Source organism: Leptospira bouyouniensis (assembly GCF_004769525.1).
GTDB lineage: Bacteria > Spirochaetota > Leptospiria > Leptospirales > Leptospiraceae > Leptospira_A > Leptospira_A bouyouniensis.
Window position 1 is genome coordinate 1 of the sequence record NZ_RQFT01000018.1, and the last position, 57,671, is coordinate 57,671.

The 57,671-nt window shown below is 37.1% G+C and carries 49 protein-coding genes and 1 pseudogene (1 of these 50 running past the window's edge); 22 read left to right on the plus strand and 28 right to left on the minus strand.

Annotation, left to right across the window (positions count from 1 at the left end):
- Positions 1 to 189: pseudogene (locus tag EHQ43_RS19265) on the minus strand (hypothetical protein); the annotation flags it as partial.
- Positions 190 to 424: 235 nt separating this feature from the next.
- Here EHQ43_RS19265 and EHQ43_RS19270 point away from each other — a divergent pair.
- Genes EHQ43_RS19270 through EHQ43_RS19280 form a run of 3 tightly spaced genes read left to right on the plus strand, consistent with a single transcriptional unit; the run spans position 425 to position 1,888 of the window.
- Complete coding sequence (locus EHQ43_RS19270; protein ID WP_135772070.1) at positions 425 to 649, plus strand: helix-turn-helix transcriptional regulator; 225 nt, start codon at positions 425 to 427, stop codon at positions 647 to 649.
- Positions 639 to 962, plus strand: coding sequence for a HipA N-terminal domain-containing protein (locus EHQ43_RS19275; RefSeq protein ID WP_135772071.1), 324 nt, complete (start codon positions 639 to 641; stop codon positions 960 to 962). Before EHQ43_RS19270 ends, EHQ43_RS19275 begins: the two co-directional genes overlap by 11 nt.
- Positions 959 to 1,888 (plus strand): HipA domain-containing protein, encoded by a 930-nt coding sequence (locus EHQ43_RS19280; protein ID WP_135772072.1) that lies wholly within the window; start codon positions 959 to 961, stop codon positions 1,886 to 1,888. The genes EHQ43_RS19275 and EHQ43_RS19280 overlap by 4 nt, the downstream gene beginning before the upstream one ends.
- 396 nt (positions 1,889 to 2,284) lie before the next feature.
- Here EHQ43_RS19280 and EHQ43_RS19285 read toward each other — a convergent pair whose 3' ends face one another.
- The 4 genes from EHQ43_RS19285 to EHQ43_RS19300 all read right to left on the minus strand — a co-directional run bounded on the left by EHQ43_RS19285 (position 2,285) and on the right by EHQ43_RS19300 (position 9,065).
- Complete coding sequence (locus tag EHQ43_RS19285) at positions 2,285 to 4,144, minus strand: DUF2075 domain-containing protein (RefSeq protein WP_208731163.1); 1,860 nt, start codon at positions 4,142 to 4,144, stop codon at positions 2,285 to 2,287.
- Between the two features lie 321 nt (positions 4,145 to 4,465).
- Positions 4,466 to 5,374 (minus strand): ArdC family protein, encoded by a 909-nt coding sequence (locus tag EHQ43_RS19290; protein WP_135772073.1) that lies wholly within the window; start codon positions 5,372 to 5,374, stop codon positions 4,466 to 4,468.
- A 469-nt stretch (positions 5,375 to 5,843) separates the two neighbouring features.
- The gene (locus EHQ43_RS19295) at positions 5,844 to 7,601 is read right to left on the minus strand and encodes an amidohydrolase (protein WP_135772074.1); all 1,758 of its coding nucleotides are present in this window, start codon (positions 7,599 to 7,601) and stop codon (positions 5,844 to 5,846) included.
- A gap of 378 nt (positions 7,602 to 7,979) precedes the next feature.
- Positions 7,980 to 9,065 carry a helix-turn-helix domain-containing protein gene (locus tag EHQ43_RS19300; RefSeq protein WP_135772075.1) on the minus strand — a complete coding sequence of 362 codons (1,086 nt, stop codon included), beginning with the start codon at positions 9,063 to 9,065 and terminating at the stop codon, positions 7,980 to 7,982.
- A 170-nt stretch (positions 9,066 to 9,235) separates the two neighbouring features.
- On the opposite strand from EHQ43_RS19300, the gene EHQ43_RS19305 reads away from it, so the two are divergent.
- From EHQ43_RS19305 to recD, 4 genes are all read left to right on the plus strand, one after another.
- Positions 9,236 to 10,960, plus strand: a complete 1,725-nt coding sequence (locus tag EHQ43_RS19305) for an alpha/beta fold hydrolase (protein ID WP_135772076.1) — start codon at positions 9,236 to 9,238, stop codon at positions 10,958 to 10,960.
- 250 nt (positions 10,961 to 11,210) lie between these two features.
- The gene (locus EHQ43_RS19310; RefSeq protein WP_135772077.1) at positions 11,211 to 14,510 is read left to right on the plus strand and encodes an exodeoxyribonuclease V subunit gamma; all 3,300 of its coding nucleotides are present in this window, start codon (positions 11,211 to 11,213) and stop codon (positions 14,508 to 14,510) included.
- A gap of 2 nt (positions 14,511 to 14,512) precedes the next feature.
- A complete protein-coding gene (locus tag EHQ43_RS19315; RefSeq protein WP_167481834.1) occupies positions 14,513 to 18,133 on the plus strand; it encodes a UvrD-helicase domain-containing protein in 3,621 nt (1,206 codons plus the stop codon).
- On the plus strand, positions 18,130 to 19,932 hold the full coding sequence (gene recD, locus EHQ43_RS19320) for an exodeoxyribonuclease V subunit alpha (protein ID WP_135772079.1): 1,803 nt from the start codon (positions 18,130 to 18,132) through the stop codon (positions 19,930 to 19,932). The genes EHQ43_RS19315 and recD overlap by 4 nt, the downstream gene beginning before the upstream one ends.
- Positions 19,933 to 19,949: 17 nt before the next feature.
- On the opposite strand, the gene EHQ43_RS19325 is transcribed toward recD, so the two are convergent.
- From EHQ43_RS19325 to EHQ43_RS19335, 3 genes are all read right to left on the minus strand, one after another.
- On the minus strand, positions 19,950 to 22,331 hold the full coding sequence (locus EHQ43_RS19325) for a TonB-dependent receptor plug domain-containing protein (protein ID WP_244242911.1): 2,382 nt from the start codon (positions 22,329 to 22,331) through the stop codon (positions 19,950 to 19,952).
- A complete protein-coding gene (locus EHQ43_RS19330; RefSeq protein ID WP_244242912.1) occupies positions 22,331 to 22,939 on the minus strand; it encodes an HmuY family protein in 609 nt (202 codons plus the stop codon). The genes EHQ43_RS19325 and EHQ43_RS19330 overlap by 1 nt, the downstream gene beginning before the upstream one ends.
- Before the next feature lie 146 nt (positions 22,940 to 23,085).
- Positions 23,086 to 23,793, minus strand: a complete 708-nt coding sequence (locus EHQ43_RS19335; RefSeq protein WP_135772082.1) for a hypothetical protein — start codon at positions 23,791 to 23,793, stop codon at positions 23,086 to 23,088.
- A gap of 127 nt (positions 23,794 to 23,920) precedes the next feature.
- On the opposite strand from EHQ43_RS19335, the gene EHQ43_RS19340 reads away from it, so the two are divergent.
- Genes EHQ43_RS19340 through EHQ43_RS19355 form a run of 4 tightly spaced genes read left to right on the plus strand, consistent with a single transcriptional unit; the run spans position 23,921 to position 27,595 of the window.
- Positions 23,921 to 24,787: a heme/hemin ABC transporter substrate-binding protein gene (locus EHQ43_RS19340; RefSeq protein WP_244242913.1), complete on the plus strand. Its 867-nt coding sequence runs from the start codon at positions 23,921 to 23,923 to the stop codon at positions 24,785 to 24,787.
- The gene (locus tag EHQ43_RS19345; RefSeq protein ID WP_135742792.1) at positions 24,787 to 25,770 is read left to right on the plus strand and encodes a FecCD family ABC transporter permease; all 984 of its coding nucleotides are present in this window, start codon (positions 24,787 to 24,789) and stop codon (positions 25,768 to 25,770) included. Before EHQ43_RS19340 ends, EHQ43_RS19345 begins: the two co-directional genes overlap by 1 nt.
- The gene (locus tag EHQ43_RS19350) at positions 25,767 to 26,546 is read left to right on the plus strand and encodes a heme ABC transporter ATP-binding protein (RefSeq protein WP_135772083.1); all 780 of its coding nucleotides are present in this window, start codon (positions 25,767 to 25,769) and stop codon (positions 26,544 to 26,546) included. Before EHQ43_RS19345 ends, EHQ43_RS19350 begins: the two co-directional genes overlap by 4 nt.
- The gene (locus tag EHQ43_RS19355; RefSeq protein ID WP_135772084.1) at positions 26,543 to 27,595 is read left to right on the plus strand and encodes a hemin-degrading factor; all 1,053 of its coding nucleotides are present in this window, start codon (positions 26,543 to 26,545) and stop codon (positions 27,593 to 27,595) included. Before EHQ43_RS19350 ends, EHQ43_RS19355 begins: the two co-directional genes overlap by 4 nt.
- On the opposite strand, the gene EHQ43_RS19360 is transcribed toward EHQ43_RS19355, so the two are convergent.
- Positions 27,575 to 29,104, minus strand: a complete 1,530-nt coding sequence (locus tag EHQ43_RS19360; RefSeq protein ID WP_135772085.1) for an MASE3 domain-containing protein — start codon at positions 29,102 to 29,104, stop codon at positions 27,575 to 27,577. The genes EHQ43_RS19355 and EHQ43_RS19360 overlap by 21 nt on opposite strands.
- 88 nt (positions 29,105 to 29,192) lie before the next feature.
- A complete protein-coding gene (locus tag EHQ43_RS19365) occupies positions 29,193 to 31,070 on the minus strand; it encodes a 7TM diverse intracellular signaling domain-containing protein (protein WP_135772086.1) in 1,878 nt (625 codons plus the stop codon).
- Between the two features lie 134 nt (positions 31,071 to 31,204).
- On the opposite strand from EHQ43_RS19365, the gene EHQ43_RS19370 reads away from it, so the two are divergent.
- On the plus strand, positions 31,205 to 31,384 hold the full coding sequence (locus tag EHQ43_RS19370) for a YegP family protein (RefSeq protein ID WP_135772087.1): 180 nt from the start codon (positions 31,205 to 31,207) through the stop codon (positions 31,382 to 31,384).
- Here EHQ43_RS19370 and ppnP read toward each other — a convergent pair.
- Positions 31,375 to 31,686, minus strand: coding sequence for a pyrimidine/purine nucleoside phosphorylase (ppnP, locus tag EHQ43_RS19375; RefSeq protein ID WP_012476864.1), 312 nt, complete (start codon positions 31,684 to 31,686; stop codon positions 31,375 to 31,377). The two genes, EHQ43_RS19370 and ppnP, sit on opposite strands and share 10 nt — an antisense overlap.
- Positions 31,687 to 31,794: 108 nt before the next feature.
- Between ppnP and EHQ43_RS19380 the strand changes: the two genes are divergently transcribed.
- A complete protein-coding gene (locus EHQ43_RS19380; RefSeq protein ID WP_208731165.1) occupies positions 31,795 to 32,403 on the plus strand; it encodes a TetR/AcrR family transcriptional regulator in 609 nt (202 codons plus the stop codon).
- A gap of 8 nt (positions 32,404 to 32,411) precedes the next feature.
- Here EHQ43_RS19380 and EHQ43_RS19385 read toward each other — a convergent pair whose 3' ends face one another.
- The gene (locus EHQ43_RS19385) at positions 32,412 to 32,885 is read right to left on the minus strand and encodes a PaaI family thioesterase (protein ID WP_135772112.1); all 474 of its coding nucleotides are present in this window, start codon (positions 32,883 to 32,885) and stop codon (positions 32,412 to 32,414) included.
- 93 nt (positions 32,886 to 32,978) lie between these two features.
- On the opposite strand from EHQ43_RS19385, the gene EHQ43_RS19390 reads away from it, so the two are divergent.
- A complete protein-coding gene (locus tag EHQ43_RS19390; RefSeq protein ID WP_135772088.1) occupies positions 32,979 to 33,566 on the plus strand; it encodes a TetR/AcrR family transcriptional regulator in 588 nt (195 codons plus the stop codon).
- A gap of 25 nt (positions 33,567 to 33,591) precedes the next feature.
- Here EHQ43_RS19390 and EHQ43_RS19395 read toward each other — a convergent pair whose 3' ends face one another.
- From EHQ43_RS19395 to EHQ43_RS19410, 4 genes are all read right to left on the minus strand, one after another.
- Positions 33,592 to 33,780 carry a hypothetical protein gene (locus EHQ43_RS19395; RefSeq protein ID WP_135772089.1) on the minus strand — a complete coding sequence of 63 codons (189 nt, stop codon included), beginning with the start codon at positions 33,778 to 33,780 and terminating at the stop codon, positions 33,592 to 33,594.
- Complete coding sequence (locus tag EHQ43_RS19400; protein ID WP_167481835.1) at positions 33,777 to 34,370, minus strand: helix-turn-helix domain-containing protein; 594 nt, start codon at positions 34,368 to 34,370, stop codon at positions 33,777 to 33,779. Before EHQ43_RS19400 ends, EHQ43_RS19395 begins: the two co-directional genes overlap by 4 nt.
- 543 nt (positions 34,371 to 34,913) lie before the next feature.
- A complete protein-coding gene (locus EHQ43_RS19405) occupies positions 34,914 to 35,792 on the minus strand; it encodes a ParB/RepB/Spo0J family partition protein (protein WP_135772091.1) in 879 nt (292 codons plus the stop codon).
- 31 nt (positions 35,793 to 35,823) lie between these two features.
- Positions 35,824 to 36,555, minus strand: a complete 732-nt coding sequence (locus EHQ43_RS19410) for a ParA family protein (protein ID WP_015679065.1) — start codon at positions 36,553 to 36,555, stop codon at positions 35,824 to 35,826.
- Between the two features lie 718 nt (positions 36,556 to 37,273).
- On the opposite strand from EHQ43_RS19410, the gene EHQ43_RS19415 reads away from it, so the two are divergent.
- Entirely contained in the window at positions 37,274 to 37,864 is a 591-nt protein-coding gene (locus tag EHQ43_RS19415) for a helix-turn-helix domain-containing protein (protein WP_135772092.1), read from the plus strand.
- 3 nt (positions 37,865 to 37,867) lie between these two features.
- On the opposite strand, the gene EHQ43_RS19420 is transcribed toward EHQ43_RS19415, so the two are convergent.
- Entirely contained in the window at positions 37,868 to 38,314 is a 447-nt protein-coding gene (locus EHQ43_RS19420; protein WP_135772093.1) for a hypothetical protein, read from the minus strand.
- Between the two features lie 116 nt (positions 38,315 to 38,430).
- On the opposite strand from EHQ43_RS19420, the gene EHQ43_RS19425 reads away from it, so the two are divergent.
- Positions 38,431 to 39,396, plus strand: a complete 966-nt coding sequence (locus tag EHQ43_RS19425; protein ID WP_135772094.1) for a YheT family hydrolase — start codon at positions 38,431 to 38,433, stop codon at positions 39,394 to 39,396.
- On the opposite strand, the gene mdoH is transcribed toward EHQ43_RS19425, so the two are convergent.
- Genes mdoH through EHQ43_RS19440 form a run of 3 tightly spaced genes read right to left on the minus strand, consistent with a single transcriptional unit; the run spans position 39,374 to position 43,351 of the window.
- Positions 39,374 to 41,416 carry a glucans biosynthesis glucosyltransferase MdoH gene (mdoH, locus tag EHQ43_RS19430; RefSeq protein ID WP_135772095.1) on the minus strand — a complete coding sequence of 681 codons (2,043 nt, stop codon included), beginning with the start codon at positions 41,414 to 41,416 and terminating at the stop codon, positions 39,374 to 39,376. The genes EHQ43_RS19425 and mdoH overlap by 23 nt on opposite strands.
- Positions 41,413 to 41,802: a hypothetical protein gene (locus EHQ43_RS19435; protein WP_135742779.1), complete on the minus strand. Its 390-nt coding sequence runs from the start codon at positions 41,800 to 41,802 to the stop codon at positions 41,413 to 41,415. Before EHQ43_RS19435 ends, mdoH begins: the two co-directional genes overlap by 4 nt.
- Entirely contained in the window at positions 41,786 to 43,351 is a 1,566-nt protein-coding gene (locus EHQ43_RS19440) for an OpgD/OpgG family glucan biosynthesis protein (protein WP_135772096.1), read from the minus strand. Before EHQ43_RS19440 ends, EHQ43_RS19435 begins: the two co-directional genes overlap by 17 nt.
- A 142-nt stretch (positions 43,352 to 43,493) precedes the next feature.
- Here EHQ43_RS19440 and EHQ43_RS19445 point away from each other — a divergent pair, with 142 nt between their 5' ends.
- From EHQ43_RS19445 to EHQ43_RS19460, 4 genes are read left to right on the plus strand one after another with little or no spacing between them, the layout of a single operon-like run.
- The gene (locus tag EHQ43_RS19445; RefSeq protein WP_135772097.1) at positions 43,494 to 44,975 is read left to right on the plus strand and encodes a hypothetical protein; all 1,482 of its coding nucleotides are present in this window, start codon (positions 43,494 to 43,496) and stop codon (positions 44,973 to 44,975) included.
- Complete coding sequence (locus EHQ43_RS19450) at positions 44,972 to 46,768, plus strand: hypothetical protein (protein ID WP_135772098.1); 1,797 nt, start codon at positions 44,972 to 44,974, stop codon at positions 46,766 to 46,768. The genes EHQ43_RS19445 and EHQ43_RS19450 overlap by 4 nt, the downstream gene beginning before the upstream one ends.
- An 11-nt stretch (positions 46,769 to 46,779) precedes the next feature.
- Positions 46,780 to 47,676 (plus strand): diguanylate cyclase DgcR, encoded by an 897-nt coding sequence (gene dgcR / locus EHQ43_RS19455; protein WP_135772099.1) that lies wholly within the window; start codon positions 46,780 to 46,782, stop codon positions 47,674 to 47,676.
- An 18-nt stretch (positions 47,677 to 47,694) separates the two neighbouring features.
- Entirely contained in the window at positions 47,695 to 48,741 is a 1,047-nt protein-coding gene (locus tag EHQ43_RS19460) for a serine/threonine protein kinase (protein ID WP_135772100.1), read from the plus strand.
- Positions 48,742 to 48,744: 3 nt separating this feature from the next.
- Here EHQ43_RS19460 and EHQ43_RS19465 read toward each other — a convergent pair whose 3' ends face one another.
- From EHQ43_RS19465 to EHQ43_RS19480, 4 genes are all read right to left on the minus strand, one after another.
- Positions 48,745 to 49,530: a TrmH family RNA methyltransferase gene (locus EHQ43_RS19465; protein WP_135772101.1), complete on the minus strand. Its 786-nt coding sequence runs from the start codon at positions 49,528 to 49,530 to the stop codon at positions 48,745 to 48,747.
- 53 nt (positions 49,531 to 49,583) lie between these two features.
- A complete protein-coding gene (locus EHQ43_RS19470) occupies positions 49,584 to 50,021 on the minus strand; it encodes a PIN domain-containing protein (RefSeq protein ID WP_135772102.1) in 438 nt (145 codons plus the stop codon).
- Positions 50,022 to 50,026: 5 nt separating this feature from the next.
- Entirely contained in the window at positions 50,027 to 50,332 is a 306-nt protein-coding gene (locus tag EHQ43_RS19475; protein ID WP_135772103.1) for a type II toxin-antitoxin system Phd/YefM family antitoxin, read from the minus strand.
- Positions 50,333 to 50,454: 122 nt separating this feature from the next.
- The gene (locus tag EHQ43_RS19480; protein WP_135772104.1) at positions 50,455 to 51,000 is read right to left on the minus strand and encodes a dihydrofolate reductase family protein; all 546 of its coding nucleotides are present in this window, start codon (positions 50,998 to 51,000) and stop codon (positions 50,455 to 50,457) included.
- 28 nt (positions 51,001 to 51,028) lie between these two features.
- On the opposite strand from EHQ43_RS19480, the gene EHQ43_RS19485 reads away from it, so the two are divergent.
- Together EHQ43_RS19485 and EHQ43_RS19490 are read left to right on the plus strand one after the other, a co-directional pair.
- On the plus strand, positions 51,029 to 51,583 hold the full coding sequence (locus EHQ43_RS19485) for a TetR/AcrR family transcriptional regulator (protein ID WP_135772105.1): 555 nt from the start codon (positions 51,029 to 51,031) through the stop codon (positions 51,581 to 51,583).
- Between the two features lie 143 nt (positions 51,584 to 51,726).
- The gene (locus EHQ43_RS19490) at positions 51,727 to 53,505 is read left to right on the plus strand and encodes a PAS domain-containing sensor histidine kinase (protein ID WP_208731169.1); all 1,779 of its coding nucleotides are present in this window, start codon (positions 51,727 to 51,729) and stop codon (positions 53,503 to 53,505) included.
- Positions 53,506 to 53,508: 3 nt separating this feature from the next.
- Here the strand turns inward: EHQ43_RS19490 and EHQ43_RS19495 are convergent, their stop codons facing one another.
- The 4 genes from EHQ43_RS19495 to EHQ43_RS19510 all read right to left on the minus strand — a co-directional run.
- Positions 53,509 to 54,375, minus strand: a complete 867-nt coding sequence (locus EHQ43_RS19495; protein WP_244242916.1) for an efflux RND transporter periplasmic adaptor subunit — start codon at positions 54,373 to 54,375, stop codon at positions 53,509 to 53,511.
- A 10-nt stretch (positions 54,376 to 54,385) separates the two neighbouring features.
- The gene (locus tag EHQ43_RS19500) at positions 54,386 to 56,734 is read right to left on the minus strand and encodes an ABC transporter permease (protein ID WP_244242917.1); all 2,349 of its coding nucleotides are present in this window, start codon (positions 56,732 to 56,734) and stop codon (positions 54,386 to 54,388) included.
- On the minus strand, positions 56,731 to 57,444 hold the full coding sequence (locus tag EHQ43_RS19505) for an ABC transporter ATP-binding protein (protein WP_135742766.1): 714 nt from the start codon (positions 57,442 to 57,444) through the stop codon (positions 56,731 to 56,733). Before EHQ43_RS19505 ends, EHQ43_RS19500 begins: the two co-directional genes overlap by 4 nt.
- 111 nt (positions 57,445 to 57,555) lie before the next feature.
- Positions 57,556 to 57,671, minus strand: partial view of a DUF167 domain-containing protein gene (locus EHQ43_RS19510; RefSeq protein WP_135772107.1) — the 3' portion only. Its footprint extends 112 nt past the window's final position; the window shows 116 of its 228 coding nt (coding positions 113-228); the start codon falls outside the window, past its right edge; it ends in the stop codon at positions 57,556 to 57,558.

The window sequence follows — 57,671 nt, forward strand, 5'->3', positions numbered from 1 at the left end:
TGCAGCCTCACGATAGCTTTTCCCTTCACTTATAAAGTGCAGAGCATTCTGTTTTTCGGCTGATAGTTCAGGGAAAAGGATCTGGAAGCTATCTTTTCTTTTATGCAATGCCTGGATAATCATCAAAGCACTTTGAATTTGCTCTTGAGTCAGAATACTCTCTTCTTTTGTTTCTAATAGATTTTCCATATCTATTCTCCTAATAGTTATAATTACCTAGATTTTACAAAGTTTTCGGATATCGGAGAACTCCGTTTTGCGATTTATCGAAATTTGATGAAAAAAATGGAAAATTGCTTCGTTTTTTTTACAATTGTCCTTATTGTACCCTTTAGGGTATAATCATCTGTTGGCAATATGAAATATACCCGATCGGGACTATTTCGCTTTACTTCTTAATTTTTATACCCGATAAGGTACATATATGGAACTAGATCATTTATCTGATTTTGTCAAAAGGGAACGAAAAAAGAATTCATTAACTCAGGAAGATCTAGCTCGTATGACAGGTGTTGGCTTACGATTTGTTAGAGAATTAGAACAAGGAAAGCCATCACTAAGAATGGACAAAGTGAATCAAGTATTAGAAGCCTTCGGTGCGAAACTGGTTCCAAAACCAAAATCAAAAGGTAGCGATTATGAATCGTAAGGGAAACGTTTTCTACAGAGATATTTTTGCAGGAGAGATATTCGAGAATGAAAATGGCTATGTATTCCAATACAACGAAAGGTACATAAATAATGAAACTTATCCTGCGATTAGTTTTACTTTGCCAAAACAAAAAGAAGCATACCAATCAAAAACTCTTTTTCCATTTTTTGATGGTTTAATCCCTGAAGGTTGGTTGCTTAACCTCACACAAAACATTTGGAAACTTAACAAAAAAGATCGGTTTGGTATCCTACTGACTGTATGTGAAGATTGTATTGGTGCAGTCAGTGTAATAGGGGAAAGAAAATGAAATTTTGCCTCCTATGTGCGAAACAGAGTGAAGATGACTATCATTCTCATTGCAGCAAACTTTTGTTTGGGAAAAATCAAATTCCAGAAATTGATATCGATATTAAGTCTATTCGTGAGTTGGCAAAACAAAACATTGAAGCAAGGATGACAGTTACTGGAGCTCAATCAAAAATATCTCTTGATCTCGATACCTCCAATCCTAAATCAACAAGACTCACTATCCTCGGAATGAAAGGAGATTTCATTCTGAAACCTCCCTCAGAAGAGTATACGAATCTTCCAGAAAATGAACATCTTACCATGTTACTTGCAAAAGAATTCTCTTTTCCCGTAGCAATATCTTCCTTGATTCGATTAAAATCAGGAGAACTGGCTTATATCACTAAACGATTCGACCGTGAGAAGAATATAAAAATTGCCCAAGAAGATTTTTGCCAATTAACCGAAAGATTAACTGAAGATAAATACAAAGGATCTTATGAATCGATTGGCCGGTGGATCAAACAGAACACAACTTCTCCAGGAATTGATTTAGTTCGATTCTTCGAAATGATCGTATTCTCATTTCTTACAGGCAATTCGGATATGCATTTGAAGAACTTTTCCATCCAAACTGATCTTGAAGGTAGAATCAAGTTAGCACCAGCCTATGATTTGTTGGCAGTAAAATTATTTTTTCCCGAAGACAATGAAGATTTAGCTCTCACATTGAATGGTAAGAAGAATAAAATCAATCTAGCAGATATCAAAACTTTTGGTAAATCGATCTATCTTTCAGAACTAGTGGTTGATAGAACTCTCTTACAAATCCAGTCAAAGTTACCTTTGCTTGTTGAAAAAGTAAAACTGTATCCATTTTGGAAATTTGGTACGAAGAAATATGTTGAGCTGATACAAAAGCGAGCGAAGAAGCTAGGTTGGTAAAACGGGGGACATCTTATGTCAGAGATACCCTAATGTATACTAAGTAAGAATTCATAAGCAACCTTAATTGTTTCAGCTAAAATTTAGTCTATATGAACCATAAACTGGTCGAATGAGTTTCAAAGACTTTGGAATCGTTTTGATTCGTTCGGAAGCGGTTTTCATTATTAGAATAACGGATATTAAATATAATGCCAGGTGATATTCAACTTCCTATAATGTATATTATGTCGCATAACATATAGTATGCGACTGAGTGTACTCGTAAATACTTTACAAAAAGTATGATTAAAATCCTGATTCAGACGTTAAAGAGGATGGCATTGGATTTTTAAATTGCAACAATTTTCGAACGATTTAAAGAAAAAGAAACTAAAAATACATAAAACGATTAGCTTAAACTTTCCCTTTCAAATATTCTCGCAAAGCCTCATCCGTCGCATACACATAGCAACCTTTCATTCCTCTTGTCATGAGAGTTCGATAGGTATTTTTAATAACCATATCGAACTTTTTCGCGCCTTCCACTGGATGATTTTTCAGAAGTGTTTTATATCCTTTGATCGTATTATCTTGTTTTGCTCTCTTACTTGCATCTGTTAGGAGCATGCCAGATGCATCTACAGTTAGGTCAGGACCAATGATCACACCCACGTAATCTAATTCTAAACCTTGGCAGGTATGGATACACCCAATTTGATCGATTGATTCACGTTTAAGAATCCAAAGACTTCCATCCTCAGTGAGGTTCCATTTCATAGAGAAATGATATTCGGGAAAGGTGATATCGAAGGCTTTGGGATCTTTTTTACTCTTCCACTCCCAACAATACCCGGCAACCAAACGAGCCTTGCTTGTCATTTGATTTTTTTCTTCTATCGCGGACCGAAGTTCTGAAGGGGAATCGAAAATTTTAAAATCATAATCAATGCCCTCCAAATTGTAATTAGCCGTTTCTCGAATTTGTAGTATATGGTCTAGCCAAGCAAGATATCCATCTGAACCATTACAACGAAATTGAGATTCTAATTTTAGTTTGGTGATTTTTGCTTTTGCGTTTTTTGCCCAATGCTCTATTTCTTCTTGCGATCCAACATCTTTTAAAGTCACTCGTTGATCTTCGTCCAAAAAGAAAACAGAAGATCTGGAAGCATGAATCAATTCTTTGACTTGATTTTCTCCTAAGTTACCATACAAACCGCTAAATTGATTCAAGCGATGTGCTTCATCGATTAATAAAACATCATATTCATCTTTCTCTGAATTATAATAACTACTAGAGCCCGAGAATAGAGATGATATTTTCGTTTTTTTTAGAGTTCCGGACAACTTTGATTCAAAAACTGCCCGCGGTGCGGCATTCCTTGATATATAACGGACGTTTAAGTTTTTATTTAATAATGCAACTAGTAGGTTGATCGCAACAACTGACTTACCTGTCCCTGGTCCTCCTTCAACAATCAATACGGACTTCCCTGCTTTCTTTACTTGTCCACTTAAATAAAGCGCTTCCTCAAATACGATTTTTTGTTCGTCTATCATCGTAAATTCCGGATTGCCTTTCAGCATCATTGCAATTGATTCAGATAGTTGTTTTGATGGTTTTACATCTGATTTTTCGATTCGATCTATCCTTTGACCAGAATCGCCAAGCTGAATCTTTTGTGACAAAAAGTTTCGTAACGCATCTGCATCTTCTCTTAAGAATAATGGTGCAAGAGAAGTATGTGAGGAATAAAACACATCATTTAAAACGCCATTCTGAGAATTATAATTATGCAGATAAGCGCATGGATTAATTTCGATATTCTTTTCGTATACTTCTACGTTGAATGATTTGAGTAACTCTGCATAACTCCATGCTTGGTAGGAAGGATGTGTGGTTTCTACAAGTGACTTACCGAATCTTGTCTTTACAATTGCATCCTTTGCAGTGATTTCCGCTGACTCCCATTGCTTTAATTCAATAATAGAGATAGAGGGTTTTTGATTGGGACTATATCCTGAAACTATAAAATCTACGCGTTTTGCGGTCGCAGGTATATTGTATTCAATTGCAATGCCCGCATCTGTAGGTAGATCGCTTCTACCTATAATTCTTTCCATAGCTGAGAGTGAATTTCGCCAAGAATTAACCTCTGCATCCGAAACGCGGCCGAGAGTGCGTTTGAAAAAAGTGTCCACCATGATTTCGCCAATTCGATTGGAATCTACATCACCAAGAAAACCTTTCACTGTAGATTTATAAATAATCACCTATCGTCCCACTTTAATATCACCAGTTAGATGCTAAAATTTGATCATTACTAATTTCTTTGCAATATTTTTTCTAAAAATGGACATCCATATATAGGTTAAAAATCTAACCAAAATTACAGTATAGTTTGTGAATTAGAATTCTGCTATATAAATGAACAATAATTTGAAAATCTTTTTTTAATTGTTCCATTAGGATTGAATCTATCTCAGCTATCTTTATTTCTCATCCAATAATTCCAGTCACTCATTAATAATTATAATCGAATATTTATGGATCCTATATGTTTTTGGTCAGTGAGGGGAAAGTCAATGCTTATTTTATTGCACCCCCCTCTTCGCTTCCTTCTTCAAATACTCCACCGCTTCCATGGCAAGATATCCCGCTTTAATGATCGCTCGTGGATTGTTTTCCAAAATCCTTAACCAAGACCCAATATACTCTCGATGTTGCAACTCCCCACTAAATCCAAATTCACCCGCAAAGATAGCTGAGCAAAATTCGGCTACCAATTCTTCAAAAGCATAAGAACCAATGCCCTTCGAAAAATCTCTTCGCAACCGATGTCTAGCACCCGTCCAATGACCTAACTCATGTAAGTAAGTAGACCAATAGTCGGTTTCACTTCGGAAATACTCTTTTTTAGGCATACGAATCGTATCCAAAGGGATCACATAAGATGCTTGGTCCACCCCGAACTCTTCCTTATTGTGTTCGATCGATTTTACAAACTGATCGATCCCAGGAGAGCCATCTCGCACAGTCTTTGTTACAAACAAATCATATTCGTTTTCCAGAATATTGATTTGTGCAATGTTTAAAATAGGAAACGCCTTGTGAACCAGACACGATTTGTAATAGAGAGGTGCCTCCACTTGTTCTTCTTCGATTCCCTCCACTACTTGTTTCTTTTGGGAATAAACTGGAAACTTTACATGACAAGGATACAAAACTACCGTCTTTGCAAACTCGCCTGCTTTCAATGAATACCCAAGGCTATTCCATTGTTTTTCCGTAGCCCAAGCTGGATAAGTATAACCATACCGCATCAAACTGTCTGTTAACCAAAGGGTATTGACGAGACCATATGTTTGTTTTGTCTTCACGTTCATCGGAAATCCGAAACTTTGCCATGGTTTGACCCACTGCCCAAGACTACCGGACTTTAAAGCAGCCATCACATCGCTTGTAATCTTCTTTATGATCGTTTTTGCATCGTTCTCTTTCATAACAATGGATGTAAGGCCGACTCATAAAGTGTCACATTTTTGGAGAAAAATTACTTCCGAGAGTCCGTGGCAACAAATGCAGAATATAAAAGCTACCTGGGACAAATTGGATTGAAGAAAGGAAGAATTTTGCTGTTGTGTGGAAAAGCGGAGTCGGTCACTTAATCATAGGCCTTAGCAATGAATACTTGAATTCGTTTCATTCTGAGCATCTAGCCATTAGTCCATCGAAAAGGATGTCTCATAACACAAGCCTGAATTCTACAACGTGTTCTAAATCGATGAATTAAAATCTAATGTGTTGAGGATGAATTGAGATGAGTTTTTAAGGGAAGAAGGATGGACTGATCCTTCTCAATAAAAAAAGTACTTCGGTGATTCAATCACCAAATGAAATTATGAATCTTATAAACTTATAGGATTATTTCGCTATAATGACTATACGTTAATTTTTTCTCTTTAGAAGACACTATTTTCTTGAATATACTTCTTCACCGTTAATGAAAGTTTTTTCTATTTGGATCTCTCGTAGTTTTTCTATATTTACATCAAGAGGATTTTCACTTAAAATGACTAAGTCAGCATATTTACCTTTTTTAATTGTACCAATCTTTTTCTCCATATTCAGTTGCCATGCGGCATAGATTGTCACCGACTTTAATCCTTCTTTGATTGAAATGGCTTCCTGTTGCCCAATACTTTGACCTTCTTTGTTTTTACGTGTCACCGAAGTTTGCACTAAACTCAATGGACGACTAGGGTACATTGGTAAATCTGCATGGAGTGAAGTAGTAATTCCCTGATTTTGTGCGGAATGGACAGGAAGGATATTTTGCGTTCTCTCTAATCCCAAAATATCATTTGAAAGAGCATTGCCATAATAATATAGGTGGTTAATATGAAAACTGACAGTTAGGCCTAAAGTTTGCGTCAATTCCATAAGTTCTGTTGGGAACAATAAACCATGTTCGATACGATGTCTTTTCCCATTCAAATGCGCTGTACTTAAGTTTACGGCTTTAAAGGAATTTAATACATCTTCAATGGCACGGTCTCCTTGCGCATGTATTGCAATTTGCCAACCAGCTTCATTGTATTTTTTAATTTTATCAGTTAACTCTTCGATTGTATATGTTGACTTCCCACTATAATGGTGTGGTATGTGTAAACCTTTCTGCATTAGGTCAGATTCTAAATAAGGTTCTTTGACATACATCGAACCTGTATAGGGAGAACCATCATACCATAGTTTAACTCCGAGAATTCGAAACGAATCATCTCCATTGGTAACAGAGGAAGGAAGTAAATCCTTAGTCTCGTCTGTAAGGTAAACAAAATTTCGGACTGCTCTTGATTTATTGGGTAAGATTCCCAATTTTTCTAGAACCCAAAATTTTATACCCTTACTTTCGGAGGATATATGTTCGAAGAGAATGAGAGATTTACTAACATCACCAAATAATCCCAACGATGAAATAGTAGTGATCCCATTTTTAGGATATTCGGCCATAACTTCCAATACATCTTTTTTAATATTAAGAACTTCTTTTACTTTTTCATTTGCTGGTTTCATCGCTTCGATTTCGGAAATAAAACCTGTAAGGTTCCCGTTCGAATCTTTTTCATAATAACTATTGGGACTTGGATTTGGAGTTTTAGAATTGATTCCCAACTCCTTTAAAGCTTTTGAATTCACCCATGCTGAATGTAAATTTTGAGAAATAATAAAAACTGGATTATTGGGTGCAATTCTATCGAGATACTCTAATTTTGGAGCTTCCAATCCTTTAACTAACATTGGATCAAAACCTTTCGCAAGCACCCAATTTCCTGGTTTCGTTTTCGAAATAGAGTTTTCTAACTTATTCCATACTTCCGTTTGTGTTCTATTGGAAAATCCACTTAAGTCTATAAAACTGTTAAAGAAAGCCGTTAAATCCGGATGAGAGTGAACATCAATGAAACCTGGCAACAATGACTTTCCTTTTAGGTCAATCATCTGCGTAAAATCGTTTTTTAATTTTAAGATTTCGATCTCGGAACCAATATCAATTATTTTTCCATTTTTTACATAGATAGCTTCGGGTTTCGTGTATTCATCATTTTCTAATGTGATGATGTTCCCACCATAAAAAATAATATCCGAATGCTCATTTGTTTTTGCAGAAACTAAACAAAACAAAAGAATAAATAAGACGAATATGGATTTAAAGCGGAATGTTTGCAATCGATGTACCAGCCAGTTTGTATAAATTGAGTTTAACGGTTAATATTGTATACAAAATCATAAAAAATTAGTCAGAATTGTGTGTCAGATAATTTACTACCAATAGCATTTAAAAAAGTATACAAAATCTATGTAATCATATACTAGCAGCTAAGATTTTAGATAACCTATGTTGATGGGCGTGAAGTTTATTTAATTCCACAAAAGCAGACAAAACAATTGAAATCCAAACCACAGATGTGTAAAATTCCAGCTATGTATCAAACGATAAATTTAATCATTGTTGGATTATACTGTTTTGACAAAAAACTAAAAGGAAGAAATATAACGAAATGATAAGCGAATTTCCATTTGGGAAACGTTTGAACGGTTAGTAATTCATCCTTTTCCCACTAACTTCGCATACTCACTCGGTGACATCTTCTTCAATGATTTAAACGCAACATTGAAATTTGCTTTTGAATTAAATCCAACTTGGTATGCAAGTGACAACAGATTGACCTTTGGGTTTTCTTCGATGAGCTGACAAACTTCAGCAATTCGATATTCATTTACCAATCGATTGAAGTTCATGCCTAAATATGCATTGATGTATTCACTGAGTTGGTAATCTTTGATTCCTAATCGTTCGGATAGATTGGATAAATTGATTGTTTCTTCTCGGTAAACGCATTCCTGTTTTAACAAATGGTCTAAGTCTTGTTGTAATTTTTCCAAATTGAGATTTAGGATTCTCGAAGTACGATAGGACTGCCGAAGACCAGGTAAAATATCTTTAAACAACTCATGATTGATTTCTGTTCCAATAAATGCGACGACTGCCATGAGCGTAGCAAGGCCTGCAGTAAAATAAATCCCGGAGTTCCAACGAAAGATTGTGCTGAATAAAATGAAACTAGCAAATGTAATATTGCCTTTTAAGATCATCCCCAAAACTCTGACACCCAATTTGGCTTCCTCATTTGGATTGCGATAGAGTATATTTCGATACTGATAAATCATCCAAACAAAGCTGATGATCCAATACAAACAACCGAGTAAGGCTAAATACTCTGGAATCGAATAGGATAGTCCCGTAAAACTTTCATTCATCGATTGTTCTAAAACTCTCGGATGTATGATTTGTAATACAATCAAGAAAACAATCACAAGAAAGGTTGGGTACAATCGTTTGAGTCTGCCAATCGAAACAGGCTCTGTACTTAAGAATTGTTCAATTGTATATTGCATACTCCCTGGAATCAAATAGATGATGGGCACATAACCATGATTCAGTAGTGGAAATTCAAATTCAAAACCGGCAAATAAACGGTACGCGTAGATGATGAGAGTCCCACCAGAAAAAGCCGCAATCATTGCAAACGGAAACCCTTTGGATCCTTTTTCTTTCACAAGGATTCCGATTCCCAAAACAAAATGATACCAAGCACCAAATTGAAGCCAGGACCCCAAAAATTCAGACATACGACAAAAGTCGGACAATATGCACGGTTTCGTCAACTGTTTGGAATTGGCAGTAAACGAATAAAACGTACAAAATCATGATTTTAGACCAAAATTTTCGTCCAAGATTGTCATTTTAGACGCAAATACTCCCTCTTTATGTTATTTTTGAGTCAATTCAGAGGCGAATCATGAAAAAGCAAAAAAACTATCTCTCTCTCCTCCTCATCGTAGGGAACTTCCTACTGATTGCTTGTGGGGGGAATGGAAATCAAAACGGAAAAGAAACGAGTGCCATATTGTCGGTGTTAAATGGTCAGGCGCAAAGTACAACTGTGACACCAGATATGTTACAACAAAGTAATGCAGCTTATACAAAGGACATCCAAACGGCATTCCAGAATGAAAACGATGGAAGTTTTACTTTTAACGATAACATTTCGTTTTTAAGTAACGACGGTGTAAAAATCACAGGGAACCTGTTCATACCAAAGTCAGGCACAGGTCCCTTCCCTGCGATAATTTTTGTCAATAGTTGGGCATTGAACGAATACGAATACATTGTTCCCGCTGCAAAACTGGCAAAAAAAGGATATGTTGTATTTAGTTACAACACTCGAGGGTTTGGAACATCTGGTGGACTTATCAATGTTGCTGGTCCAAAAGATATGGAAGACCTATCAAAAGGAATCGATTTCCTTTTAGCAAATGCTCCTGTCAATGCGTCAAACATTGGTATTGCGGGGATTTCGTATGGAGCTGGGATTTCTTTACTGGGCCTCAGCAAAGAACCAAGAATCAAAACTGCAGTGGCCATGAGTGGTTGGGGAAGTTTACCTGATTCTCTTTATGGAAACCAATCACCAAGACTTGTTTGGGGGCTCCTCCTAGTGACTGCAGGGTATATCACAGGAAGAATGGATCCCATCATTGCAGAAAATTTTCAAAAACTTTTGGATACAAGAGACGTTGCCACTGTCTTATCATGGGCAAGAGAAAGATCACCTAACAATTTTGTGGCGGAATTAAATGCATCTGGCAAACCAGTTTATATTTCCAATAACTCACAAGATAATTTATTCCAACCAAACCAAATCCTACCTTACTTCGAACAACTCACTGTTCCTAAAAAATTGGATCTCAATAATGGAATCCATGCAACAGCTGAAATTGGAGGGATTTTAGGAATCAACAACTATGTTTGGACGAATGCTTATGACTGGTTTGATTATTGGTTAAAAGGAATCCAAAATGGAATCATGACAAAACCAAAAGTGACAATCCAAAAACGTTTCTCTAGTGATCGTGTGAGTTATACAAATTGGCCAAACCCTTCTAAGATCGAAAGGACCTACCATTTGCGACCAATGGGTTTGTTTAGCCCAGGCAAAATCACAACAACAGCGAACACAAGTAGTGGGAACGATACCATTCTATCGGGAGGAACCAGTGCCACGACAGGAGTTCCACTTTTATCAGAGATATTGGATGGTGCCGTTTCTGTTCCAGTAACAACCAACGTGAATTTAATTGATCGCACAAACGCAATGGTGTATTTATCTGACAGCCTGCAAACACCTCTCAAACTTCGCGGCAAAACATTTTACAAAGGTCGCATCAATAGTTCAGACTACGCACCACATGTTGTTGTTTACCTATATGAAGTAGACTTTTGGGGAACAGGAAAATTGATTAGCCATGGAACTGCAACACTCTTCAACGTGAAAGGAAAAGACGTAGATTTAAATGTAGACCTCCAAGCAGTCGCACATGACTTCCCTGCTGGATCTCGCATTGGTTTGGCCATCGATAACATTGACCCAATGTATGCGGTACCAAAACCAGTTTCACTCTACACGACTACGTTTAAACACAGCACATCGAACGCATCCACACTTAAATTTGAAAGTGAGTGAACAACATATCACTTAGTATTTGCTAGGTGAACATTTGGGAGAGACCCACTCTCCCATTTTTCGAATTCATTTCGATACACGAGCGCCCCGGATAGCAGCGGAAATCCTTTGCCTATGGCAAAGATTGGAGCGTATAGCCGGAAATGGCGCCCTAATTTTTTCTTTTTCAAAACGAAACAACAGATAATGATTGCGTTCCAACTTCTCCGAGCTGAAACTATCTTTGATTTTTTGAATCAAGGGATTTTTTTTGCCAATACATTATTTTGCAGGACTCCATCTGCACGAAATCACTTCGGAACTCACAAAACAAATTAAAAAGGAACAAGTTGAAAATCCACTTCGCATGCCACTTGTGGTTGTGCCAAATACCAATTTAATTCCTTGGCTCAAACTCAACATTCCAAAGTACAATGATTCACAACTTTCCATCAACATTGAATTTACATTTTTAGAAAAAGCAATTTTAAAAAGTATCTTCTCTTCCTTACAAATTCCTGCTTGGGCAGAGGTGGAGGAATTTTATGATTACAATTCCTTCAAAAAAGATTGTTTTGATTTCCTTTATCGAAACCAAACGACTTTATTCCAAAATCATCCAGAGATCCAAAGGTATATCTCCGATTTACCAAAGTTATACTACTTGTCTGACCTATTGACAAAGTATTTCAAAGATTATGAATTGAACCGGTCCAATTGGATTCACCACTGGCTTGGGGATGAAAAAAGCTCTATCCCGAACCAACTCACAAGTGATCCTTATTGGGAATTGGAAAAAGAAATTTACCTTGGGGTAAACCAAGGTGGCAAAAAAAACTTATTCTATTACTTAACCAAAGGGAAAGATTTAAACCTCCAAGGTAATTTGCATTTCTTTTGTTTGTCCAATTTATCAGGGACTTATATCGATTTTTTAAAAACTGTATCGAAGAATCCAAATTCAAATTTTAACATCTATATCTACCAATTCCATAATGGGAAAGTGATTGGACAAAACCCAGAGAAAACTAAAAATTATTTATCTAAATTTGCAAAACCGCAATCCTATTTAGCAAAAGAATTTTCGAATGTTACCAAACAAAAAGAAACATCCAAATATGCAAGTGGAGGTATGTTAGCAAAACTAAAATCCATCCTGTTAGAAGAACAGGGAAAAGAAGAAAATTACTTAAACGATCAAACTGTTCGAATATGGAATGCACCTTCCGAGTACCGCGAGATGGAATCCATCGCACATGATATCCTTCATAAAATTAGCACAAACAAAGGGAACTTGAGTTTATTGGATTTTGCGATCCTTGTTCCGAATACGAGTGACTATAAAGCCGCCATTGAATGGGTATTCCACGGAGGAGTTTATACTACACAAAGTATTGAAGAAACCCCTACCCTCCAAAGGTTGAATTATTCTCTTTCTGATTTAGTGGCAAAAGATACTTCTTTATTGTACAAAGTATTTGAAATCCTCTTCCAATCATTTTTAAACCAAAGGATCGAAAAGGATGAATTGGTTCATCTACTTCAAAATCCTTTGATCACAGGCAAAAACAAAATTGAATCCTTTGACCAAACCAATTCGGTCATCCAATTACTCGACTCACTTGGCTCACTCTATGATGAAAACAAAGAAGAGAACCCTTATACAATTTCTTTTGGAGTGAAACGTGCCGTACTATCTGTGATGAGTGATGAAAAAACCACATGGAGTCACATGGGAGTGATCACAGATCCCTTGGCAGAAGAAGATTCTGTTCTCCATTTGAATTTGATTTGGGAACAAATCAAGACCTTACAAATGTTTTTTGAAAATGAATTTTTACAATTACCAACTAAAGAAAGATCCAAAGCATTTGAAACCAAGTGGAATGATTTCTTAAAGTTTAGTGAGGAAACAGAAAACGAAAGGATCTATTTCGCAGAGTGGTTAGAAAACATTTCAACTTGGTGTGACACCGAATGGAACCAAGTAACTGACTTTTTACAATTCCTGAAACTACAAACAGAAGAAATCTTTTCGAACATCGCAACACAAAGAGGGAATTACCTGACAGAAGGGATTACCATTTCTTTATTACAACCAATGCGACCGATTCCCTTTTCCCATATCTACATCGTTGGATTAGGAGAAGGAAAATTTCCAGGATCAAAAGATTTATCAAGGTTTAACTTAAGAAAAAATGAAACAAAACCTTGGGATTTGAATCGAGTGGAAATCCAAGAATCCTTATTATGGGAAACCATCATATCAGCAGAAGATAGTATCACTTTTTCCTATGTCGGGAAAAACACATTAGAAGATAAAGAATTTGAGCCTTGTTCCAGTTTGTTTGAGATCATGACTTCTCTTGGGATCGAATCCGCTACTGAAATCCCCCTAACACCTTATAGTCGATTTTATGATCAGGAAATTTTACATTCCTATGATTATGCAAGAAATTTAAAACCATACAGAAGTTTGAATACTGATTTGCCAAAACCAAGTTTTACTTCCTTGGAAGATTTGGCCATATCGAATTCAGAAGTGAAATTCAAAAAAGAGATCTCCATTGAATCTATTGCTTCAACATTTAAAAATCCAATTCTCCCTTATATCAAAGAAAATCTAGGATACTTTGATGATGAAGAAGAAACGTCTTTAGAAGAACCATTTTATTTCAATTCACTGGAATCTTTCTTATTCAAATCAAAATTTATTCCATTATTTACAGAATCATTGGCAAAGGAAGAACTTTGGACTTGGAACAAAGATTCGATCAAACAAAAAATCGATGAGTTCAGTACAATCGCAGAGAACAAAGCAGAATTTCCTTATGGGGCATTCCATTTAGTCACAACAGAAACTTTACTTGAGGAACTCACTGAAATTGCGGAAGTATACAAATCATTAAAAACAGAACTCTTTTCAAATTCCAATGGAATACAATTTGTAAGTTCACTCTCAGTTGGTGATACAGGATTACGAACTGGACTCAAATTGCCTGCATTTCCATTGGATGAAAACCAATCCATCACTGGTGAGTGGGAGAATCTTATTGTTATCGGTGATACTTATTATTGGTTTTACCCAAAAAGTTACCAACCAAAACCAGAAAAAGCAAATGAATATGTAAAAGATTATTTTGGTAAGATGATCCATTTATTCCTCAGTGCTTGTTTGTTTCGAACCATTGGAAAAAAATTAGTCATCATACCCATCTTATCAAAGCAGAAAGGAAACAATGAAATCCTTCCCTTTGAGAGTTTACCAGAAAAGGAATCGGCTGAATACCTTCGAAACATTGTCAACTTGGTCAACGAATCACCTCCAATGTACATTCCAAATCCTGGCCTCAATTTGTTTTTTGCAGAAATGGGCATAGAACACGCTGAAGGTGATGGTAACAAATTAGATTCTGCCTGGAAGGAATTTTTAGAAGAAGAGTCAGATCAAATCATAGAATTTGAATCGAAACATATGAAATTATCTCCATATACAAAGGATTTACTACACCAATTTTCGTTTCAGAAAGTTTACCCCCTACTTTTTCCCCTTCTGAAAAAAGGTTTTTGAAAATGGACCATCCTTTAGCCAACCATCCCAATTTTATCGAAGCTTCTGCCGGAACCGGAAAAACACATCTAATCATGCAAATGTTAGGTGATGTAATGACCCACGATGTCACAAATCATACAAAAGAAAATCGACTTCTCCAATTTTTGGTATTAACCTTTACAGAAAAAGCTGCAGGTGAATTAAAAGCACGATTAAAATTAAAAATCTTAGAACTCTATGATCTTGGCAAACACCCCGAATACTACCAATACCTTCGAGATTTAGACCAAGTTACCATTTCCACAATCCATGGTTTCTGCAATATGGTGTTAACAGAATACCCGGTAGAAACCCAAAACAATCCAAATGTAAAACTAACATCGAATGAAGAATTGATTCGAAAGACTTTTTATGATCTCAAAAGAAACCAGTGGGAAGGGAGAGATAAGGAATCACTCGCAAACGATATTTTGATATCGAATTTAAAGAAGAAAGAAGATCTCGTCGTAAGCACAACGTCGAAACTCCTTGCCGATACAAAGGATTATGTATTCCCAACCGTTGTCTCCTTAGACGAATGTATTGCCGAAGCAAACAAAAGCAATGTCTCAGATGCACTCATAACAATTTGTGAAGTTTTAAAAGGTCCAACCGGTGAAGCGATTACGGCACAAGGAGCAAAAGGTAGTATCCCCCAATGGATTGACAATTGGGTATCACTTGAGTCATTTGCCTATGCAATTCGAAACGAAGACATAAAATCGGTAGCAAGAGAATTGAAACGGATTTCGAAATTAACCCGTTCTCTTGGTAAGGATGTAAAGGGAAATGGATTTGATTATTTCCTTTTGCAAGGGAGTACGATTGTCAAAAATTTAGATGCGGCATCCCTTGCGTTACAAGGAAAAATTGAAACAGTTATCGATTCGCTAAAAAAAATATTCCCTCTAGGCGAATTGGATTATGATGGAACTATCTTTTTACAAAATACAGTAAACGAACTCACAGCCAAAACAAAATCCATCATTGAAAAAGGGGAATACCTCACTTATGATCAAATGATCTTAAAGGTATATGATGTCATTGTACGTAACCCCAACCAAACTTTGGTTCAATCTTTGCAAGAAAGATTCCAAGTTTGTATCCTGGATGAATTCCAAGATACAGACAAAAACCAATACCAAATCTTCAAAACTTTATTTTACGATCAGGATACAAAGTCTAGAATGCTCTTTTGTATTGGAGACCCAAAACAAAGTATCTATGGATTTCGCGGAGCCGATATTGGAATTTATCTAGAAGCTTCTCGTGACTTCGAAGGAAGTAAAGCTACCTTAGAAACCAATTACCGATCCACAAAAGAATTAATCCATGGTCTCAATACGATTTTCCATGATGAATCAAAAGAATTTGGAGAAACCTATTTTTTTCCCATAGAAGAACCAGGCTCGAGCAAAGAAAACTACTTATATAAAAAGGTATCATCACCTGACTTAGATACCATCAAATACATATATGTGAATCCCGACGAATCAGCGATTCATATTTTTAATTTCAAGGAAAGACTCCCCAATATAAACAAATCTAGAAATAGTTGGGCTGAGACAATTCGGAATGAAATCAAACGGATCCAAACCAAAGAGATAAGTCTCGCCTACTATAAAAAAGGGGAACGTGAACCCCAAGAGATCAAGTTAAGGGACATTGCTATTCTTTGTGGGAATAAAAAAGAAACAGAACTTGTTGAATTTTATTTAACAAAAGCAGGGATCCCTTGTTCCATCTACAAACAAAGAGGGATTTACCAATCAAGAGAAGCAGACCAAATTCAAAATCTATTAGAATGTTTACTCAGTTCCAACTCCTCACAAAGTTATAAAAAAATTCTATTCTCTGATATCTTTTCTATCCACCCTCATGAGATACAAAAGTTTGATGAACACTCCATTGACTCCTATGAGAAAGCGCTGATCGACAAATGGCAGAGACTGATCAAAGAAAATCGATATGCAAGTTTCTTTCGTTCTGTCATGGACGAAACCAAACTGTTTTGGCAGGAAACAAATCGAACACTTGAATGGGAACGCAAACGCACCAACTTCCGCCAAATCTTTCAAAAATTATTGGAAATACAGCTAAAGTCAAATTGTAGTTTGCAAGAGTTACTTACGAATTTACGCGAGTTGAAGCAAAAGAAACAATCTCCCGAAGAAGAGCCGTTATTTGATCGCGAAACAGAAGAAGATTCCGTACAAATTTTAACCATCCATGCATCAAAAGGATTAGAATGGCCAGTGGTATTCTTATTTTATTTTGGAAATCGAGGACCGAATGTAACGAATAAAGAATACCCGATTGAAATCGAAACTCCTGAAGGTAAAAAAAGAAAATGGATCCTTGATTTATGGGATTTACATTCAGATAAAGATGGCGAAGAAAACCATTTCCTGAATGAACAAAAACGTCTGTTATATGTGGCTCTTACCAGACCCAATCTAAGACTTTACTTACCGAAACTCAATTGGGGAAGGTTTAAAAAAGAAGATTCAATTCCAAACTCCGGTTATAGCCAAATCCTGTATCAAGAATTAATCAGAATCCAAACTTTACAAAATCAAAATCCTTCTCTGGCACAAAGTTTTGTATTCCGTGATCCCAATGAAATATCAGAATCACAAAAACCAAATCTTCTTCCTTCAATTGACACTCTAAAGAAAAAACCAACTTCCCCAATCCTCTACCCTTCTGAAATCAAAATTGGTCGAGTTCTCTTGCAACATAGTTATACAAGTTTGCAAGCAAGTGAAAAAAACTTAAATGTTTCCCAAGAGGAAAAGAAAAAAGAATTAGAAGAAACTCCCGATGTGGAAGTGAGTTCCACTCTTGAATTACCATCGAGTGCAAAGATCGGAAACTTTCTCCATAACATCCTTGAATTGTGTGACTTCTCGACCTTCCAATTGGAAGTAGAAGCAATTCTAGAGAATCCTTCATGGAAGTGGGCCTACCACAAATCGTTCGTTAGATATCCAATTGAAATCGAAGGTAAGGATACAAAAATAGAATATACGGTTGCGTCCTTATTGAAACGAGCAATGACAGCAAGGATCAATCTTGCTACGGGAAAATCAATCTCTCTCAGTGAATTAAAGGAAGAAGAAAAGTCTGCCGAATTAAAATTCCATTTATTCTTACAAAACCTACTTAAAGAAAGTGGAGCTTCCTTAACGGATGGGTTCGAACATTACTTAAAAGGAGCCATCGATTTGGTTTTCGTTAGGGAAGAGAAATTCTATATTGTGGATTATAAATCCAATCTATTACCAAACAACGACTATAGTAGGGAAGCTGTGGCAAATGCCGTCCGAGATAAAGGTTATCTCTTCCAAAAATCAGTGTATTCGTTTATTTTATTTGAATACCTAAAGTCACTTTTTGGACCGAAGGAAGCCTTAAACAAGTTTGGTGGAGTATACTATTTGTTTTTAAGAGGAATGATCGGTGACAAACAAACGGGTATCTACTCTGATTTAAAATATTCTGATGCCGATTGGACGATCGAGCAGTTTGATGATATCAAAAAAGAAGTGATGGCCTATATTCGCAATGCTTCTGACCAATTAGAGAAGGTATATTCATGAAAGTGATTGATGAAAAAATCCAAACTTTTTTACATTCGTTATACAATCTCTTTCCGAATTGGGACACATCGCTACAAGATACAATCGCAAGTTTACTTGTACAATCCCAAAGTGGTGATTTGTATCTGCCTATTACCGATGATACAACAATCGATAAACTCAAAGGTTATTTCCCATTTGTAATTGAGATAACGGATAATGAAAACCGATTGTATCTGCAAAAAAGCCATTCCGAAAAAAATAAATTCGAATCTCTTCTCTTGACATTCTTACACCACAAAACAAACCAAATAAAGAATGCAGGGATCACTTCCGATCAAATCACAAAGATTGTGAATGCTTTAGAATCGGAATCAAAGATCACACTGGCAGAAGAACAAAGAGTGACCATAAGCGATGTCATCACATCCAACTTTCGAGTGATCTCTGGTGGCCCGGGGACTGGAAAAACAACGGTTGTATCCTTTATCTTGATGGCATTCGAACGATTGAACTTACTCCCTACGATTGAAAGGATTGCCCTCGTTGCCCCGACAGGAAGGGCTTCCCAAAGATTAACCGAATCCATCCAAAGGAATTTGGAAAAATTTTCAGGCAATTCACATGTTACCTCCAATTTCCGAGGACAAACCATTCATCATTTATTAAAAATCAATCCATTGACAGGCGAAGCAAAGTTTGGAGAGAAACGATATTTACCTTATGATTTAATCATCATGGATGAAACGTCTATGGTGGATTTAAAATTGATGAATTTATTTTTTTCAGCGATCCATTTTGATACACATATCATATTCCTCGGTGACCCAAACCAGCTCCCTTCGGTTGGACAAGGTGAGGTCTTAACAGATCTCATCACCACCTTAAAAAACAAAAAAGCATTTTTATCGGAGCTCAAAAGTAACCATCGTTTTTCGAATGATTCTGATTTCAGTGTTTTTGCTGAAATCGTCAAACAATCCTTTGATACAAATGGTGGAACAAAACCATTCCCAAAACCAAAGGTTATCACAACACTAGAATTGAATTTGAAACATGATTTTGTTTGGGTTCAAGGTGATCAAAAAACAAAAGTGCCAAATGAAATCCATCATGAAATTCTTGATTGGAATCTCGAAAGTTTAGTCCCATTTTTATGGGAATCATTTTATCTGCCCACTGCCAATGCGACTTCCAAATTGCATTGGGAACCAAACGCACTGAAAGATCCGAAGAACAAAATCTGTTTTGAATCAATCGTAAATGAATACAGGTGTTTGACGATTCTAAGAAATGGATACTTTGGGATCGAAGCCATCCAAAACCAAATCTTAAGTTATGCCAAAAAACATTTAACCAATCCAAAAAACGAACTTTATCTCAAATACAGACAATTATCCAAATCATTTTACTTTGAAGGGATGCCGATCATCATCCAGTCAAATGACCAAATGAGAAAATTGTTTAATGGTGACATTGGCCTCGTGGTTTCGATCAATTCGGAGTTAAGAGCAGTCTTCCCAATTGAAGATCGTTTGTATTCCTTTGCCTTAGACACATTGCCTGACCACGAACCCGCATTCTTTCTTACCGTTCACAAAAGCCAAGGCTCTGAATACAAATCGATCCTACTTTACCTTCCTCCGATGAATGCATTGGATGTTGATGCAGAGAACAATCTTTCCATTCTCAACCGAAGGATTTTATATACTGCAATCACTCGCGCGAAGGAAAGAGTGATCCTAATGGGTGACTTTCAAACATGGGAATTTGGATTACGATCGTTTCGCAAACGTTATACGGGAATTCACATTCCATGATGTGTGAATTTGTATCATTACGAATCTCCATTTTTTAGTTTCACATCACTAAACGCAAATTTTCCATCCAAACCAAAATAAAAGAATTTTGGGCGTTGCGGATTGTACTGCAAATCCCAAGCATCTAATGCATTGTCCACTCCAACAAACCATTGGAAATGGGTAAAAAATTTCTGAGAAAGTCTTAAGTTTAAATTTGTATAGGGATTCACCATACGGTATCCATACGTTGGACTTGTTGTACAAAAGGAATTATTTTGTTCTGCACAAATATCCGATACAACTGTCGGCAAAGTTCCAAATAGATTTTGTATCAAACTTTGTGATTCTTGGTTCATTACCGTTTCGAGCGAATCAAAATTTGATGGCAAATCCGGATTACACCAAAAAGGATTTTTGATACAATAGTAAGGTTGTTTTCCAAAAATAACTGCAAAGATTGATAATGATAACCCACTTGTTTTTTCTTCGACCCTAACATTTAAATTCCAACGATGGCGACCACGACCTTCCAATGGCAAATTGGTTAATTCATCTTTGCTATCTGTGTATGTATACCCTACTCCTGTCGTTACAATATCAGTCATACGTACACTGATGGAAGATTCAATCCCTTGTGTCATTGCCTTTTGGTAATTTGATGTTTGGTACACCATAAGACCTGATGAATCTCTTACTGGGTTTGTTCGATAACCAATTAAATTGTCTACATTGTTATGAAATAAATTTGAGCTATACCAAATTCTCTTTGTGATGTCCCATTCCCAACCGAAATTATAACTTCGAGATAATTCCGGTTTCAAATCAGAATTCCCTACGACACGATACCCTACGCCTGGATTCAAAAAATTAAAATATAAATCTTGAAAACTAGGTGCCCGATAACCCAATCCATTTGCGGCTCGGATTCTAAATTGATCTGTGACATCATATCGAATGGCAAGTTTCGGAAGCCACTCCCCTCCATAAATGGAATCATGGTCATAACGAATGCCGGGTACAATTTGTATCCTTGGTTTATCTGACACCCTCCACTCATCTTGTATATAAAACGCATTCCGAAAGCGATATGCATTCCCATTGATAGACTGGCCTTTTGTTAATAGTGGATTAAAATCATCGTAACATAAATTAGGATAGGTTCGTCGACAATCGGGAGCAATCCTTGCCGAAGAAATTTGATCTTGTAAATTTTCTGCTCCTACCGATGTAATATGATTTTCTGATATTTTATAATCTACTCTAGTTCTAATTTCAGTGACTGCATTATCAGTTCTCTGTTGTGAATCCAAATCATCTGCCTTTCTTTGGTCCGTCACAAATAAATCTTGGAATCTGGAATAGTTTGCGTTTAAATTTAAATTAATTTTTTGAGACGCAATCCAATCTACATTAAACGCTCCCATAAAATCATGTGTTTTATTCCTTCGATCAAAGATTGTCCTTGGTGGTGATGCATCCACTGCTGATTGGTCTAAATGCCTGTAGTAAAATTGTCCTGTGAGAATTAAGTTATCGGTTGGCCTATAGACTGTTTTATTTGATAAATTCATATCATTAAAAGCACTCCCTGAAGTAGATTCAAGGGGAGGAGTGTACATTGGGAACCGTGTCGCTAATATATATTGGTTAGCGAGTGGTGTATCAAACGTATATGGATTATAACCAGGTGCAAGTGATGCATAACGTCCGTTTCTTGGACCGATCGTAGCATCTGGAGTTAGATCATACCCTTCCCCTTTATGCCAACCTACCGTGAATAATGTGGAAAGTTTATCTGACTTGGCACCAACTGAAGCATAGTTACGGTATTCCATATAAGGGCCAAAGTACCGTTCGCTACCTGTACCCCCTAACGAACGAAACTCTGCATACAATGGATCCTGTGCTTCCTTGGTAATAATATTGATAACACCCGCAATGGCATCGGAACCATAAATGGCTGATGATGCACCTTTTACAATTTCGATCCTTTCTATGTCTTCTGCTTTAAACCGAGTCAAATCAATGGAGCCACTAAAACGCCCTGTTGTCCTTTGGCCATCCACCAAGATGAGAACATTCTGAGCAGAGAGTCCTTGTAAACGAACTGTTTGTCCTCTTTCACCTGATTGCGCAGGTTTGACTTCAATCCCGGGAACATTACCTAACGTTTGGGATAAATCTCTCGCACCCATATCATCAATGTCTTTTCTTGTGATCACTTCTGTTGTAACTGTAGAATCTTTTAATAAATTCTTTCGCCTAGTGCCAGTTACAGTGATAATATTAGCTTTATCTTCTATTGAATCAGCTTTGGATTCTGGATAAATTCCCTGAAACGAAAATAAAGTTACCAGGATCCAAAATATGAGAAATGATATAACTCTCATCACGCTGGATAATTCCAATTGTTTCATCAGAGTTTTTTCCATTGGAACTTTGGAAAACCTGATGTGCCAGCTGCATTATAATAATCTAGAAACTGGACGGCATATTTTGCTCCATCACTTCCAGTCACTATGAAAACTTTTGTCCTAGCTGTTAAGATTCCATTGGAATAGGAATACCAAGTACCATAACCCGATGGCATTGGTGATAGATCCAAAGGAGCAGCCATAGTCGGATTGATACTTTCTTGGGAAGCAGAAACAGGCCCTCCCCCTGAACTTGTGAGTTTGACATCTATCACTGCTGAGCATTCTGATCCATTGAATGTATTGGCAAAGTTTGTTTGACCCGAATCACATGCTCCACCAGAGCCTGATCCGCTTGTACCACTATTGGTTGCAACATTGAATCGTTTGAAGGCAAGATCCCATTGTTGATTGACTTCTGTCAAAACTCCATTCCCTTTCAAACTAACATAAACCCAATTACAATTAGAAGATGCGTTTACTGACGTCGTAAAGGAACCAGAAGTGACAACTGCATTTGTTGGAATACTAGTGCAATTCAAACTCGATCTATTTTCGTTTGATAATAAAAATAGTAAGGCTTGCGAGTTATCTTCCGTTTTTGGTTTCATGGAACAAAAAAAATGGACGGAACTAACGATCAGTAACAATGAGAATTCGAAAAACTTTATTAAAATGCATTTTTTTATTGGCATATCATTTCTCTTCTTAAGATTTTTTTTGCCAGACCGAATCTTTCGATCTGGCAGATTTAGATTTAGAGTACAGTTTCCGATGAAACGACAATCTTCGATGCGGTTAAAAGACTAACATTGCTAAACCGAAAGAATGCTTGGCCACTTGTAGATAAAACATTCCCTGAATTTGGCCAACTTGCATAATTGATGATGGCATTTTCTTTTTGAAGAGTGGCTAAATTTTTACAATTTGCACCACTTACGCCCGTTACCCAAAGATATGTAGTCGGTGCAGTTGTTGTTCCTGAAAAAGACACACATAACTCTTGTTCTGTTGAGAAACTAAATGCATTGGAGTTGGCTCCACTTGCTGTTTGGCCACCTTGGTAGTTTCCATATTCTATGTTACGAAACCATACATATGGATTCGGACTCGATACTGACTTACCAGCTACAAATGAATATTGTCCCGAAGCATTGGGTGTGGAAGAAGTTGGAGTTTGCGCATATCCTAAGAATAAGTAAAAGTATCCATTATCCCCTAATGCTTTCATTCCCTCAAAACGAAAGAAACGACCGGGACCCGCTTGTGGCGTACACAATGTTGCATAAGTGCCAGATGTATACGAAGCATCGATTGCAGTTTCACAACGTTTGTTGGCATCAGCAGCTAACAATCCTAGAAAGATTGAATTTTCGACTTGTGAATCTTTATCATCACACTGAAGCGTAAAGACACTTACCGATACAAGAAGCCCTATTTTTAAGAATTGGTTGAGCAGGTTCATAAATGCTCTCCTTAGTTAATTGATTCTTAGTCTCAAAAAAGAAACCCGCCCGAAACCGTCAATTATTATTTTGAGACTCACTCTCATTTAAGTTGACAAACAACCCACCCACTTTCAGTCTTGGCGCATGATCCAAAGCCTAAAACTTTTTCCGAAGCATTTCAAAAACCGGCTCTATGCCGTAGTAATGGTCGTTGTATTGGCGGTATCACCTCTCCTACCGCAAACAAAAGAGCGCATCATTTCCGTTCATGGAACGGTAACAGAAATTCTATATGCCCTACAAGTTAGTCCTCTACTCATTGCAGTCGACTCAACTTCAAGTTACCCGAAAGAAGCCAGATCATTGCCTGTGGTTGGTTACCAACGAACCCTAACAACAGAGGGTATCCTTAGTTTTAAACCAACAAAAGTGATAGGTTTGGAAACTGCAGGGCCCACACAAACGATACAAAATCTTAAAGAGACAGGGATACAAGTCACACTCTTTCCAGATGAATACAATCTGGATACACCCATCAATCGCGTGTTAGCTGTTGGCAAACTACTCGGGAAGAATAAAGAAGCAGAAAGTCTTGCAAATCAAATTCGAACACAAACACAATCCCTTCAGTTAAAAAAAACCAATGTAAAAGTGATGTTCCTATACTCTCGTAACCCAAGCTCTGTTTTTATTTCAGGCTCAGGTACAGCAGCTCATGCGATGATTACACTTTCAGGTGCTAAAAATGCGATCACCGAGTTTTCCGAATACAAACCACTCACAAGCGAAGCATTAGTAAAATCAAATCCTGATATCATTCTCATGCCTGAATCATCGGCTGAAGGTTTTGGTGGGACAAATGCAATTTGGTCCATTAATGGAATCGAACTCACCAGGGCAGGCAAAGAAAAAAATATCATTCTAGTCGATGACCTGCTTCTCTTAGGATTTGGACCACGCCTTCCACAAGCGTTAAAAATCTTAAATGAAAAATGGAAACAAATCGAATAATGAAAGAAAGGTATTTTATTTTATTCACCGTTCTATTTTCTATACTAGCTGCCATCATTTCATCTCAACTCGGTGCGATGGAGATCCATTGGAAGGAACTTTTGTTTATGGATTCCATTGGATCAAAAGTTTTCTTCGAATTGCGAATTCCTCGTATCTTATTGGGAATCCTTGTTGGTGGCTCGCTTGCATGGTCTGGAGCACTCGCACAAGGATTATTTAGAAATCCAATTGTTGATCCAGGGCTCATTGGGATCACAGCTGGTTGTTCTCTTTTTGCATCGATCGCAATTGTTCTTGGTGGGTTTCTCCCATTCCTTCATACAATTTGGAGTGTTGTTATTTTCTCCTTTATAGGTGGCATGATCTCATGTTTTATCATTTTTATTTTTGCAAAGGCAAAAGGAAAAACAGATATAGAGTCAATTTTGTTAGCAGGCATTGCAGTAAATGCACTTTGTTTTTCTCTGATTGGAATTTTAAGTTATCTAGCTAGTGAATCACAATTAAGAAATTTATCTCTTTGGAATATGGGAAGTTTAGGAGGGGCATCTTGGAACCTACTCCAATCATTTTCAATTTTTTATATTCTCCCAATCTTTGTTAGCCCCTTCCTAATCAAACCATTGAACGTGCTTATCTTAGGAGAACGAGAGGCAAGTCATTTAGGAGTCTCTGTTGAAATCCTAAAAACACTTATGATCGTTTTGATTGGCATCAGTGTCGGGTCTTGTATCTCCATTGTGGGGAACATTGGATTTATCGGACTTGCAGTTCCTCATATCGTGAGACTTGCCATAGGACAAGATTATCGATATCTATTGTATGCTTCTTATTTTTTAGGTGGAGGGTTATTGTGTTTGGCTGACGCCATTTGTAGAGTGATCATCGCTCCATCCGAAATTCCAGTGGGAATTGTATCTGCATTACTTGGAGCTCCTTTCTTTTTAAATTTAATCCTAAAGAGGAAACAATCTTTATGAGTCTTATCGGCAAAAACATTTCTTATCAGATTGGCAATAAACAAATCCTTAAAGATATAGATATTGAAATCAAACCAGGAGAGTTACATGTTCTCATTGGTCGTAATGGCGCAGGAAAATCTACTTTATTCCATATTTTATGCGGAGATACAAAACTCCAAACAGGAAAAGTTTATTGTAACCAAATAGAGATAGAATCTTATACAAAAGCCGACCTTGCAAAAACTAGGGCAGTTCTTACACAAGAGACTCACATCAACTTTCCAATTCCATCAGAACAAATCATAGCACTAGGAAGATACCCGCATGTGCCCGATAAAACCAAAAACGAAGAAATCGTTGATACGTGTTTGAAAATTACAAATTCATCTTTGTTAAAACACCAACACTACCCTACTTTATCTGGCGGTGAAAAACAAAAAGTGAATTTCGGAAGAATTCTCGCTCAAGTTTGGGAAACTCCACCAAGGTATCTCTTTTTGGACGAACCCGTTTCCGCCCAAGACATTCCCAACCAATACCAAACGTTAAATATCTGTCGCCACATGGCAAACAAAGGCTATGCGGTGTTTATGATTTTACATGACTTAAATTTAGCTTCTCAATATGCCGACCGAGTTACATTGATCGACAAAGGAAAACTGATTCAATCTGGCACCGCCGAAGAAGTGTTAACCACAAAAAATCTAGAAATCGCATTCGGAATCAAAACAAAGATCCTGAAAACAAATGAAATCAATTTTATCATACCAGAGATCATAGGAGGTCCAATATGAACGATACATTGAAACAAAGATGGGAAACACTCAAAACCGAGATCCCAAACCTAAGAATTCGAGACGCAGCCAAACATTTAAACGTTAGCGAAGTAGAGCTCCTTGCAACTGGCATTGGCCATGGAGTCAAACAGCTCAAACCTAATTTTGCGGAATTCCTGTTAGAAACACCAAAACTTGGATATGTCATGGCTTTAACCCGTAACGAATCCTGTGTCCATGAAAGAAAGGGAACCTATTCCAATCTATCAGTCAATGGACAAACTGCTCTCGCTGTGGGAGAAGATATTGACTTACGAATCTTTTTGAAAGATTGGAAATTTGGTTTTTATGTAGAAGAAATAAAAAGAGATTCAATCACAAATAGTTTTCAATTTTTTGATCCATCAGGTGAAGCTGTACACAAAATTTACAAAACAGAAAAATCATCTGATGAAGGTTGGGAAAGTTTGAAACATACTTTTATCGACGAAGACATTCCATTTACCAATGATTTAGTAGCAAGGCAACGAAAGTCAGAAACAAACGACAAAAACCAGGTTCCAAATTTTTTAGAAGAATGGAGTCGACTAGAAGATACACATGATTTTTTTACCTTACTTAGAAAATACGATTATTCCCGCGAGTTTTCTCTAAAAGTCGCAGAAGGAAAATTTACATATCCGATATCGGTAAGTGAATTCACTGAATTACTTCACAAGATAAGTAAAATGGATCTCGACATTATGATATTTGTTGGGAACCCAAGTATCATTCAAATCCATACTGGCAAAATCAAAAATTTGCAAATCATGGGACCATGGTTCAATGTTTTAGATCCCAATTTTAATTTACATTTAAGAACCGATCACATTCACACAGCATATGTTGTCAACAAACCAACAAAAGACGGAATGGTTACTTCCGTAGAAGTATTTGATAAAGAAGGCTATCTCATATTACAAATGTTTGGGAAAAGAAAACCAGGAATCCCACAATCAAATTTATGGTTTGAACTTGTCTATGAAACCATTGGAAGAGATAAAATCCTAAACTCTTCTTTTGTATAAATTATTCGGAAAATCAAATTGCAACGAAAATCCTTGGGTACCATCGATACTCAAGGTTCCTCCCATCTGTTTCTCAGCGATAATCTTTAATAAACTTAAACCTAATTTTTTTTGGTCATTTGTATCAAATGAAGCTGGCAACCCAACACCATTATCTTTGTACTCAAAATGAGACCTATCCCCATCCATCCTAAACTTAATTGAAATTTTAGCATTTTTGACATCAGTGAATGCATATTTTAAACTATTAGAAAGAAGCTCAGTAAAAATTAAACCGAGAGGAACAGCAGTATCTAGCAGTAGTACACCTTGATTCGCATCCAATTGGATATCAACTCCATTCCCTAAATTTGAATACATTGTTTTCACTAACTTAGTAAGCGATAAAAGGTAATCTGATACCTGGATTTCACTCAAGTCTTTATTTTGATACAAATGATCGTGCACAAGAGACATGGTTTGAATTTTGAGAGATGTATTCTCTACAATTTTACGAATGTTTTGGTCATTTGGAAAATCTGATGATTGGATCATTAAAAGTGACCTAACGAGTTCAATTGAGTTTTTGGTTCGATGGAAAATCTCGCCAATCAGATTCTCTTTTTCCTTTAATGACTTTTGTATAACCTTTGCAAATTCTTTGTTTTCTTGTATTTCCATAGAAAGAAGCATATTTGAATGGACCAACTTTCCATAGGGTTCGTTAATCGCTGAAACAAAAACTGCATTATAAATAAACTGGAAGGCAACAACTTTAAAAATATGGCCTAGAACATTAAATATATCAAAAACACTTGTATAAACCGCAAACACCAATTCACAAAAAAAACAAATGATAAACGCAGCCAAAAAATACTGCTTTTGTTTATCAGAATGCAAAGATCTTGAAATGGAATACAATACGATTGCCACAATCAACATGCACATGATCACCAATTCAGCTTTCTTTTTAAATGGAGTCAGGCCAACACCATGGATATATGTGTCTGGGAGAAGATGTGAATTATATATAACCAAAAAATAAACTGAACCTACAAACAATAACGCAAAAAAAATATATAGATTCCCCCGCCTTACACTATAAGCTTTGTTTGGTTTTATAAAGATTGCCACTATAAAAACAAGAGCAGTTATGAATCTTGCTATAAGCCAAAACTGAGTGGATTTATTGCCCGTATTGGGCGTTACAAAATCAGGCATACCTTTATAGCCCATTGTATGCATAAAATCAATAAGGCCTATCACCAAAAACCCAATGCTCAAAAAGTAAGTTTGTGCATTCCGACTCTGAGGGTAGGAAGAGTATCCAACTCCAAAAATTGAAAACGAAACAATGAGACTAAATATCTCTGTGATATTATGAAATACAACAAATGACTCAATAGGGTATTCTTTATTGAATTGTTCGGGAAATAAACCGATACAGATCAGTGGACCGATACAAAAAACCAGTATTATCCCAAAAAACTGAATTTGTTTTAAGTTATTGAAAGACTTATAATTTCGCATAGTTAGGGGGTTACACTAACAGACAGTCTGCGAATCTTCAAGTTTTAAAAAACTAGTTTCAAAAAAATGAAATTAGGAAGTTAGGGAATCAGACAATATCGAGTGAAATAAAAGTAATGTCATCCTTTAGAACTGTTCTAATAGCTGACAAACGTCCCAATAATTTTTGGTGAAACTCATTTTGTGCAAAACCCACAAGGGGTAAAATTTCAGGATATAAGATGGAATACAAATCTTCGTTAGGTTTTAAATTTTCATACAATCCATCTGTAAAAATCAATAACCGATCGCCTTTTTTGAGTAAGACTTCCTTTTGATCATAGATAAAAGCAGGATTCACTGCAAGTAAGAGGCCAGGACATTCGACTGACTGTATTTCCAAATCTCGAATGAGAATTAAGGGAGGATTCCCAGCAGAACTAAATGATAATTTCATCTGATCAAAATCAAAGTAAAAATATGCAGCACTGACAAACCTTGCATGCAGACTCGTGCATAAAAATCGATTCATCTCTGTCATTAATTCCTTTGGAGAATGCATGAAACTTTTTGCGTTTCGAAAGGCAATCTTCACAGTAGAAGAATCTAATGCAGCGCTCACTCCATGCCCAGTTACATCTGCAATCACGATCCCCAATTCGTGTTCATTTGAGTCAAAATAATCATAAAAATCACCTCCGATATCATAGAGAGGTAGATAAGAAATAATTGCAGATACATGCTCCGACTTCGGTAACTCTCCAGGCAAAATCCGCATTTGGATCCGACGAGCAATTTCAAAATCTTTACGAATTGCTGATAACTGGTTTTGAGTAGATAAGTTTTCTTCTAATAAAAACCGTAGTCTTCGCCCGAGAGCGAGGGAAAACAAAATCACTTCAAATGCTGTGCCAATTTGGACACCATATCGACCAAAAGTTGTTGTTGGAAGTATGGATGCTTTTGTCAGTGAATCCACAATGACTCCCACAAACAATGTTACCCATGCTGAAACAAAAAATAGCGAAGACTTTACTCCTTTCAAATAAGAATATATCCCAGAAGAAACTAACAAAAGAAGAAAATAAGGGAATGTATAGATGAAAGAAATTTCCATCCAATGATAAGGGATGAGAAATGAAAAGCAGGAATACACTCCGATGGTCACAGCACTTCCTAAAATCAATCTGTCCAATTTTGGATTTAAACTTTTTAAATTGAGAAATGTAAGCGAGAAGAGTCCTACGAATAATAGAGATGCATTCACTGAAGTATTTAAGTATGGTTTAACGTTTAGATAGGCTTCAGGCATCAGCAATTGTTTAAAAAACCCACCAAGCAAACCATAATTGATTAAGAGCGTAGTAAGATAGAGACAATAAAATAGATATGCTTTCTCTTTTACGCTCACAAAAATCAATAAATTATAGAGTAACAAAGCAATGATGATTCCGAAATATATGCCATTGGCAATGTAGTCTCTTTCCACTCGGTCAAAGAATGTGTTTCGTGTCCATATCCTAAGTGGCGCTGATAGAATTCCAACATTTGATATTTTTAAATAAATCGACCTTTTTTCGTTTGGTGATAATTCGATCGGAAAAACTGGATTTCTATGTGGAATTTCTTTTAGTTCATGAGAATCCGTGCCTTTGTATACTTTAGATTCAACTGTGTTATGAATCTTCCAAGCTAATACAACTTCGTCAACCCAAGGTGATTCAATATCTAATATATATTGAGATGGCGTTTCAGAAGGATTGATAAGTTCGAATTTTACCCAAACAAATCGTTTCCAATAACCAAAGTTATATTTCATTTCTTCTGGTTTAGACCAAGACACTTCTTCGCTTAGCACTTGTTCTAAGGTTAAATTCTGAAAGCTATATTGTATGATTGGCCTTTCCGGTAATTTGGAAGTACAACTTGTGATAAAAGTAAAAGCAAAGAGTAGCCAGAGATTGAATTTTAAAACCCCTTGTATCATTTGATGGCGCCTACTCTTTCCTTTTTCATTGGAAGAAAAAAATTCACTCGAGATCATTCAAAAAATAGAGATAAAACTTCATTGCCAGAATTTTTAATGATCGGATACCATTGCTTTTCCAAGGAGATACGTACATGTCAGCAAAGTTTGAAATCTACAAAGACAAAGCAGGAGAATTCCGATTCCGACTCAAAGCAGCCAATGGTGAAATCATTGCGTCTAGTGAAGGATATTCATCAAAACAAGCTTGTGAAAACGGCGTCAAATCTGTCAAAACGAATGCCGCTGATGCAGGAATCGACGATCAAACATAAGAACAGCAATAATCTGTTACTGTTTCAATTTTTAATTTGAACTTGGATCCAGCAGGGACTTCAAAGGTAGCTTGGCCGTTAATTTGAAGCCATGTTTCGGATCCAGGTAACAATACCGATAGTTTACCAGATTGGATTTCCATAATTTCTTTCTGATCCGCCCCAAATTCATACTCACCAGGCAACATGATCCCAAGGGTTTTTTTCTCTCCATTGGGGAATAAAACGGTGCGGCTTGTCACCTTGCCATCGAAATAGATATTTGCAGATTTTAGTACTGTTACGGATGTAAATGAACTCATACGGACACGATTTCGAGGTAACGGAAGGCTTCCAAGTGATTTCTCAAGCATTTACCAAGGAAACTGGTCTAAAAAGTGTTTGCGAAATTCAGATTAGTAGGAAGGCTGATGCCAGTGCCTCAAAAGATTTCCAATAAATCCGATAACAAAAAGCAACTAGCAAGGGAAAGATCAACGGAGAGGATTTTAGCCTCTGCCATTGTCCTTTTCTCAAAACACGGATTTGCCCAAACGACTATGGAAATGATCGCAAATCATGCAAAAATTTCCAAAGGGTTAGCTTACAATTATTTTAAGAGTAAAAACCAAATCTTTGAACACATCATCGATTCCCATCTAGCAAAACAGGAAAGATTTTATAACAATATCCCACCTAACCTATCTGCGAAAGAATACGTAAGGGAGTTTTTCATTCGGTCCATCCAATTTGCAAAGGAAGAAAGAAAAACGATGGTTCTAATTTCTGTTTGTTTATTCCAACCAAGTGCCGTTTCCCTTTCCAAAAAAATGATCGAAAATGTGGAAAGGCGATTTGCTCCCTTTAAAGAAGCTATGCGGGAACGATTTCGGGCTTATGGGATCAAGGATCCTGACAAAGAAATGATATTTATCAAAACATTTTTACATGGTGTGATCATGAGCCAACATTTCAACGATACCACAACGTGTACTCCTACAATCATTGAAATGTTACTCGAACGTTACGATTCTAAATAAGGGAAATTTTACTCCCCAACTCCACCTGGAATTTTTAAAATCAATAAATTGGTAGTGGCAGTCGCGAGCAATTTATCTTTTTCCGTTCTCATCTCCCCTACCATATGAATTGTTGAAAATCCTTTTGCTTCGACACTAGCTTTCACAATCACCTTTTGGTCTACAGCTACTCCCCGGATGTATTGGATATTCATATCAATGGTGGTTGTTGGGCGTTTGGCCACCAAGTAACTAAGAGGGCCAAAAGCATTATCGAATGCAGCAGCGATCACTCCGCCTTGCATCATTCCCATAGGATTTGTTTGGTCTTTTGTGACTGGAAAAGAAACTGTTATACTTTTTCCTTTTGTGTAGGAAATGATCTCAGCATTCATGGATACAAAAATGGGAGGTGGGACTGTGATTTTTCTTCCACCATGATTAAAATTTTCGGTCATTTCTTGTAAAATGGCCTGGGTTTCCTGGGTGCTCAATGTTTGCATAAATTCCCTTCTTATGTTACCAGCAGTAACATTTATAGAAATAAAAGCAAGAAAAAATGTTGCCATTGGTAACTTATTTTCTAATATATCTCTGTGAGAAAAAACACCTACCATCATGGAGATTTAAAAAATTCCATTATAAAATCCTGCCATAAGTTACTTCAAAAAAAAGGAATGAGTGATTTTTCCCTTAGAGAGGTAGCCAATTTATCAGGAGTTTCTCATGCGGCAGTATACCGGCATTTCCAACATAAGGATGAAGTTTTAGAAATTTTATCGGCGATTGGATTTGATCGATTGGCTTCCTTACAGAAAAAAGTCGCAAAAGACAAAAAGAATCCTGATGAATATTTTGTGAAACTTGGACTCGTATACATCCAGTTTGCTCTGAAAAATCCCAATTATTATAAACTCATGTTCCAAACAAAACGAGAAAAAGAATCGAAACAATTAAAAAGGTCAAAACTGAGATCGTATGCCGTTCTCGTACATGGCTGTCGTTTTTACCTGAATGCTAAAAAAAGAAAAGAAAACCACAGAAGTTTTGCACTCATGTCTTGGTCACTTGTCCATGGATTTAGTAATCTAAGCTTAGAAACCAATTTTCCTAATTCCGAGGGCAAACGATTGAACCAAAGTCAAATTGAGTTGGCAGCATCGATACTACGGTATGCCACTTAAAATTGATACAATACTGAGAACCAAATTAAGAGAGATTTACTTCCTCGAATTTCTCTAAAAATTCTGATATTTCTCTGACAAACCTCATAGGATTCTCTTTCCCATATTCGGTGTAGAAAAACATTTTTTGTCCATCATTTGCATTTGTACAATTTTTCACTTCATCGAGTTGTAAGTATAAGTTCCCCGTTTTTTTGTGGCGATACACTTTCATAAAATACCTATCTGTAATCGATTGGATTTAAGTTTAGTTTTTTCCATCCATTGGTTCCAAATTTTTTGTAAACTTTCTTCCATAGAATCCGGCGAGTTTAAATGTGAAATTTTGGAATGTGTTGAATGAGATAAAGTCTTTTCACTCCAAATTTTAAATTCTTCAAACGAAGTGATCTTATGTAATGTATTCTTTATTTGTACTGTACTACTAGGGACGTAACAAGAATCCAATGCTGGTTTGGAATCGTTTGCGGCGGTGGTTTGGAGATTCCTAACGTTTGTTTCTGTTGTTTGGCTTGGATTTTTTTCCAATGCACGTGGTTGGAACTGAAGGATAGGTTTTAAAAAACGTCTCCTTCCGTCAAAACCAGTTTGTTCGAGAATTCCTAATTTTTTAAGTGAGGTGATGAGTCTCGAAATGGTGTCTGCTTTTAGGCCAAGGATTTCGCTGAAATAACGATTCGATGCAAAACAACCACCGTTGTCATGGAGCGAAACGATTTCGGCAAAAAGTTTTGTTTGGCTATGGGATAGGTTTAGATTTTCAATCCAAACGGGGATCCATATTCCTTTTCGATTAGTTTTCATTTTAGGTTCCTTTTCCAAACCCACACAACTCCGGCTACGAGTGTTTGGTTATATTTAGCCGATACATCGTTAGGATGTATTGTCCCCTGCTCTCCCCTTCCCAAGTTTTGTATAAAAGAAAACAAACCTTCGGTCATAGAAAGAAGAAACGTTTTGGAAGTTCTTACGAACGTCCATCGGAACTTTTGGTAAAATTCCGGGTTGAACTATAACGGCATAAGTGGTAGAGCCGTGTCCGGTTGTGTGCCCCGAACGTTCCCTACATGTACAGATCTCTCCATTTTGTCAATGGAAAAAATGAGACATAATTCACCAGGAGTCTCATTGGGACCTTTCGAGGAATCCGGGTACTGTTGTAAAGGTTTGGGTGGGGGATTTGATTGGAGTGAAAAGTCCCTGGGTTGCTACCACACTTCCCAGGGTTTTTGTTCAACCCAGTTAAGGATTGAGTACAATGTAAGTGATATTGGAATTCAGTACAAGTTTTTTTCTAAAGGAAACTTAAAAAAAATCAATTCTATGAATCCATTGGTAAAACAATCTTTACTTCTTATACTTTCGAATTGTTTCCTCTAACATCGCTTTTTCATTCTGCAAAACAGATATTTTTTCTTTGATTTTTGCCAATTTAGATTTTAAGTCTTTGAGTTCCAATTGACTGAGTTTTGGTTTTGCCTTTGTTTGTTTGTTTGGTTTTAAGGGGCGTACATATTCGCGAAGGTCACTTCTCGAAGGGAAGTCACCCTTTTTCTCCAGTCCTTTGATCAAGTAATCAATGGCTTTTTTTCGATTTGAAACATCGAGTGGCGCAATTTCTGTAAATAGACTTGTTGGGATTTGGTAAATTGGATGAGATTTATCAGCGTTTGAGTTATGACTCGTTTCCTTTAAAATCTCAGCGTGAGTTATTTTTGTTTTTACCCATTGAGCTGATTTATTGATTCTTTTTGCCAATTGTTCGTTCGTTTCTTTGTGACGATTTTTTAATTCTTGGAGGGATAGGGCAAGGTCGGCTTCCGATAAGTCTTCTCTTTGGAGATTCTCAACCAGTTTGATTTCCGGTAATTTAGTGATGTCAATTTGTTCTACGTTTTTGACCACTGCAGGAATCGATTTGGATTTTAATAGTTTGTGTGCCCTAAACCTTCTTTCTCCATTGATGAGTTCGTATTTTCCTGCTTTTTTTCTGACAACGATTGGTTGTAATAATCCATATTGAGAAATGGAATCAGCAAGTTCTCGGATACTAGCTTCGTTAAAAGTTTTTCTCGGATTATTTTCTGTGATGATTAAATCGATTGGGATATCAATTGTCTGGTGTTGTGTCGAGTTTTCAGAACTTAAAAATGGGTTAAGAGATGATGTTCTGTTTGAGGCTTTTGATAAAATGTCGGCAGGATTAAAGTTTGTTTTGTTTTTCATAATTATTTCATCTAAAGTACGCCGGCGTACTTTATTTAAGAATCTCCGCTAAATTTTCGAAAGCTTTCCAAGGAGCACTTCCCTCTTGAAGAGGTTTTCCGGTCTCTGTACGGTCCCGAATACTGTCGTTTTTTGGGATTGGTTCTAAAATTTTTAGTGATTTGATATTTCGTAATTTATCCAAAAGGTCCATTTGTTTTTGAGATGTTCCCCATTGAGAGGGGAGGATCATAACAGACTTTTTTTTACTTTGTTCATCAAATCTTTCCGCTTCGTTTACTTTTTTTAAAACTTGAGCCACTGTTCGCACAGCCCATTTGGAAGGAGTTACTGGCACAAGGATTACAGAAGCTGGTAAATAAGAGGTGATATTTTCAGAAGATCCCGATCCAGGTGTGTCGATGACAACGTAATCATATTTAGTTTTCGAAAGTACGTTTTTTAGTCTTGGGATGATGGAGAAATCTTTGGATGCAAGGTAACTTAAGTCAGAGAGTTCGATGATGGAAGGAAGTACATCTACATCGTTTGATTTTTTAATCGATTCTGCCAGAGTTGTTTCTGCATTCAAAACAGAAAGTGTGTTTCCGGAATCAAAAAACTCAACTGGTTCTTCGGGGAAAAAGAAGTCAGAAAGGTCTGCTTGCGGGTCCATGTCGATCGCAAGAGTAGAACCTTTTTTTGAGAGTGCGAGGGCTAGGTGAATTGCGGTGGTGGATTTAGAAGTTCCACCTTTGATATTGGCAACCGTAATGATTTTCATTGCAGATTTATTTTTTTGTTCCTAGTTTCGGTTGCAATGAAAATTAAATTTTCGAATTTAATTTTTAGAAAGTACGCCGGCGTACCTTTGAATTAGATCATAAATTTGAAATCTTTGGTGTAAAAGAGGTGCCCTAAGCAAAGGATCGTAGCGGAAAATCAAAACCTGGAAGGTTTTTGGTTTGGAGCGAAGAGCCTGGTCGTTTTCTCAAATTAATCTGGGAAATGGATAGATTCGATGCGCCCAAAGAAAGAGAAAAAACCAAGTGAGAAAAAGAAAAATTCTTGTACGATTTTGAATGTAATTTATATTTATCTCAACCCTTTCTACTGGGTGATGTAAACTTTCTGGATTGTGTGGAAGCAGTCCAGAAAGACTCTCTTCCCTCCCCTATTGCAAATCAAGATCACATCGAACCAATCGACAACGTCGGATTTGGGGTTCAAATATTATGTCACATTGGACTTGACAAAAAAATCCATTCTGATGAATAGAAGCATGGAGTAGGGGAGATGTCCCGTGACTCTTTATGCGGTCTTCCACATATATGCCGCAAGATACATCACCTGGGATTCCTATGAATTCCAAACATGGACGTTTGCAAAAACTTCCAATTTCAATTGCGTTGCGATAGCTTTAACTTCTTCGTAACGCAAAGTTCCAAAGAACAAATTAGTTTTTTGGGCACCGAAGGTCTCTGTTGGAAAAGAGAGGGAGTATGAAAGGGAAAGAAAGAACAGGAGTTTGGGTCGCACAATGGATTTATGATTTGGATTTAAATCCAAATCAGATTCGGTTGTATGCGGAAATTGTATCCTTGGATGCAAACGATGGGTGTTTTGCATCGAATGAATATTTTGCAAAGATCTTACGATTAAAGCGTGATACGGTATCGCGACTCATCTCTCAGTTGAAAGAGAAAGGTCTTTTAGTCCAAACCCGTTTTGATGGTAGGAAGCGGTTTTTGAAACCCGTGTTGGATACAAGAGTTTCATCCCAAAGTTCTACTGGAAAAGAGAAACAGAAGGAGAGTCTGGATAGGACGAAAGTAGGGGAGAGTTTTGGAAGCAGATCCAAGGCTGCCTTGTATGAAGGTAAGGTCTCTTGTTATACAGTACAAAAACAAAATACTGTACAATTTGATTCATTGAAAACAATAGAAGAAAAATGGAACCAGTTTCTTAAGTGGATAACAGAAACAATGTCCGAGTCAACTAGGGAATCACTTTTACAATTAAAGGGACCGGAAGAGTTGTCAGGGTTACAACGGCGGTATTGGGACCGGTGGATTGGAACCCTGAAGTCTTAGTGATTATTTGACTTGGGTGATGTCTTGGCGGAATTGGGATCTGCCACCTGGATACTCGATGATGTAGATACATTGGCAATTTTCCCAAGCAGGACTTGAAAGGAAAAAACCACCTTCTTCCGATTGGCAAGAATCTTGTTTTGGTTTGATTTTGTGGGCTGCAATCAGTCTGCCCAAGTCTTTGATTTCTGTTTCTGAGAGTTCTACGGATTCATTTTCTAACAAAATGCTTGTTAGTTTTGGGGATGTGGAGAGAAGGTTTGTTGCATTCACACAAGTAGTCCTTCGCATGGCTAGGCTACCAGATTCGATTGCTTGCGCACTCGCTTTGGCAGAGACCGCGGCATAAAATACTTCGGATCCGTCTTTTTGTTTCCATTCGGATTTCCAAGGGGTATAGGTTTGGCATGTGTAGAGAATCAAGAGAAGTAGAATGGGTAAGTATCTCATGTTTGAATTCTAATCAAGGAAGAGTCTTTGTCAATGGAAAGAGTCGAGGTCGAGGACGGGGTTTTGTTAATTTATTGTAAAATAACAGTTTTGTTTCAGATTAGGAACTGACAAAGATGAGTTTATTCAAACCGATCCCTCTTTTTTCTGGCCCCATGGTACAGTCCTTTATGGCGTCTTTTAAGTCAAAGGCTGACAAAGCCTATGGGAAAAATCTGAAAGGGGAGTGGAGATCGGTAAAAACAAAAAAAGGTGTCACTTTACTCGCAAGAGTGCATGATGTTCAGAGTCCCAAAGGGATCGTCATCTTGGTGCATGGTTGGGAAGGCAGTATTCATTCCAGCTACATCATTCGAACCACCAAACATTTTTTAGCAAAAGATTATTCTGTATATCGATTGAATTTGAGAGATCATGGAGATACCCACCATTTAAACGAAGGGATCTTTAATGGAAGTTTATTGGAAGAAACTTATGACGCGGTGCTGGAATTGGCAAAGTCAATCAAGTCCAAACTTCCCGTGTACTTGGCCGGCTTTTCCCTTGGTGGAAATTTTGTACTCCGAATGGCAGGAAGGCATAGCATGGCCAAAGCGGATCAAAAGATTCCAGGGCTCAAACATTGTTTTGCCTTTAGCCCAGCTCTAGATCCAAAACTTGCCACCATCAAAATGGACAACCATCCATTCCTTCGGAAATATTTTTTAAAATCATGGAAATCTTCTTTAGAGAAAAAAGGCCAACTCTTTCCTCATTTGTATTCCTTTCATGATTTGGATCGATACGAATCGGTGATGGATTTAACAGAAAAAATGGTGAAAGAGTTTTCTCAGTTTCGTTCTGTTGACGAATATTTTTTATCTTATACTTTGAATGACCTCTTTTTCAAAACGATCAAAGTCCCAACCACCATTTTGACTTCTATGGATGATCCGGTGATCCCTTGGAAAGAGTTCACTGAAATCCCAACCTCCGCTTACATTGATGTGGTGATTGAAGCAAAAGGTGGTCACTGCGGATTCATTGAAGACTGGAAACGATCTTCGTATTATTGGAGGATTATGGAAAAAAAGATGGGTTGATCTCTTCCCAAATTTTTTTCCAATAATTCCCCCACTTGGATTTTTCAGAAGTCCAAAATTTTTGAAAAAATAAATCTAACAATTCTCGATTAGAAAGGATGTTTAACATTTTTTTTCGATCCAAACGATCGGGTCCTTCTCCAAGTAAAATTTCGAAATCCTTTGTGATTGATTCCGAAACTTTTGACCTGTAGGATTTGTTCCCTTGTAATTGTTTGTGTTTCTTGTGGAAAATAGGATGCACAAGTGCATAAAAAATTTCTTTACCTTCCATTCGATTCTGATCATTACGTGAGAGTTCTTCTTTCAAATTGTTTGTTAGTGCTAAATTCGGTTTCCAATACGATAGATCAAAAAACGAATGAAAGGATTTTTGTTCGCGACTTGTCAAAATCACAAGAGGGATGGAGAGAGTCCAACCAATCCAAATGGGCATGGTTAAGAAAAAAAGCATAAGGGAATAGGAGTAACTGATATAAGCAGAAACAAGTCCAAGGATGGTGATTCCAAAAAAGGAAGAAACCACATAGGAGAATGGGTAACTTGATTCCGCATCACGGTTCTGCGGGCCCCAAGAAATCTTTTTGTTTAGGAATATGGACACCACAAAAATGCTATGGTAAATCATATAGATCGGAGCGATGAGAATGGAAAATAAAGTTTCAAAAAAGAAGGCTGGGAACTTTTGGAAAATTTGTCTGATCGGTAAACTCAAATAACTTAAAACTCTTGGTAAAAAGAGAAGGATTAATGATAAATATAAAAGTTTTAAATACAAGGGATCATAAATCTGAGCTTTGAAGTATTCGAACTCTTCTGGCAACATTGAGTAATTGAGGAACTTACTTTCTTCTATATAATTCCACAAACTGAGTAAAATATAACAAAGCCAGATAGGTGAATTGAGGTAAGACAAAATTCCATTTAAGATGTGGATACGATTGATGAATGGAATCTTTTTCCCAAATAAAAACCAAAAATGTTGCATGTTCCCTTGGCACCATCTTTGGTCTCGTTTCAAAACATCGATGATATTCGGAGGATTCTCTTCGTAACTTCCTTCTAGTTCATAAGCACATAAAACTTCGAATCCCGCCTTTCGCATAAGGCTTGCTTCCACTGTATCGTGGCTTAGAATTTTTCCACCGAGCCCACCATACTCCGGGAGATGAGGGAGGGCACAGTATTCCATAAACGGTTTGATGCGTAAGATGGCATTATGCCCCCAATAACTATTGACATTGATCTGCCAAAAACTAGCCCCTTTTAAGAAATAAGAACTAAATAGGTAAGAGGAAAATTCCGTTAGTTTTTGGAAAAGTGTTGTTGCGCGAAATAATTTAGAATTGGTTTGGATGATCCCTGCCTTCGGGTTACGTTGCATCATGGCAATGAGTTGTATGATAAGGTCTCCACTCATCAAACTATCAGCATCTAAGATGATCATATACTCATAACGATTGCCCCAACGACGACAAAAATCAGCGATATTACCACTTTTCCCATTAAGGTTACTTTTTCTTCTTCGGTAATGGAATTTTTGATAATTTCCAGTTGCTTCACATAACCCAAGGTAAGCGGCTTCTTCTTTGATCCATTTTTCTGGAGTTCTCGTATCACTTAAGATGAAAAAATCTAATTTAGGAAGGGAATGGTATGTTTCGAGTGATTCATAAATGACTTTGATCCTTGCAAAGATCGAAACTTCATTTTCCTCGTAGACTGGCATCACAAGAGCAACAGGAACTGATTCGATACTTTGAAAATCCAATTCATTTTCTGGGATTTTTTTTGCTCTGAATAAAGGATCCCCTTTTTTTAAGAGAGAGATCAAAAATCCAAACAGGGAAGTGGTTGCTCCATAGGATAACATGGGCAAAAGGAAAAGTAAGGTGATGAATTGGTAATACTCGGTTAACTCAACTCCACCAAAGGAGATGATTTGCGCAAATGTAGATAACCCGATGATGATTGGTATTATAAAAACAATGAAAAATAGAAAACGATGTAATTGGATCATAATAACCTAAAGATGATGAGGTAATAGAGTGCCGTCCAAGTGAATATGGAAACTATAATGAAGATGGGTTTAAACGAACTGATGATGGATTCTTTTGATTTGATTGGTTCCATTTTCCAGTCGGAATCCTTTGGAACCATGGATCCAAATTGCCAGGCCCTGTCAGGGAAGGGAAGAGGCGATTCAGTACCGATGTTATTTGCTTTTATATATTCGATCCAAAGGGGCCAATCTTTTTCCCATCGGTAAGAGATGTTTGTGTTTTGGAAAAAATGGGAAAGAGTATGCGAGATGTTATATTCATTTTGAACTCCTGATAACAAAAGGAAAGTTCGCAAACGTTCACTCAACTCAATTTGATACAAAGTATTATTTTGAAATTCCATCTCTGTATATCCAAGTTTCTGTGATTTTTTGATTTTCTTTCTCTAAATAAACATTCCAATTCGAAACTTCAATTGGTGATGTATGCCAAATTTGTAATCTCCATTGGTCAAGTTCACGTATCTTTTCGATTTTATAACGAATTTGATCTGCTGGGATCACATCATTTTTGATGATGGCTTTTAGTTCTGTTTTTGGATCTAAGGCTTTTAGGAAATCACCTGTAAAATAAAGTGTTAACATTTTTTCCTTAGGGAACAAAGGGTCTGTTCCTTTATAATAGGATGAAGTTTTTCCCAACTGATGAGTTTCTGGTGATTTTTCAATATAACTCAATCTATATTGGAATTCGTATCCTTCTTTCAAATTCGGAGGAATGTTTGGTTCCCAAAAAATAGTTACGTTGTCATCGGAATCAAGATTAGTTGTGAATTCCAATAGATATAATTCACCTTCTCCCCAATCTCCTTTGGGTTCTACCCAAACACTTGGCCTCCGATGGTATAATAATTTTTCATCTTGGTAACTTTTAAATTTACGATCCCTTTGGATGAGTCCAAAACCCTTTGGATGATTCAATTCTATACTTGTCAGTTTGGTTTTTTTGGGATTGATGAGAGGCCTCCATTCCCAATTGTCTTCACCAAGATATGTTAGGAGCCCATCAGAGTCATGGATCTCAGGATGGATATTGCCAAGGATGGGGACATTGGATTCTCCATAGAGAAACATCGAAGTGATCGGCGCAAATCCCAACCGTTTGATTTTTTTTCGTAAATAAATTTTAGCTCGTATATCAATGGTTGTGATCTCGCCAGGTGTGACAAAAAATTCATACGCACCTACTACGGATTCACTGTTCATTATGGCATAAATCAAAATAGAGGAATCATTTTTTTCGGGACGTTTGATATAGAAACTTTCAAAGATAGGAAATTCTTCTTTCCCTTCAGGGCCGGTGTTGATGGCAAGACCTCTTCCCGATAAACCATACACTTGGTCTTTGGAAAGTGCGCGGAAATAAGAAGACCCTTGGAATACTAAAAATTCCTCCAAGGTTTCCTTTTGGTTGATTGGATAATGGACTCGAAAGCCAGTGTATTGCAATTTTTTACTTAACTCAAAAAAGTCGTCTGTGAGAGGCAGGTTCCCAAAGTGAAACCGAGACGAATCATAAGGAATCTCAACTGGCTTTTCTTCGATCACTTCATAAATTCTAATCCCATTGCTATAAATATGGCCTGGATGGAAAAAATGCAATTGGTAGGGGAGAGCTAAATTTTTCCAAATGGCAACGTCTGGTTTGTATTCAATTTGCCTATAATCTTCAAAACTGATTCCATCGAGTCCCGGAATTTTATACACAGGAGTTGGAACGAATTTGGATTTCAGTTTTTGTTTTGCAATTTGGTCTGCGGCATTAAAATCAAAAATTTCAGAATTGGCGGAAATCGAAAAGAGAGTGTGAACTGTAAGATCATTTTTTTTAAAGATAACGAAGACACATAACAATATGGCAATGATGGCAAAGTATATGTTTAATTTCTTCATAAGAATGAGTCTTTGAAATGATCATGAAAGGTCATTCAAATTCTGGAATGTAGTAAAATACTTTCACTAAACATGGATTAAGCAATAGGAAAATATTTTTCAGTTGCATGATTCAATTCCTTCTATAACGTTTTCCCAACTTATGAAGTCCCATTTGAAATTGTATTGTTTCGTTTTTTTGATTTTTGTCGTAAATTTTGTGAGTTGTTTAAGTGAAGAAAAATCAGAGAAAGTATTCGGTACATCTGTCATCTCTTCCAACAAACCGCAAACGTTTAAAAAAATTGCACCTTTAACAGCCAATTCTTATGGATCTAGGAAAAATCTGTATGAACATGGATGGGCAGTAATCCCTTCAGGGAAAAAGGCAATCGACCTTTCCAAAGAAAATCTGATGAGTGCAAATGTGGCCAAAGCTATGGTCCTTGTTAAATTAAAAAAACGAAGCGAAGATTTCCCTGGAAAACTCGGGAATACCATGAATGCCGTGAAACAATGGACAAAAGAAGGGTATTCGGATGGTACGAAAAGAACAGAAGATATTTATGATGCAGGTGTCCAACTTTCGAAAGAAGAGTGGAAACTTTCTAAATCCAGCTTCAGTGAAGCTGGGAATCGATTTGTATTAGGGTATGTATTTTTAGTCCCAAGAGTGAAATCTGACTGGGATGTAATGGATAAAGAACTAAGTCGGTATGCAGATGTGCGAGATCAAAAATCTAACCAACTGAATCAATTATTTACATCGACTTTGAAAAACAATTCGAAGAATGTGATGAATTCTTGGGGAGATTCCTTTAAAAAAGCTTCCGACGAATTCACTCGAAATTACGAAGAGTCAGGTGAGAGAGACAATGCACTCCTTGCACTCGTTGATATCTTCCAAGGTTATACAATTGCCTTGAAGGAAGTTGTGATCTCACCTGTTGCCAAAACAACTGTGAACACAGGTGAACTTTTGTTAGTCAATGGAGTGTATGTTCCCCTTTCGCAAGGGATGAATTTTTCTTCTAATGCATTGGTTTCGACAGGACTTGTATTTTATTACACAACAAAATCGGGATACCGTGTTTTTTCTCCTACACTCGAAGCTGGGATGTTTAGTTCAATTGGGATACTTTCCGCTTCTGCAACATTACCAACGTATACTTCTGGAACATCGATAGCTCTCTTTAACCAAGTGACCTCTGTTGCCGCCACAACAGCGGGTGGTGCCATTGGTGCGACAGGTGGGGTAGGTTATGAAACCACTGCCTACGCAACGGGACTCACGTATGACCTAACAACTGGCACTGCCGAAGCAGGAATGTATACGATGAGTTCCGGGATCGTACTCGGTTACTCTGCACTCACCGTTTTACCTCCACAGATTTTACTCACAGCAGTGGATGGACCAATTCTCATCATGTATGATGGGCCAAGGGTTGTAATTGCGGTTGTGAAAGGAAATTATGTGGAGGAAGAAGACCTTCCCACAGGTACTGTGATCAACTTAGAAGAAGCAAAAAAGAAAGGGAAAGTTAAAATCTTATCAGATGATCCAAAGCTCATCAAAAAAGTACTCGATGCTGAGATGTCAGAACAAATGAAGCGTTCCAAAAAATTAGAGGCGCAATCGAAATGAAATTCAATCTTATACTAAAATCCATTCCATTCAGTTTATTTCTTTCTTTCCTTTTAACTTGTGCAGGTACAGATAAGAAAGCTGAAGATCCATTAAAGAATACCAAAAAACTTGTGATCGAAGGGCATAGCTCTCTCTATTATCAGGGAGCATTGCCTGTGAAAGGTACAAGCATTAAGTTTATCCCTCCGATGGAAGAAGCATCGATTACAGTTCTCGGGAGTCGTTATGATTTTGCTGCGGAACAATTTTCTAAATCAATGATCAAAGCCTCCGAATCCGTTGTGATTGTCAAAGACGGAACCAAAATGAGTTGGAAAGCTGCAGGGAATATCAATGACAAAGGAGAACAAGTTCGCAAGTTCCTAAATGAAAACGCAACAAAACCTGGACTCTTTATCATGTATGCCTCTGCTGCGGAATCATATGGGCTCATTGGATCTTCTTTTGAAAGGGGAAAACAAAGCCACCAAGCTGTGATTGCAAAATCAGTTGAGATTCGTAAAGAGTGGGATGAATGGGCTGATATGCAACTCAATCGAGAGATGCCAAAAGATACATCACCTTCTGCCAAAAAAAGATTCCAAAAGTACCAAGAGAATTTCCAAAAGGATTTTGAATCTACAGTTTATGGTTACATTGATTTGGATGATGCATTAAAAACGTCTTGGAATGAATCTTACGAAGACTTTCGAAAGGGAGGATTCTTTAACCGCAATTCTGAAATCAATGAGTTTCGATCGGCTGTTTCGGAAAGCATTTTTGGAAGTTGGAAAGAAACCATCTTCCAATATGGGAAAGATACAAAAGAAGAGTTAGGGAAAGCCAAAGGGGAAATTGAAGCAATTGCTGACAAAGATGAAGGCATTCCCACTGCGTTATTGAAATCATTTTCGAGAGCAACCAAAGCGATTTTGTATGATAGTATCATCAAACCAATTGGCAAGGTGGCTTTATTATCAGTAGGTTATGTAACTTGGAATGGACTCATTTATCCTGTTGCCTTGGGTGCGAATGCTGCGGGAACCACCATGTATGGGTTAGTGGAGACAATTACATTAACAGGGAAAGGTGTTGTGTATTTGACAGCACCCAGTATTGAACTGGTGTTAGGTTCTATCATCAATAGTACAGAAGTGATTGTCCATGAATCAGTCCAGTCTTTAGATAAGGGCGCTAAAGTCACATCTGCTATGTCTAGAAAATCATCTGCTTATTCCGTGAAGTCTGCTGCCTTTGTGACAGAGTCATCTGGTAAGTACATCCTTGCACCTATGAGTTATGTTGGAGTTACCACTGGCCAGGCGGTTTTAGGGGGAGGGCTTGCTGTCACAGGAAGTGTAGCAGGAGGGACTGTGGCAGGGGCTTCTGCTACCACGGAAGTTGTTACCTATGCGACTTCTCAAACTACATCAGCAACCGTCGGTGTCGTTGGATCTGCTGCTTCCTTTGGAACAGGAGTGGGCTATGGAGTCTACCAAGTTGGCAAAGCGATTGGTGTGCCTTCAGGTGTCGCTGTTGGAACGGGCATTGTTCTCAGTTATGAGTTTATGGCACAAATCTCAGCACATTCGATTTTAGCAGCGGCAGATTGTACGTATTTAGTGTTATCCCTTGAAGGTGGTAAATGGGTTGTTTATGGTGTGAAAGATAATTCTAAAAAAGCATCACGATTGTTGTCCGGCGCTGTCATTGATTTAGACCAAGTTAGAAAAGAAGGTGGGACGATTGTAAAAGTGCCAATGGAACCTGGTGAAGTAGAAAAAATACTAGGTAAAAAAAAGAAAAAGTAAACGATAGGTGAATGCCAAAAGGTCTCAGCAAAATCCTAATCATTGAAGATTCTGACCTACAACGGAAACTCCTCAGTCGGTGGGTTTCCAAAAATGGTTATATCGCTATTGAAGCAGAATCTATTTCTATTGCACGGGAAAAAATACTCAGTGAGCCGATCGATGTTGTGTTACTTGATTGGGAATTACCTGATGGTAATGGTATCGATTTAATATCTGATATTCTATCTACATCTCCCGTGGGTTGGCTTCCAATCATTATGGTCACAGGCCATACAGAACCTGAATATTTTAAAATAGCAATAGAGGCAGGGGCCACTGATTATATCACGAAACCTGCCAAAGAAATCGAATTACTCGCAAGAATTTTTGGTGCCTTACGAATCAAGGCTTTACATGACCAATTGCGGGAAACCGCGATCAGAGATGTAATGACAGGTCTATATAATCGGCGTTATATGGAAGAGCGTATCGAGCAAGAATTCCAACGTTGTAAGAGGCATAATAGCCTTTTGTCAATGGCAATGATCGATATTGATAAATTTAAGAATGTCAATGACACATATGGGCATGAAATTGGTGACCAAGTGATCAAACAATTAGCCCATGAATTAAAAACAAGTTTTCGAAAATCAGATATCATTTCTCGGTTTGGTGGGGAAGAATTTGTCATCCTCTTCCCTGAAACAGGCATTGCCGATGCGACAAGAGTTTTAGACCGAGTGAGAGAGAATGTTTCCAAAATTGAGATGAAAACAAATTCGGATCAGATGTTTCATTTTACATTTAGTGGTGGAGTTGCTGGTGGAGATTTAACTGAGATTCAATCCAATCAAGAATTGCTGAAAATTGCTGATAAAAATTTATACGAAGCAAAGTCTTCTGGTCGCAATAAAATCGTAAGCTAGAAGTATTAGATTATCCACTTGAACATTCATCATTCGTTTTACCAATTAACTCCAGACACAATTTTAAATGCTGTTGAATCTCTTGGTTATGAAACTACGGGAAGGTATTTTGTTTTAAACAGTATTGAGAATCGAGTTTACGATATCGAAACCGCAAAAGCTGGTAGAATCGTTGTTAAATTCTATCGACCAGGAAAATGGAATTATAACCAAATCCTAGAAGAGCATGCATTCTTAAAAGAGTTAATAGACGAAGAGATCCCCGTATTAGCTCCCATCGTTATTGATGGAAAAACGCTCTTCGAATGGGAAGGAATTTATTTTGCCATTTGGCCTTTACGAAACGGAAGGATTGTCGAAGAAATCCAATCAAGTGATTTGGAACGAGTAGGTGCCTTATTGGGAAGGATCCATTCCATTGGAAAAAGGAGTCAGATCAAAAGTAGACCATCACTCGATATCCCAAGTTATGGTCTTTCTTCTCTACAGTATATATTGGATCAAAATCTAATCACCAATTCAGCGTTAGCGGAACGATACGAAAAAAATGCACGGAATGCCTTTGCAATATTTGAATCACTCACAAACGAATACCAAATTCCTTCCCAAAGGATTCACGGCGATTGCCATAAGGGGAATTTATTAATTTCAAGTGATGGTTTTAGCATTTTAGATTTTGATGATTTTTTGCACGGACCAATTGTGCAAGATTTTTGGATGTTACTTCCGTTTGGTGAGGCTGAACGGAAACATGAGTTCTTTGATTTTTTTGCTGGTTACTGTATGTTTGCAGACTTTGATGAAAACTGGCTCAAACTCATTGAGCCTTTACGGATCATACGTTTTATCCATTATGCAGCATGGATTGGAAAACGTTGGGAAGATCCTTCGTTTCCCTCTCTCTTCCCTCATTTTGGAACGGAAGAATATTGGCTAAAAGAAACATTAGATTTAGAGAATGCAAATCGTGATTTAGATGATGCCAATACTTTACCTTCTCCATCGAAAGAAAACAACGAACCGGAAATGACCAATAAAGATTTTTTTTGGGATTGGGATAACTAAGGTTTAGAGAAGGTGGGATAGTGCCACAGCCAAGGCATGAGAAACATTCAACGAATCGATTTTATTTTGCATGGGAATATAACCAATCAAATCCGATGTTTCCAAAATATGATCTTCAATCCCATTGGCCTCATTTCCTATGATGAGGACCAGGTTGTTTGGTTTTCCGAGGGCTTGGATCATTTTGGTTTTAGATACCAATTGAGGGTCTTCTTTCGGAAGTGCTAGTGATATCAGGTTTCCTCCATTTTCTTTGAATCCTATTAACGCTGTGGAAAGATTTGTCACTTTGGCTAACTGCAATTGGAAAATGGCACCCATGGAAACTCTCACGGATCTCCGGAGATAGGGTGATGCTGATTGGGAATCAAAGAGGATGGACTGAATGCCAAAGGCAGCCGCATTGCGTAGAATGGAGCCGATATTCTCGCTATCTACTATCGAATTGATGATGAGAATGGGAAATTGTAAATCCTTAACCTCTACCCACCTTTGTTTGCCTACCGCCATAAATCCTTGGTGGACATGAAATCCAATCGTTTCTTCAAAGATTGATTTATCCGCCACAAAACAATGATTAGGATCAATTAACTTTTTATCGATGAGGTCTTTATGTTTAAGCCAATATTTTTCTGTGCAAAATACTGATTTTACTTCAATATCTGACTTTAACAAACGGACTGCCGTTTTCTCATGATCGGCAATGAAATATTCCGAAGGTGATTCTTTCGATTTAAGAAGGTGGTAATCTCTCAGTCTCTCGTCATGTGGGGAAAGGATTTTTTGCATGAGTTAATTTTTGATCTTTTATGTTTTTACGGAAACACAGCTTCCCCGCGATGTTATGCGATGTCTGGTCTTAATCCGAATTTTGCAGCTACTTCATTGACTCTAGTATCAAAACTATGAAATGCAAAGTTTGATGAATGCATAACATCTTTTAAGAAAATTGCAGTTGCAACATGAATTCCATCTAAAGACCTACAATCTGCAATTTCCTTCTTTAATTCTATTATAGATTGAATATTCTCGTCAATTTTCATTAGGGAACATTCAGAAAGAAATTCTTTTAGAAGTTTTTCATGCTTTGAAAGCCATTGCGCAGAAAGGTTCTTTTTGTTATTTTTAAAGAATCTTCTTAAAACGAGCGTCGCTTCTATTAGGGTAAGGATAGAACTCACTTTTTCGCTAGGTGCATTCCAAATTTTTACTGCTTTATCGTTAAAATGATCCCCTAGAATGATAGAAAGTATAATGCTAGTTTCAATATAATAGATCATCTATATTAAAACTTATCTTCTTTTGAATCTTGGTATAAGGTCCACCAATCAACTTGTTTTTTATAATTTAGGTTTTGTTTTTGAATTTTACTAATTTGTGTGGATTTTCGTTTAGCAGGAATTAATTTTCCTTCGCTTGCAAGTTGATTCAGAATTTTTTGTACATTATTGTCGGAGTTTTCTTTTCCCGGATATTTGAGTTCAGCAACAACTCTGTTGTGCTCTGTAATTAGCACATTTTCACCATTTTTAACTAATTCGATATATTGGCTTAGATGAGATTTTAATTCGCGTATTCCGACCAATATCATAATTCAAAATTGTGACCATTGTGACCTCTTTTGTCAATTGATTTTCCTTTAGAAATTGTCTTTCTTTGTTGTCTTAATTTAGGAATTTTCATTTTTAACGTTAACTTTGCAAGATGTTCGAATCACATCCTATTTTTCACAATCTCATATTCATTTTGGACAAATCCATTGGGAAAGGTTTGTGTTTTTCTGTGTTTCAATTCAATCATTTGATCGGTAACACCAAAGAGAGAAATCCCACTTCCAAGTAGAATGGGAATTTGTGTGATTGTGATTTCATCCAATAGGGATTCTTTCAGAAATGACTGAATTAGTTTCCCACCATCCACATAGACATTTTGATACGCCTTTGTTTTGAGATAAGAGATTAGTTCCCTGATCGGGCGAGTAAAGATAGAAATATCATGTTTAGTTTCGATTTGGTAGTTCGGATTGTTTGATACCACGATGACAGGGACATTTTCGAACGGATAGGGTTCAAACTGTAAAACGGTTTCAAAGGTGATTCTACCCATCACGATGCAATCAATAGACTCCATAAACGACGTATACCCAAAATCTTCATTTTCCAGATGGTATTTTTCTGCATGAAGCCAGTCGACAGAACCATCCTTTTTTGCAATAAATCCATCCAGGCTACTTGCAATATATGCTTTCAATGATAACATATTTCTACAGTGTAGAAATATTCAGAAAATGAAAGAAAAAATCACAAATCATGCCTTAAGAATGCTAAAAAAAGACGGATTAAAATCCTTCAGTATGCGTAAACTCGCTGAAAATCTATCAATCGATCCGATGACAATTTATTATTACTTTAAAAATAAAGACCATCTTATGGCGGAGCTTGTGGAAGTAGTATTTCGAAAATTTCATGAAGGCTTAAGATTGGATGAAGGGATTGGAAAACAGGAGGAAAAATTGAAAACAGCCCTCATCGAATATCGTTCCTTTTTTATTCAATACATCGACTTGTCTTTGTATCTAATCCAAAGTCCAAACCAAGAATATCCTGCTGTGAAAAATTTGAATGATTTGTTTTTGGATTTGATCCTAGCCTTAAACCCTTGCGAAAATCCTGAACTCACTCGAGATATACTCATCGATTTCATCCATGGGAATGCACTTTCTGCATCGAATCATGTACGGAAAAGAGCAAGTGTTAGCACTAACCAATTTCTCCTAGGACAATTTCGAAAATCATTGAATCTATTATGCAGCCGTTTGTTTTATAACACTCGTTTGACCTAAACAGGGTTAGTTCCTTCTTTAGTGGATCTACTAGATTGGAATCATTCTGAAATAGACGATAATATCCTATCTATATTTAAAATGAGTTGCGTTTCGTATCTTTTAGATTTTCTATACAAATACTCGTTATCCTTTCTTATTACATGAATTTAGATCCAAGAACTGTTGTTTTTATCAATATTGTCGGATGTCTTTTGATGTCTGCTGGACTGTGGTTTGCGTCGGGTTATTATTTCAAAAAACTCAGGATGGTGAAGGCATGGTCCCTTGCGACATTATTGCAAGGTTTTGGATGGATTGTCATGGGAGCATTGCGCGGTCAAATCCCTGATTGGATTTCTATTAGCTTTGGTAATACATTTATTTTCTTATCCATTTTGTCTTACGATGTCATCATCGTGAATTTATTCGGGAAAAAATCAAATTGGAAAATCGGAGTTTTTTTTGCAGTCGTATTGTTTGTTACACTTGCATTCTACCAGGTTTCAACCTTCCCACAACAGTATCGAATATCGATTCTATCCTTATTTCCAAGCATACAATTCCTTCTCACAGCAAAAACGATCTTCGTTGAAAATCGCAAACAACGCCTAACAGGGAACTTTATATTCTATTTATTTCTCTTCAGTGGTTTATTCCTTTTTGGTCGATCCCTAGTTTATACATTTACGGATGTCGCAAGTACTCAAATTGCTTTTGGGAAAGGGCCAATCCAAGACATTACCTATTTATTTTTTTATGTGATTTCTGTGCTTTTGACATTCGGATTTTTATTAATGTGCATTGATATCTTTATCAAAGGCCAAATCCAAGATGAAGAAAAGTACAAGTCGCTTGCCGAAAATTCAACTGATATCATTTGGGTATGGAATTTTGATTTAGAAAAATTCACATATGTGAGTCCATCCATTGCTCAAGTTGCTGGGTATTCAATCAAGGAAGCATCTAATATCCACATTTCTGACACGTTTACGAAGGATACTTATTTGCAATTTAAGGAATTATTGATTCCTCGTATGATCGATTTTCGGAATTCAAATATGAAGATCCCATATGCCTACGAACTGGAACAATTGCGAAAAGATGGTTCTACAATTTGGATTGAAGCCAATACTGTCTTCCAAAAGAACCAAAATTCAGAAATAGAATTACTCGGTGTCTCTCGTGATATTGATGGTAGAAAAAAATCAGAGCGGGAGATGAACCGATATTTTAAAGAATTACAATTGTTAAACTATACAAAGGATAAATTTTTTTCAATCATATCTCATGATCTAAAAGGTCCCATTGGTGGTATGAATACATTCATTGGCATGATCTTGGAAGATATGGAGACCAGGTCTCCAAAACGAATGCGAAATGACCTTAATATTTTATATCAATCTTCAGGTGAAGTGTATGCTTTGCTTGAAAATTTATTAACATGGGCAAGGTCTCAGACCAATGAGATTACTTTTTTACCAGAAAATGTATCTGTGAAAACAGTTGTGGATACTGTTATTTCCTACTTTACATTTATGACTGAGAATAAAGGGATTCGGATTCAAAATTTAATCGATAATGATATTTTTGTTTTTGCTGATGAGAATATGTTAGAAACAATCTTAAGAAATTTAGTTTCCAATGCGATCAAATACTCTCATGTAGGTGGACAGGTAAAAATTTCAGCGGAACCAATTGATGGAAATGTTTCCATTCAAGTAGAAGATTTTGGAACAGGAATTACCGATGAAATTCGAAGTACGTTTTTTCAAATTGATGCAAAACAAAAGAGTATGCCTGGAACCTTAGGGGAAAGAGGTACTACACTTGGTTTAATCCTTTGTAAGGAATTTATCGAAAAAAATCATGGGAAAATTTTTGTTCAAAGTGAAGTGGGGAAGGGATCTAAATTTTTCATCACTCTTCCCAAAGGCAAATAAGGTTTATTCCGCAATCACTTTTGTTCCGTTCGTAATCCCATCACCAGGATACAAAATAATAGATTCTCCTTCATTCAATCCATCTTTGATGAGACTCATCCCTTCACTTTGATGTTCTACGTTGACAAATCGTAATTTTGCTTTTTTCTTCTCAACCGTATAAACAGCCCATTTCTCATCTTGCCTGAAGAGTGCGGAACTTGGAATGAGAATCGAGTTTGGTTTTTCGAAGAGAATGATTTTGCATTCTAACTCATATCCATCGCCCATTCCTGTTGGGGGATCAAATGCGATCGAAATTGGAACTCTTTGTTCTTCCACTCCAAGCGAAGATATCTTGGTGATGGCTGCAGGTTCTATGATGGCGATTTTCCCTTTAAGAATTTGTTCTCCAAATCCAGAAATATTGACAAGGTCTCCAAGTGTAAGGTCTGGCATGTCTTCTGTTAAGATATATGCAACGATTTCCAGTTTGGAAAGATCACCGTAATCTAAGATTCGTTCTCCCATGGCAACGGGGCCTGCACTTTCTCGGTATACTTTTAAGATTTGGCCATTGGTAGAAGCTTTCACTGTTTTGACAATGTCCCAATCCACTGTGAGAAGGGTCATGCCCTTCTTCACTTGGTCACCTGCATGGAGCTCGACTCTACGCATGACTCCATTCACTGGCGAATAGGCAGTATATAATTCTTGGATCTTGGATTTCCCTTGGACGGAGAGGATTTGTTGGTACGTTCCTTTTGTTACTAAAGAAATTTCAACTGGTTTGGGGCTTTTTCGTAAGATCAGGAAAGAGAAACCAATCAGCAAAAAAACTCCAATTCCGATTTTGGCATTTTTTGATTTTAATAGTTCTACGAAATCCATTTTAAACATATTATTCCCTAACCTTTAAAACACTTAATAAATCCATGGTTTTCAATTTCCTAAATACAATCAAATAGCTAATGCCCGCAGTGATTAACGCAAGTAGGATTGAATAATAATATGTGGAAGGGTAAATGGTTGCGGGAATTTTGAATCCTTCTGTTTCATTACTATTTAATATTAAATTTGCTACTTGGTATCCGAAAATACATCCAATGGGAATGGCACATAAAATTTGCCATGATAATTCCCAAGCAATGATGGCAAAAACTTCTTTTAAGGAGAATCCTAAAATTCGCAGACTCCCTAATTCGTATATCCTTTCAGAAAGAGTTATCATCGCTGTATTGTAAATCACCCCAATGGAAATGATAACAGTAAAAATTAATATAAATACAGAAGTAGATTGTAAAGATCTCTGCATCACTTCCTGGAATCCTTTTAGGATAGCAGTTTTCGAAAAAAGACCAATCACCAATGGATCATCTTTAAATTCTTTGATTAACTCTATGTCTTTATTTGGATCCGTTTTTAATAAGGCAATGTTGATGAGATTCCCTTCCTCTAAGATCCGATTTAAATTCTCTTTATTTATGAATACACCTTGTCCTAAGATTTCATTTGCCAAGGAAGTTACTTGAACAGCAAATTTCTTTTTTTCTCCATCGAGTGTTTCGATTTGTATTGTTTCACCAATCTTGATGTTCATACGTTTGGCTAAATCTTGGTTTACCATGATTCCAGAAATTGGAATTTGAATCGGTTTTAAATCTTTCCCGAGAATTTTTCTTAACTCTGAATCTTCGGGAAGTCCTGTGAGTACTATATCTTTATTGTTTCTATCTTTTGTCAGCTTGATCGGAATCGATCTTTGTCCTTCAGCCACGAACACTCCATCCATCTCTTTCAGTTCGAATAAAACAGATTCTGGGATCGGATTACGAAATGTTAATGTGAGTGACTCACGTTGGATGATATTAAACTGCAAATCTAACAGAGAACCAACTGTATCTTGGATAAAGTTTCCAATGATCATGATCATAATCGATGTGGATAATCCAAGGATGGTTAATAGTGTTCGCATGGGTCTTTTGAATAAGTTGCGGAGAACCATTCTTTGGATGGTTTGCAAATCGGTGATCCATGATTCCCAAAATGCGATGGAATATTTTCCGGGTGGGGCAGGGCGCATCGCTTGCGCTGGGTCTAATTTGATAATACCGAATAGGGAAAATAGAGTCCCGATCCCACCAATTAAAATTCCAAAGAATAAAGTAAATAATACCAAGAGAGGAGGGAATATAGGGATCAAATGGGGGAATTTATAAAATTCTCCATATAAATTTGTCATCGCATTTCCAAGAAGATAACCAATGAAAATTCCAAGCAAACTGCTAATGGATGTGATAAAAGTAATTAACTTGAGATAATGGAAAACAATTTGTAAGGAAGTGTATCCTAATGCTCGTAAGGTTGCAATTTGTTCTCTTTCTTTTGTGATGAGTCGATTCGAGATGATGTGTAATAAAAATGCAGCGATGGCAAGAAAAATTCCAGGAAGGAAAACTGCTGTTGTCCTTAGTTGTCTAAATTCATCATTCAAAAACGATTCTGAAGGCAAAAATTTCCGTTCTTTTGCACCCAGGCCACCGTATTCTTCGAGGAGTAAGTCTAAGTCGTGTAATGTTCTCTTCCTATCTAACGGGTCTTTGGTGAGTTGGAAAATCACCTGATTGAAGGAGGATTCAAAATTAAAATTGGCCTCGATTGCCTCTCGTTTCATCCAGAAGATACCAAAATGTTTGTCATCAGGGAGTGGATTCCCTGGCCGAAAGACATAGACATATTCTGGAGAAAGTCCAATCCCTGTGACAGTGAGAAGGACACGTTTTCCTCCAATGATCGTGGATAATTCTGCTCCAGGTTCTAAGTCATTTGCTTTGGCGAAACTTTCGCTGATGACCACTTCTTGGTTTTGTTTCGGTAGTGATCCTTTTGTTAAATAGATGGTATTGATGTGATCGGTTAAGGACAAAAGTTGAGCTGCTGATGGATACACCTCAGTCGGGAAATCGAGAACAATCTCTTTTGAAATCCTTGTTTCGAAACTAGTAATGCCAGGTAATGCCGCAATTTTTCGTTCTATAAAATTGGGAGCACGGTTTAAATATACAAATCCATCACATAAACTTTGTTTGCTGTAGAATTGTTCCTTTGCTTGTAATAAAGAAATATAAGATGACCATGATGCTGAGAAATAACTGAGTCCTGCTGCGATGACGAGTCCAACAGTAAGTCCTTGTAAGGAGATCGATTTTAGATCTCGTAATAGTTTTAAATTGAGAGTTGAGCCGATCACCAACTCACCTCTGAAACTGATTTTTTGTGTTTGTTTTTAGCATCAGAAACAATCGTTCCATCTTTCACGAGTATGATTCTGTCTGCAATTTGAGCAATCGATTCATTATGAGTGATCACAATGGTTGTCGTTCCTAAGTCTTTGTTGATCCCAGTGATTGCTTCTAAAACAATCCTTCCTGTTTTAAAATCTAAGGCTCCTGTTGGTTCATCACATAACAAAAGTTCGGGTCGTTTAGCAATGGCACGTGCGATCGCAACACGTTGTTGTTCCCCACCAGAGAGTTGAGCTGGGAAGTGATCTTTTCTTTCTGCCAATTTTACGAGACTGAGAGCATCAATTGGTGACATTGAATTCTTGGATAAATCTGTCACAAGTCTTACGTTTTCTTCTGCCGTCAAACTTGGGATTAAATTATAGAACTGAAATACAAAGCCAACATTGTTCCTTCTGTAGAGCGTGAGACCTTCATCTGACTCGAGAGCTAATGTGTTCCCATGAAACAACACTTCCCCTGTTGTTGCCGTATCCAATCCACCTAAAATATTAAGAAGAGTGGACTTGCCAGAGCCTGAGGCACCTAACATCACAACCAGTTCCCCTTCAAAAAAATCTAAATTGACGGAATGAAGAGCAACGAGAGGCACCTCACCCACTTGGTACGTTTTTCCGAGGTTCTTGGTTTGGAGAAGCGGCGAAGGGTGTTTCATCTAATCTTTCCAGTAATCTTATAGATTGTCAATATGTACAGTTTATACTTTTGGAACAATCCTGTGAACAGAAAAAACGGATGGTTGTATGTGTGGGGACGTTGATACTTATCAATCCGAAGAGGTGATTTCGACGGTTTTTATGTTTGATACATGACCAGAAACGATTTGAATCTCCTTTTTTGTGACCCCGTAATGCTTTGCTAAAAGACCAACTAATTCCTGAT

What these genes read in the sequence shown, in the direction of transcription:
- EHQ43_RS19335 (WP_135772082.1), bottom strand. Translation starts at nt 23,793, where the DNA reads ATGAACCTGCTCAACCAATTCTTAAAAATAGGGCTTCTTGTATCGGTA.
- ppnP (WP_012476864.1), bottom strand. Translation starts at nt 31,686, where the DNA reads ATGAGTTCATTTACATCCGTAACAGTACTAAAATCTGCAAATATCTAT.
- EHQ43_RS19385 (WP_135772112.1), bottom strand. Translation starts at nt 32,885, where the DNA reads ATGCAAACATTGAGCACCCAGGAAACCCAGGCCATTTTACAAGAAATG.
- EHQ43_RS19470 (WP_135772102.1), bottom strand. Translation starts at nt 50,021, where the DNA reads ATGATCTATTATATTGAAACTAGCATTATACTTTCTATCATTCTAGGG.
- EHQ43_RS19305 (WP_135772076.1), top strand. Translation starts at nt 9,236, where the DNA reads ATGAAAAAGCAAAAAAACTATCTCTCTCTCCTCCTCATCGTAGGGAAC.
- EHQ43_RS19315 (WP_167481834.1), top strand. Translation starts at nt 14,513, where the DNA reads ATGGACCATCCTTTAGCCAACCATCCCAATTTTATCGAAGCTTCTGCC.
- EHQ43_RS19410 (WP_015679065.1), bottom strand. Translation starts at nt 36,555, where the DNA reads ATGAAAATCATTACGGTTGCCAATATCAAAGGTGGAACTTCTAAATCC.
- EHQ43_RS19325 (WP_244242911.1), bottom strand. Translation starts at nt 22,331, where the DNA reads ATGAAACAATTGGAATTATCCAGCGTGATGAGAGTTATATCATTTCTC.
- EHQ43_RS19290 (WP_135772073.1), bottom strand. Translation starts at nt 5,374, where the DNA reads ATGAAAGAGAACGATGCAAAAACGATCATAAAGAAGATTACAAGCGAT.
- EHQ43_RS19450 (WP_135772098.1), top strand. Translation starts at nt 44,972, where the DNA reads ATGAAATTCAATCTTATACTAAAATCCATTCCATTCAGTTTATTTCTT.
- EHQ43_RS19465 (WP_135772101.1), bottom strand. Translation starts at nt 49,530, where the DNA reads ATGCAAAAAATCCTTTCCCCACATGACGAGAGACTGAGAGATTACCAC.
- dgcR (WP_135772099.1), top strand. Translation starts at nt 46,780, where the DNA reads ATGCCAAAAGGTCTCAGCAAAATCCTAATCATTGAAGATTCTGACCTA.
- EHQ43_RS19505 (WP_135742766.1), bottom strand. Translation starts at nt 57,444, where the DNA reads ATGAAACACCCTTCGCCGCTTCTCCAAACCAAGAACCTCGGAAAAACG.
- EHQ43_RS19435 (WP_135742779.1), bottom strand. Translation starts at nt 41,802, where the DNA reads ATGGAATTTCAAAATAATACTTTGTATCAAATTGAGTTGAGTGAACGT.
- EHQ43_RS19340 (WP_244242913.1), top strand. Translation starts at nt 23,921, where the DNA reads ATGATCCAAAGCCTAAAACTTTTTCCGAAGCATTTCAAAAACCGGCTC.
- EHQ43_RS19405 (WP_135772091.1), bottom strand. Translation starts at nt 35,792, where the DNA reads ATGAAAAACAAAACAAACTTTAATCCTGCCGACATTTTATCAAAAGCC.
- EHQ43_RS19495 (WP_244242916.1), bottom strand. Translation starts at nt 54,375, where the DNA reads ATGGATTTCGTAGAACTATTAAAATCAAAAAATGCCAAAATCGGAATT.
- EHQ43_RS19490 (WP_208731169.1), top strand. Translation starts at nt 51,727, where the DNA reads ATGAATTTAGATCCAAGAACTGTTGTTTTTATCAATATTGTCGGATGT.
- EHQ43_RS19445 (WP_135772097.1), top strand. Translation starts at nt 43,494, where the DNA reads ATGAAGTCCCATTTGAAATTGTATTGTTTCGTTTTTTTGATTTTTGTC.
- EHQ43_RS19425 (WP_135772094.1), top strand. Translation starts at nt 38,431, where the DNA reads ATGAGTTTATTCAAACCGATCCCTCTTTTTTCTGGCCCCATGGTACAG.
- EHQ43_RS19300 (WP_135772075.1), bottom strand. Translation starts at nt 9,065, where the DNA reads ATGTCTGAATTTTTGGGGTCCTGGCTTCAATTTGGTGCTTGGTATCAT.
- EHQ43_RS19370 (WP_135772087.1), top strand. Translation starts at nt 31,205, where the DNA reads ATGTCAGCAAAGTTTGAAATCTACAAAGACAAAGCAGGAGAATTCCGA.
- EHQ43_RS19400 (WP_167481835.1), bottom strand. Translation starts at nt 34,370, where the DNA reads ATGAAAACTAATCGAAAAGGAATATGGATCCCCGTTTGGATTGAAAAT.
- EHQ43_RS19475 (WP_135772103.1), bottom strand. Translation starts at nt 50,332, where the DNA reads ATGATATTGGTCGGAATACGCGAATTAAAATCTCATCTAAGCCAATAT.
- EHQ43_RS19275 (WP_135772071.1), top strand. Translation starts at nt 639, where the DNA reads ATGAATCGTAAGGGAAACGTTTTCTACAGAGATATTTTTGCAGGAGAG.
- EHQ43_RS19480 (WP_135772104.1), bottom strand. Translation starts at nt 51,000, where the DNA reads ATGTTATCATTGAAAGCATATATTGCAAGTAGCCTGGATGGATTTATT.
- EHQ43_RS19270 (WP_135772070.1), top strand. Translation starts at nt 425, where the DNA reads ATGGAACTAGATCATTTATCTGATTTTGTCAAAAGGGAACGAAAAAAG.
- EHQ43_RS19485 (WP_135772105.1), top strand. Translation starts at nt 51,029, where the DNA reads ATGAAAGAAAAAATCACAAATCATGCCTTAAGAATGCTAAAAAAAGAC.
- EHQ43_RS19330 (WP_244242912.1), bottom strand. Translation starts at nt 22,939, where the DNA reads ATGAAACCAAAAACGGAAGATAACTCGCAAGCCTTACTATTTTTATTA.
- recD (WP_135772079.1), top strand. Translation starts at nt 18,130, where the DNA reads ATGAAAGTGATTGATGAAAAAATCCAAACTTTTTTACATTCGTTATAC.
- mdoH (WP_135772095.1), bottom strand. Translation starts at nt 41,416, where the DNA reads ATGATCCAATTACATCGTTTTCTATTTTTCATTGTTTTTATAATACCA.
- EHQ43_RS19350 (WP_135772083.1), top strand. Translation starts at nt 25,767, where the DNA reads ATGAGTCTTATCGGCAAAAACATTTCTTATCAGATTGGCAATAAACAA.
- EHQ43_RS19360 (WP_135772085.1), bottom strand. Translation starts at nt 29,104, where the DNA reads ATGCGAAATTATAAGTCTTTCAATAACTTAAAACAAATTCAGTTTTTT.
- EHQ43_RS19440 (WP_135772096.1), bottom strand. Translation starts at nt 43,351, where the DNA reads ATGAAGAAATTAAACATATACTTTGCCATCATTGCCATATTGTTATGT.
- EHQ43_RS19280 (WP_135772072.1), top strand. Translation starts at nt 959, where the DNA reads ATGAAATTTTGCCTCCTATGTGCGAAACAGAGTGAAGATGACTATCAT.
- EHQ43_RS19345 (WP_135742792.1), top strand. Translation starts at nt 24,787, where the DNA reads ATGAAAGAAAGGTATTTTATTTTATTCACCGTTCTATTTTCTATACTA.
- EHQ43_RS19420 (WP_135772093.1), bottom strand. Translation starts at nt 38,314, where the DNA reads ATGAGATACTTACCCATTCTACTTCTCTTGATTCTCTACACATGCCAA.
- EHQ43_RS19355 (WP_135772084.1), top strand. Translation starts at nt 26,543, where the DNA reads ATGAACGATACATTGAAACAAAGATGGGAAACACTCAAAACCGAGATC.
- EHQ43_RS19380 (WP_208731165.1), top strand. Translation starts at nt 31,795, where the DNA reads ATGCCAGTGCCTCAAAAGATTTCCAATAAATCCGATAACAAAAAGCAA.
- EHQ43_RS19365 (WP_135772086.1), bottom strand. Translation starts at nt 31,070, where the DNA reads ATGATACAAGGGGTTTTAAAATTCAATCTCTGGCTACTCTTTGCTTTT.
- EHQ43_RS19415 (WP_135772092.1), top strand. Translation starts at nt 37,274, where the DNA reads ATGAAAGGGAAAGAAAGAACAGGAGTTTGGGTCGCACAATGGATTTAT.
- EHQ43_RS19395 (WP_135772089.1), bottom strand. Translation starts at nt 33,780, where the DNA reads ATGAAAGTGTATCGCCACAAAAAAACGGGGAACTTATACTTACAACTC.